Here is a 41,811-nt window from a genome sequence, read left to right as displayed (position 1 = left end):
CCTCTTTCTAAATGTATTTGCCCGTCAAAGCATACATTTATGATAGAGTGCTTTCTCTTTTTTTACCAGAATTTAGCTTAAATACCCCTCGAGAAATATTTTACACATAGTTTACATTAGTACTTTTCCTGACGTTTTATTGCTGATATATTTGGTAATGATAGGAGATGTAATTGTTTTCCAAATCGGATGGTTTTTGTTTGACCTTTCTTGACCTTTGCTATATGATTAATTTAGCAAGTGATTATACGATTGTTTCAATGAGGAGGAATGAGCAAATGAACTTAGTACCTACAGTAATTGAACAGACAAACCGCGGTGAACGTGCGTATGACATTTATTCCCGTTTATTAAAAGACCGCATCATTTTACTCGGCAGTGCCATCGATGACAACGTGGCAAACTCCATCGTTGCCCAGCTGCTTTTCCTGGAAGCGGAAGATCCGGACAAAGATATTTCCCTTTACATTAACTCTCCAGGAGGGTCCATTACTGCCGGGATGGCAATCTATGATACGATGAACTTTATTAAGCCGGACGTATCGACTATTTGTATCGGGATGGCCGCATCCATGGGCGCCTTCTTGCTGGCAGCCGGCAAAAAAGGAAAACGTTACGCCTTGCCAAACAGTGAAATTATGATCCATCAGCCTTTAGGCGGTGCTCAAGGTCAAGCAACGGATATTGAAATTCATGCACGGCGAATTATTGAAATTAAAAAGAGGATGAACCAAATTCTTGCTGAAAAAACCGGACAGCCGCTGGAAGTCATTGAACGGGATACGGAAAGAGACAATTTTATGACAGCACAAAAATCCGTGGAGTACGGTTTAATTGACAAGATTTTAGAAAGAAAAGAAGACAAATAAACGAAAAAAAGGAGGAACGGCCATTCCTCCTTTTTTATATTGCTTAAGCCTTCTCTTTTGCTGAGACAAATGAACAAAGATGATTCATTGCCACTTCTTCATCAGGACCATCGGTAATCAATGTAATTTCTTCCCCATGGGCTACAGCGAGACTCATTAATCCCATAATACTTTTTGCATTTACTTTTTTGCCGTTTTTTTCAATAAAAATATTAGCAGAAAATCGATTTGCCTCCTGCACAAATCTGGCGGCTGGCCGTGCTTGCAGTCCTGAATCTAAAATTACTTTTACTGATTTTTCTAACAAATATTCTCATCCTTTCCTGTAAACGCTATCAACTTTTTGTTTTTCTATAAAATTAGTATTCTCTATATGTACGGACAAAAATATTTTCAGTTAGTATTAAATTATGAGTATTATACCATAAGAAATGAGAAAATGTAATCATATTAATTTTATAGGAAAACTATTGTTTGCTTATCCGTAAGAGACTGGCTCTTACGGATTGCTCACAATCTTATTTCTTCCCCGCGCTTAATCCGCTCAGCAAATTCATCGATTTTTTTCAGTCGATGGTTCACTCCCGATTTGGAAATTTTGCCTCCCGATACTAGTTCTCCGAGTTCTTTCAAGGATACATCCTGATACTGGATACGCAATTTTGCGATCTCCTGCAATTTTTCCGGCAGACGTTCCAGCCCTACCGTTCTTTCAATCAGCTTAATGTTCTCAATTTGCCGAAATGCGGCACCAATCGTTTTGTTTAAATTCGCTGTTTCACAATTGACAAGCCGATTTACTGAATTGCGCATATCCCGGACGATACGAACATCCTCAAATTTAAACAGCGCATTATGGGCGCCGATAATATTTAAAAACTCGGTAATTTTCTCCGCTTCCTTGACGTAAACGATGTAGCCTTTTTTCCGGGACAAAGTACGTGCCCGCAATGAAAACTGGTTCATTAAATTACAAAGCGCTTCATTATGTTCTTCATGATCGTTCGCTATTTCCAAATGGTAGGAAGAAGTTTCCGGATTATTGACGGATCCGCCGGCTAAAAAAGCCCCCCGCAAATAGGCTTTTCTGCAGCAGCTCTTCTCTAAATATTTTTCAGGCACCTTTTGTAAAATTGAATAGTCATCTTCCATAATTCCCAATTGCTGCAAAAAAGACTGTACCTTTTCTTTTAAACGGACGATGTAAATATTGTTCTTTTTTAATTTCATTTTTTTCCGCACTAACAGTTCTATGGGGAAGCCGTACAACGATTTAATTAATGTATACATCCGTCTGGCGATGGCGGCATTTTCCGTCTGTACGTCCAGCGTATAATGATTGCGGGATACCGATAGCATCCCATTCATTTTTATTAGGGCAGCAATCTCTGCTTGTTTACAGCAATCCTCCGCTTCGATGGACGTCAATTCTTTTTTTATTTCCGATGCAAAGGACATAATCATTCCACCTTTATCATTCATTTTCCCATACATTCCAAAGGGAATGGCGTTTCTTCCCTTTCTTTGCGTTTTCAGCGAATAAGGGAATAAAGCAATTGGGCAATTTTATATTGATCGTGGCGAATTATCGTATTCGTATAACGGATAATGTCACCTTCGATAATTTCCAATCCCATATCCACTAACTTTTCAATATCATAAACTACCGGTTCGGATTGCTGCCTGCGGTAAATGGCCTCGATTTCTTTTTTAATCGGCTTATTATGGACAACTATGGCATCAATACATCCTTCCCCAATATGATTATAAATTGCCTGGATATGATCTGATGCCCGATACCCGTTCGTTTCTCCCGGCTGGGTCATCACATTGCATACATAGACAACTTTTCCCCGTGTTCTCCGAATGGCGGAGTCAATCTGGGGAATGATTAAATTCGGCATAATGCTCGTATACAGGCTGCCAGGTGATATGACGACTAAATCCGCTTCTTCAATCGCCTGAATAGCATCAGGAAAAGGTTTGGCATTTTCCGGCGTTAAAAAAACACGCTTGATTTTTTTATTTGCCTGCGGAATAAGGGACTCGCCGGAAACTGTCGATCCGTCCTCAAACTCTGCATGCAGCACTAAATTTTCATTGGAAATCGGATAAACATTCCCCTTTACGTTTAAAACGCGGGAAATTTCTTTAATTCCGTCATAAAAGTCGCCAGTAATCGATGTCATAGCCGCTAACAATAAATTGCCCATCGAATGGCCGGACAAGCCATTATTGACAGAAAAACGGTGCTGAAACAGCTCCAAGAGCATCGGCTCCGCATCAGACATGGCGGCTATCACATTGCGGATATCCCCTGGAGCGGGAATGGACATCTCATTCCGAAGACGGCCGGTGCTCCCGCCGTCATCAGCAACAGTAACCAACGCCGTCAGCTGAATTGGGACATGTTTCAGTCCCCGAAGGAGAACAGGCATCCCTGTTCCGCCGCCGATGACAACAACCTTCGGGGCCTTCTGGGAATTACTGGAACCGATTCGGCCCCATCCGCCTCCGGAATGCATGCCATCTTTCCTCATCGTGACTGTTCCTTTCTTTTGTCGATATCACGATGACTGACATGGGTAATGTAATGTGCCGACAGTTCTTTGGCAAAATGTTCCGCAATGGCGACCGAACGATGCTGGCCGCCGGTACAACCGATTCCGACGACGAGCTGGGATTTTCCTTCCTTTTTATATTGCGGCAACATAAATTGAAGCAAATCGAGTACTTTTTCGATAAAGATTTGGGTATCCGACCATTTAAAAACATAGGAGGCAACTTCTTGATTCAACCCGGTCAGCGGCTGCAAGTTGGAGACATAGTGCGGATTTGGCAAAAAGCGAACATCAAAAACAATATCGGCATCAATCGGGATCCCATATTTAAACCCGAAGGACACCATGTGGACGGAAAAGATTTCCTGTTTATCTTCCGCATATATTTTTAAAATTTTCTCCCGCAATTCCCGCGGTTTCATGTTTGTCGTATCAATGATCCGCTGTGCCCGTCCCCGCAATTCATCCAATATCTCCCGTTCCTGCCGGATTCCGGTGAGCGGCAAGCCCCCTTGAGCTAGCGGGTGGGACCTTCTCGTTTCTTTATATCTGCTGACGAGTTTTTCATCCTTTGCATCGAGGAAAAGGATGTGTTCATCGAGCCATTCCTCTTTTCCTAGCATATCCAATGCATCAAAGAGCATGTCGAAAAATTCTCGTCCACGCAAATCCATGACTAATGCAACTTTTTGAATATTGTTCGCAGAATCCTTCATCAGCTCGAGAAATTTTGGCAACAATGTCGGCGGAAGATTGTCGACACAATAGTAACCAAGGTCTTCAAAGCTTTGTATCGCGACAGTTTTCCCTGCTCCCGACATTCCGGTTATAATGACCAACTTTGTTTCCGTTTTTGCATCTGCCAATTTGCCTCTCTCCTCTTATTTTAAAGATGCTGAAGGATTCTTCATTGAAATAAATCATGGAGAAATCCTTTATTTTACTATTATACTATGAGCAAAACTAAACTTCCATTAGCGTTCTTTGTTACAATTTCATTATTTTTCCTATTTTTTCGAATCGTACGGGACTTTGGCATAAAAAAAGCAGCACAGGGATATACCCTGTGCCCGAACAACTAATCTATATATTAAAAGGGGGGTCAATTAGTTACTTACAGTGTAAATTATAAATGTTGCATGTGTATTACAAGAGCGTTAAAAGTGAGTTAAATCACTTCGGATACGAAAATTTTTTAGGCGGGTTCTGGCTATATTTTGCAGGAACGGGCTTAGTCTTTATCGAAATCCCATTGAATTGCATCAAAAAACATCCACGGAACTGCTTTGTTCCATGGATGCCTATGTTTAATTTACAGCTTTCGCTTTTTCTGCTAATTCTTCTACATACTTAATTGCTGACTCAGCCGCAATGCTTCCATCACCGGTAGCCGTAACAATTTGCCGCAGCTGTTTTTCCCGAATGTCTCCGGCAGCGAAAATGCCAGGAATGCTCGTTTCCATGTTTTCATTGGTAGGGATGTAGCCTTCGTCATTCGTAATTCCCAATGATTTGAATGGTGCGCTTAGAGGAACCATGCCAATATAGACGAAGACACCGTCTGTCTGAAAATCATAGGTTTCGCCAGTCTTAACATTTTTTAACGTGACGCTTTCCACTTTGCCTTGCGGACCATTAATTTTTTCTACAACCGTATCCCAAATAAAGTCAACTTTTTCATTTGCAAATGCCCGCTGCTGCAAAATCTTCTGCGCCCGCAGCTGATCCCGGCGGTGGATAATCGTTACTTTTTCGGCAAAACGGGTTAAATAGACGCCTTCTTCTACCGCTGAGTCTCCGCCGCCGACAACGACCAATTTTCTGTTTTTAAAGAATGCTCCGTCACAAACGGCACAATAGGAAACTCCACGGCCGCCGAGTTCTTCTTCCCCTTCGACACCAAGTTTCTTGTATTCTGCTCCGGTAGCAATAATTAACGCTCTTGTGTTATATTCCTTATTTCCGGTCACGACCGTTTTGTAATCCCCATGGTCAATCACTTCTTTAATATCGCCATAGGCATATTCGGCACCAAATTTCTTCGAGTGTTCAAACATTTTATTGGAAAGTTCCGGTCCTAAAATCCGGTCAAACCCCGGATAGTTTTCCACATCTTCCGTATTTGCCATCTGTCCGCCTGGAATTCCCCGCTCCAGCATTAAGGTAGACAGATTAGCACGGGATGTATACACTGCTGCTGTCATCCCTGCTGGACCCGCACCGGCTATAATGACATCATACATCTTTTCTTCGGACATGTTTAAGCCCCTTTCTCTTCATTCCTATCTTAAGAATAAAGAATCAACTACCTTTCGTCTATTATTCTGCTCACCAATTTCGACTTCATTCGACATAACGAGAAAAGGATGCTCCGCTTTACGTTCGCTAACACTTAACCATTCCAAGGCATCATTTTTTCGGCTAAAACCGGGTATCTTCTGCATCCTTCTTTCCAAATCTTCACTGCTTTCGACGGACAGCCGCAATGATAGGCAGCAATACTGTACCAGCGATAAAAGGATAAATGATTTTTGAGCATTTCTTTGTTTAATTTGCAAAAACGTTCATATGCTATATCATATTGTCCAATTCGAGCAAAAGTGACGGCAATGCGCAGTTTCAGCTGTTCATGGATCGGAAATACTTTCTGCAGTTTCTCCGCATACACCATTGCCGAATCTTCTTCCCCTAGAGAGTGGTGGAATAGTGCTATATTCATGAAACTATAAAGGTCGTTCGGATCCTCCTGCAACAATTCCTGTTCCATCCGTATGGCTTCTTTTTTATTTCCCGTAAAGAATAGGGCCTGAGCATAATCATGACGGGCTAACGTATATTCCGGAAAAAGAACGATCATCTCTTCGATTACAGGAATCGCTTTTTCCCATTCTTCCTTCTCCATATGATAAAAAACCGTTTCCTGGTACATGAGCAGTTCATCTTCTTCTTCAAAATCCAGTTCCTCTTCATCTTCATCTATTTCGATAATTTCCAGCAGCTGCTTTGCATCATCTGCAAAATCGCCATTCGGTTCTTTTTCCAAATATAGCTTTACAAATTTTTTGGCATCATTTAATAACCCTAAATGGGCATAATTATTGGCAAGCAAATAATAGCAGTCCACATAGTCAGCTGTTTTCAACACTTGAGTCAGCAACTGATTGGCTGCATGATATGCTCCGATTTCTGTATATATAATCGACATTTGGCATGGATACAACGGCTCCTTCGGATTGGAATCCATCGCCTTTTTCATCCATTTTAAAGCCAGATCGAATTTCCTATTTTGAAAGGCTTCAATGCCTTTAGTAAAGTAAAATCCATCGTCTGGAATAAAAGGGACAATTTTGCTTTTTTGTTTTAACCGTGACATAAAATCCCCCTATTTTTACAATGCATACCGAGTAAAGTATAACATACAATAGCATTAATCTTGTTTTTTACACAAAAATGTCAATAATATGACAAATGTTTTGTTATTGACAATTTGGATAGGATGCCATTGAAGTATTATAGTCAATTTACGCAAAAACCTCAATCATATCTGCAGTTTAACATCTATCGACATTACCGTTAACAATGGCGGGTAAAATAAAAATATCCACTTTAGACTAACTCTGACCACGTAATTTTTCCTAAATTATTCCGTGCATATTTGCCATTATTGGCATTTTATTGTTAGATAAAACCTGAGGTTTTATAATGATCTTTAGTTCTCTTTTACTAAATACAAGGGATTAACATGTCTTTAGGAACGAGCTATTGGACGCTTTGGAGGAGATTTTTGATTCAAACGGGCTTTAGAAATGGGCTATAGGCACTTTTGTATCAAATTTTGGATTAAAGCAGGCTTTAGAGCAGCTCTATAGACACTTTTGATGCAGATTTTGGCTGCAAACGGACTTTAGAGCAGTTCTATAGACACTTTTGGCACAGATTTTGGCTGCAAACGGACTTTAGAGCAGCTCTATAGACACTTTTGGCACAGATTTTGGCTGCAAACGGGCTTTAGAGCAGTTCTATAGACACTTTTGGCACAGATTTTGGCTGCAAACGGGCTTTAGAGCAGCTCTATGGACACTTTTGGCACAGATTTTGGCTGCAAACGGGCTTTAGAGCAGCTCTATAGACACTTTTGGCACAGATTTTGGCTGCAAACGGACTTTAGAGCAGCTCCATGGACACTTTTGGCACAGATTTTGAGTTAAAACGGGCATTAGAACCGGGCTATAAGCACTTCGGAAACAAATTTTAGCCTCGAACTGACTACTGAGCAAAGCAATTACCCTCTTTGCTTCAATCAGCTTACAGAATCAAGGAAAAAACCAGGCAAAACGACATTCGTTTCACCTGGTTTCTTTTTCGCTTTTTCTTCGTTCTTCCATTTCCTCTTTAGTGTAAATGATTTGCATCGGGTTGCCCCCGGCAAAACAGCCTTCTGGAACATCTTTATGCACAAGCGTTCCTGCAGACACTACTGCCCGGTCGCCGATTGTAATTCCAGGAAGAATGGTCGTATTGGCGCCGACCATCACTTCATCCCCGATTTTCACCTCGCCAACCCGATATTCATCGATTAAATATTCATGGGCCAAAATCGTTGTATTGTACCCGATAATCGAATTTTTGCCAACGGAAATTTTTTCCGGAAATAAAATATCGGGGACAACCATAAAAGCGAAGGCCGTTTGTTCTCCGATCTTCATTTTTAAAAATGTGCGGTATAGCCAATTTTTCACCGGCATGAACGGGGTATACCTGGCAATGACGATAATGAACGTATTTTTAAATACTTTCCAAAACGGTACCGTCCGGTAAACTTGCCATAAAGAATTGGCGCCCTTTACAGGATAGCGCTTCGTTTTTCGCATAGGCTACACTCCTACAATAGTCAACAAATCCCGCATATCTTCCAGCATGTAGGTTGGATTATACTGCAATAGCCGGTCTTTTCCTTTAAATGACCAGGCGACGCCAGCGGTTTTTACTCCTGCATTTTGCCCTGCTTCAATATCATGGGAATTATCCCCGACCATTATGGTAGAGGAAGCAGTCGCTTGCAGGTCCTCCATCGCTTTTACGACAGGCTCCGGATGGGGTTTCGGATTGCTGACGTCATCCAGCGTGATAATCGTATCAAAATAGCCGTTCAGATTAGTTATATCCAATCCCCGCTCTACGCTGCCTCTCATCTTTGTCGTAACAATCCCGATTTTGAGGCCATGTTCTTTCAGCTTATCGAGCACTTCATGAACGTAAGGAAAAGCTTTCACATACCGGTCATGTTCACGCAAATTATGCTCCCGATACGTTTGTACGAGTTCATCCACCCGGTCTGGATCAATTTTCCGGAATGTATCGACGAGGGGCGGTCCGTTAAATTCGATAATTTCCTCCCTCGTAAACGAGTATTTGAATGTTGAAAATGTATGCATGAAGGATGCGATAATCAATTCATTTGTATCGATTAGCGTTCCGTCTAAATCAAACAGTATGGTACGTATGCTCATCGGTTGTTTCCTTTCTTCTGTTTTCCGCTTTTCGCCAAATATTAGCAATAATCATCGTAAGCACAATGGCGGTTCCGAGACGAATTAATAATAACGGCCAAACAGGAATTCCTAATGGGACAAAAATTAATGTGTCCTCGACTACCGCATGACAGGCGACAAGAAAAATAAGCGCCAAATACATATCCCGTTTGGAAACCCCGTCTTCCTTCACCGCCTGAATCATCAGACCCGCTCCAAAAGCAAGGCCAATCGTCAGTCCGGCAACCATCGTCATCGATGCATTTTTGTCCATGCCGAGTACCCGCATAAACGGAGCTAGCCGGTCGGATAGGAAGTTGAGCCAGCCTTTCTCCCGCAAATATTGCATAATCATCATTAAAGGAATCACAATCAGGGCCAACTGGACGATGGCAAGGACTGCCGTTTCCAAACCGTGGTAAAGAATGGCGCCCCATGTTTCCGGGACTGTTTCTTGGACAGAAATAAGTCCATATTGGGCTGTTTCTGCGCCGCCGCTCCATAATAGGTTAATAACGACAGCAGATAATAATGCCAAGCAGACCCGTACGCCGACAATTACCCACCAGCTTACGCCGACTCTCGTTGCTACGGCCGACTCTACGAATAAATTATGGCTAAATGACAACATCATGGCCATAATAAACACTTCTTTTACCGTAAATTCAAAGGAAATAATTGCTCCAATGGCAGCATACAAATTGAGGACATTCCCTAATACTAACGGCAAGGCTGCTTCCCCTGGCAGTCCGATCCAATGCATTACCGGTTCAAGGAGCTGGATAAACCAGGGCAAAACCGGTGTGAACTGTAAAATGGTCACAATTAACGTAATCGGAAAAATCACTTTTCCTAATGTCCACGTTGTCTGTAATCCTTGTTTCAGACCTCGTTGCATAATTTGTGACATGCTGTATTCTCCCTTATCCCTATTTTTTCCTCTTCTTCATTTTTTTCTTCTTCTTTGGAACGTCTTTATAGCGGACTGTCGTTGTTTTTCTCCGATAAAAAATAAGAATCAGTCCAATGATAATTGTCAAAATGGATACTATTTGGGCAGTGCGCAAATCACCAACGACATATAAACTGTCCGTCCGCATGCCTTCGATAAAAAATCGCCCAATTGAATACATAATAGCATAAGTCAGGAAAATTTCCCCGCGAATCGGGTTCCATTGACGGCGCATATAAATTAAGAGCACGAAAATTAATATATTCCAGAGCGACTCATACAAAAACGTCGGCTGGTATGTCACGCCGTCAATGGTCATCTGCTGCAAAATAAAATCTGGCAATATATCATATAAAACCGAACCTTCCGGAATTGGGCCGCCATGCGCCTCTTGGTTCATAAAGTTTCCCCAGCGGCCGATAGCCTGTCCGAGAATTAAGCTCGGAGCAACGATATCTGCCAATTGCCAAAAGGGAATTTTCCGAACGCGGCTAAAAACGATAGCTGTCACCACTCCGCCGATAACCGCACCGTGTATAGCAATTCCGCCTTCCCAGATGGCAATCACTTTCCATAGCGGCCCGTCACTATACCGCTCCCATTCAAAGGTGACATAATAAATTCGGGCAAAAATAATTGCGATTGGCACGGCATAAATAAGAAAATCGATAAGTAAATCTTTGTTCCACCCGAGACGTTCGGCCTCTTTCATCGCCAGCCATAAACCGATGGCGGCACCGGTGGCAATAATAACCCCGTACCAATAAATGGTGAGGGGACCGATTTCGATAAATACACGATCAAATGGAGCGCTCGTATAAACCATTCTCCAACCCCTATTCTAAAATATCTTTTTCATACTGGATCATTCGCGTCAATCGTTCGGAAAATTCTTCAGCTGCATTGACACCCATTCTTTTCAATCTGAAGTTCATCGCTGCTACTTCAATGATAACCGCCAAATTTCGGCCCGGCCTTACCGGTATGGTCGCCTTCGGCAAAGATACGTCCATAATTTTCATTTTATCTTCATCCAGCCCAAGCCGGTCATACTGTTTTTTCTCATCCCAATTTTCCAGGTGGACAACCATGGAAATTTTTTTGCTGCTGAGAACGGCTCCGGCGCCGAACAACGTCATGACATTAATAATCCCCAGTCCCCGGATTTCCAGCATATGTTCTATTAACGGCGGGGAACTGCCGATTAACGTATCATAGTCTTCTTGGCGGATTTCCACACTATCATCCGCAACGAGCCGGTGGCCGCGTTTAACAAGTTCCAGAGCAGTTTCACTTTTTCCGACGCCGCTCTGGCCGGTAATTAACACTCCAACCCCGTAGACATCGACTAAAACGCCATGGACGGCGGTAAAAGGGGCGAATTTTGCTTCAAGAAAATTTGTCAAACGGCTGATGACTCTCGTCGTTTTCCGCGGCGAGTGCAAAATCGGTACCCCCGCTTCATTTGCGGCATCAATCAGAGCTTGGGGCACGTCCATTCCCCGGGAGATAACAATTCCCGGAGTAACATCGGTACAGAGACGTTCTGCCCGGTCCCTTTGCTCTTCTTCGCTTAATCCTAAAAAATAAGTCATTTCTGTTTTTCCAATAAGCTGCAGCCTTTCCTTTGGATAATATTTAAAATAACCTGTCATTTCAATCCCCGGCCGGGAGATGTCACTCGTAATGATTTCCCGATGTATCCCGTCTTTCCCTGCCACCAGGGTCAGATTAAAATTATCCAGCAGGTCTTTTGTGCGCACGATGTTACCCATATGTAACGATATCCTCCTCAAGAGAAGATTTAGCTTTTTACATTGTAGCATAAAGTAAAGGTAAAATCAGTTGAAGCTTTTTATGAGAAGGACAGCCACTCTGTGTTTCCGCTTCTATTTTCCTCGGGTATTCTAACGATGCCCTGCAATATTCGGCGGTGAAATTAATCATTCAGCGCTTTTCTTCTTTTTTCTAACGGTAAATAATATTATTCAGCGAAATTCTGCTATTCTAACATTCTCTGTGCGAATTCGGCGCTAGGGCATAACTATTTCAGCGAAACTCTATCTTATTCTGACGATCAATCGATTAATTCGGCGCAATTATTTTATTCGAACGAAATACAGCAAATTTCAGCGCTAATCAACTAGAAATCAGCGTAAATCAGAATTTTTCTGACGGGCGTTGCTCTTTAATCTTACACTTCGCCTGGCAATGTAACAGTTTATTTGAAAACGGAATGCAGTGTGTCATTGCAATAAAAAACCACATGATGCCCAGCTCATGTGGTCTAATCGATTCTTACTTAAAGAACATCGTAATCCTTAGGAATGATAATCGCAGCGATAATGTAGACTAATACTAAAGTAAAATGACTAAATACACAAAGAACTGCATAAATCAGCCGAAGAATTGTCGCATCAATATGAAAATATTCCGCAAGGCCGCCAAACACTCCCGCTACCATCTTATCTGTTGTCGAACGGTAAAGCCGTTTCATCTGCATTCCTCCTCTTTCTCTCTTTTCCTGCCGCCAAATTATTATTCTGCCTTATATACGTTTTATTCGTCAAAACGTTTCATTTTATGCAAAAAATAGGGCGAACCAGGCAAATTATGCAAACTTCCAAATATAAAACATTTCTTTTCCTAATCGTTCCTTCGTAATTTCCTGCAAACTTTTGTCTTCTTTCAGCAAATGGCGGTGCTGTCCGAGCACTCCTTGCGCCTGGGATTTATGGCAAAAAATTGCTTCAATTTTTTTATCCATATAATCTGCAACATCGTGAACGACATCCGGTTTTCCAAGCACATCAGGGTAGTCTTTCGAAATTGCCTGCGCCCAAACCGTTGGCCGCGTTTTTTCATCCATCAGCCGCACCGCTTCAATGGCTGCTTTTCCTAAAGCATTATGATCGGGATGTACGGCATAACCTGGATAATGGGTAATTACTAAAGTTGGTTTAATTCTTTCCAAGATCTCCTTCAAATGAAGGGCAACCTTTTTCTCGTCTTCAAACTCAATCGTCTTATCCCGATAGCCGAGCATCTCTACTTCTATATCAAGCACCTTGCAGGCAGCGAGCAATTCTTTTTTGCGTATTTCCGGCAATGTTTCCCGGTTGGCAAAAGCGGGCGAACCCATATTCCGGCCCATTTCACCTAATGTCCCACATAAATACGTAACCGGAACTCCCTGCTCCCGGAACTTCGTAATCGTTCCTGCACATCCAAAAGACTCATCATCCGGATGGGGATAAATTACAACTACATGTTTTTCCATGTTCATCAATCCTTCCATCTTCCGACCTGTTTTTAAGAAAACGGGGTATCGCTAATTTGGCACGCCACCATAAGCCGTCCTTCCCGGTCATGACCGGCCAGTAACAGTTTCGAATTATAAATTTCCCAGTCGGTTAACCCTTCCGCATAAATCCAGCCAAGTTCCATTTTTAAACCGACCCGATACGAATTTCCGTCACCGACAATTTTGGCCTGATTGAACGTAACCTTCGCATTGCGAATGTAGGCGCCGACATTGTAGGCTTTATCATTAAAGTGACTGGCGTAGGCGCCGTTTGTCGTTTCCAAATGAAGATAAACTTCTCTATTAATATATTTCTCTAATTCACTTTGTACTTCCGCTAAATTTATCGGTTTCATTTATCTTGCCTCCAACTTTCATCTATTTTAACTGTATCGAATCAAAGAAACCTAGTCAAAGGTTAAATTCTGCTTATTGGCCTCCTACTCCCAAATTCCTCATAAAAAAAGCAGGTGCTATGTCACCTGCTATTTCGCACCTGCTTTTTCTTTTTTAGCGAGCCACGTTTCCATCCGGACTTTATCCCGCTCGAGGGTCGCTTTTAAATATTTTCCGGTATAGGAAATATCTGCTGCTTCCGCCACTTTTTCCGGCGTGCCGGTTACAACGATTTGTCCGCCCCGGTCACCGCCTTCCGGTCCAAGGTCGATAATGTTATCGGCACATTTAATGACGTCTAAATTATGTTCAATAATCAACACCGTATCGCCGTTATCGACGAGCCGCTGCAGGACAGAAAGGAGCCGTTTAATATCGTCGGCATGCAATCCGGTTGTCGGCTCGTCCAAAATATAGAGCGTTTTCCCGTTGGAACGGCGGTGGAGTTCACTGGCCAGTTTCACCCGCTGGGCTTCCCCGCCGGACAATGTCGTTGCCGGCTGTCCAAGTTTAATATAGCCTAAACCGACATCATAAATCGTTTGCAGCTTCCGTTTAATTTTCGGAATCGGCGCAAAAAATTCTAATGCCTCTTCCACCCGCATATCTAAAATATCCGCGATATTTTTCCCTTTATATTTTACTTCCAGCGTTTCCCGGTTGTACCGCTTGCCGTGACACACTTCACACGGAACGTACACGTCCGGGAGGAAATGCATTTCGATTTTGATAATTCCGTCTCCCTGGCATGCTTCACAGCGGCCGCCCTTCACGTTAAAGCTGAAGCGGCCCTTTTTATAGCCGCGCACTTTCGCCTCATTCGTCTGGCTAAAAACATCACGAATATCATCGAAAACACCGATGTACGTTGCCGGATTGGACCTTGGCGTCCGGCCGATTGGGGACTGGTCAATCTCAATCACTTTGTCCAAATGTTCCAATCCTTTTATTTCCCTGAATTCCCCTGGACGAAGTTTGCTATTGTACAGCTCTCTGGAAATGGCTTTATAAATTATTTCATTCACAAGGGTACTCTTTCCGGAGCCGGATACTCCCGTAACAACGTTAAAGAGGCCAATCGGAATTTTCACGTTTACATTTTTTAAGTTATTTTCTTTTGCCCCTTTCACTTCAATAAACCGTTTGTCCGGCTTCCGGCGTTCTGCTGGAACCGGAATGATTTCTTTTCCGGAAAGGTAGCGGCCGGTAATGGAACGGTCATTGTTCATCACTTCTTCCGGGGTGCCGCTGGCGACGACCTGACCGCCGTGCTCTCCGGCTCCCGGCCCGATATCGATAAGCCAGTCCGCTGCCAACATCGTATCTTCATCGTGTTCCACGACAATTAGCGTATTGTCCAAATCCCGCATTTTCTTTAACGTATCAATTAATCGGTCATTGTCCCGCTGGTGCAGCCCGATGGACGGTTCATCGAGAACATATAGAACCCCTGTCAATGCCGATCCGATTTGGGTGGCAAGCCGAATTCGCTGGGCTTCACCTCCAGATAGGGTTCCTGCTGCCCGTGCCAAGTCTAAATAATCAAGACCAACATTTTTCAAAAATTCGAGCCGGTTTTTGATTTCCTTTATAATCATCCGGGAAATTTGCTGTTCTTTCTCCGTCAACTTTAAGCACCGGAAAAATTCGATGGCATCCGTCACAGAGAATTCGGTAACTTTGCTAATATGCAGTCCGTTGACAAGAACGGCAAGCGCCTCTTTCTTCAGGCGGTAACCTTTACAGCTGCCGCATTTCTTTTCCGCCATAAATTTTCCTAAACTTTCCCGGATATATTCGGAGCTTGTTTCGTTGTAACGCCGGGCAATATTGTTGATTACCCCTTCAAAGTAAATATCTTTTTCCCTCACTTGCCCAACATCACTGACATAGCGGAAGTGGATTTTCTCCGTGCCGCTGCCGTACAGTATTTTATCCATCATTTCCTTCGGAATGTCTTTCACCGGAATATCCATATCGATTCCGTAATGATCACAAACACTTTTCAGCAGCTGCGGATAAAACTGGGATGTTACCGGTGTCCACGGCGCAATGGCATTTTCGTTCAACGAGAGATTCCAATCAGGAATGACCGAATCCACATCGACTTCCAGCTTATAGCCGATGCCGTCGCAGGACGGACAAGCCCCAAAAGGACTGTTAAAAGAAAATAGTCTCGGCTCCAGCTCGCCGATGGAAAAACCGCAAATCGGACAGGAATGATGTTCGCTAAAAATAAGTTCCTCTTGACCGATAATATCGACGATAATCCGTCCTTCTCCAAGCTCCAGCGCGGTTTCAATAGAGTCGCTAAGCCGTCCTTCTATTCCCGGTTTGACGATGATCCGGTCAATAACCACTTCGATGGAATGCTTTTTGTTTTTATCGAGTTTAATCTCCTCGGAAATTTCCCGCATTTCGTTATCGACCCGCAAACGGACATATCCTTCTTTTCTCAGCTTTTCCAACAGTTTGACGTGTTCGCCTTTTTTGCCGGAGATTACCGGAGCCAGCAACTGCAATTTTGTTCTCTCCGGATATTCAATTATCCGGTCGACCATTTGCTGGACCGTTTGCGAAGTGATTTCGATTCCGTGTTTTGGACAAATCGGGCGGCCGATTCGGGCATAGAGCAAACGCAAATAGTCATAGATTTCGGTTACCGTTCCGACGGTGGACCGGGGGTTGCGGCTCGTTGTTTTTTGATCTATGGCAATGGCCGGGGACAATCCTTCAATCGTATCCACGTCCGGCTTGTCCATTTGTCCGAGAAACTGCCTTGCATAGGAGGACAGCGACTCCACATACCGGCGCTGCCCTTCCGCATAAATAGTATCAAAGGCGAGGGAGGATTTGCCCGAACCGGATAATCCCGTAACGACAACGAGTTTATTCTTCGGGATTTGCACGTTCACATTTTTTAAATTATGGGCTCTTGCTCCTTGAATCGTTATATATTTGTTCGATGACATTTCGTTCACTCTCCTGCTTTCAGTTCAAAGATAATGTCCCGAAGCTCGGCAGCCCGCTCGAAATCGAGGGCTTTCGCAGCTTCCCGCATCTCCTTCTCCATTCGTTCGATAACTTTTTCTCTTTCCTTCTTCGACATTTTCTCCAGTTTTTTCGCTTTGCTTTCATATTCGCTTGTCTCTTCGGCAGCAATGGTAGCCCGGATAACATCCCGCACTTTCTTCTTAATCGTCATTGGCGTAATATTATGTTCCTTATTATAAGCAATCTGTTTTTTCCGGCGTCGGTTCGTTTCATCAATCGCCTTTTGCATCGATTCTGTAATTGTATCGGCATACATAATTACTTCACCGTTGGCATTTCGTGCAGCCCGCCCAATCGTCTGAATCAAGGACCGCTCGGAACGCAAGAAACCTTCTTTATCCGCATCGAGAATGGCGACGAGGGAAACTTCCGGAATGTCCAATCCTTCCCGCAATAAGTTAATCCCAATAAGCACATCATATTTACCGACCCTCAAGTCACGGATAATTTCAATTCGCTCCAATGTTTTAATCTCCGAATGCAAATAAGCGACTTTCATGCCGAGTTCTTTCAAGTAGTCGGTTAAATCTTCCGCCATTTTCTTCGTTAGCGTCGTCACAAGAACCCGTTCGTCCCGTTTCGTCCGTTTATTAATTTCTCCGATTAGGTCGTCAATTTGTCCTTCAATTGGACGGACGTCAATTTTCGGATCGAGCAAGCCGGTCGGACGGATAATTTGTTCCGTCATTTTTGGCGTATGTTCCAGTTCGTATGGTCCTGGTGTTGCGGAAACATAAATAAGCTGATGGGCTTTTTTCTCAAATTCTTCAAATTTTAACGGCCGATTATCCAGCGCCGAAGGCAGGCGGAAACCATAGTCGACGAGCACTTGTTTTCTTGCCCGGTCGCCGTTGTACATGCCGCGGATTTGCGGCAGCGTAACGTGGGATTCATCGATGACGATAAGAAAATCTTCAGGAAAATAATCGAGCAATGTATACGGTGTTGATCCCGGCGGCCGCAATGTCAAATGGCGGGAATAGTTTTCAATTCCAGAACAGAAGCCCATTTCCCGCATCATTTCCAAATCGTAATTTGTCCGCTGTTCAAGACGCTGGGCTTCCAGCAGTTTGCCTTCATCCCGCAGCTCTTTCAGCCGTTCCTCTAATTCCTTTTCAATATTTTGAATGGCGATTTTCATTTTCTCTTCCCCGGTTACGAAGTGGGAAGCCGGGAAAATCGCTACATGTTCCCGGTCGCCGATAATTTCCCCTGTCAGCGCATCCACTTCCCGGATCCGGTCAATTTCATCCCCGAAAAATTCAATGCGGACACAATGTTCTTCCCGGGAGGCAGGGATGATTTCCACCGAATCTCCCCGCACCCGAAATGTCCCGCGCTGGAAGTCGATATCGTTTCTCGCATATTGAATGTCTACAAGTTCCCGAAGGAGCTGGTCCCGGTCCTTCTCCATGCCTAGACGGAGGGAAAGCACTTGATTTCCGTATTCTTCCGGGGAACCTAAACCGTAAATACACGATACACTGGCAACGATAATAACGTCATTTCTTTCAAACAATGCAGATGTTGCCGAGTGCCGGAGTTTGTCAATTTCGTCATTGATGCTCGCGTCCTTTTCGATAAACGTATCGGTGGACGGCACATAAGCTTCCGGCTGATAGTAATCGTAGTAGCTGACGAAATATTCGACAGCATTATTCGGGAAAAATTCCTTAAATTCACTGTACAATTGTCCGGCCAGCGTTTTATTATGGGCAATCACCAACGTCGGTTTATTTACTTCTTTAATAACATTGGATATCGTAAACGTCTTTCCGGTACCTGTAGCACCGAGCAATGTTTGGTGCCTTTCCCCGGCTAAGACTTTTTCTGTCAGTTCTTTAATCGCCTGAGGCTGATCCCCTGCAGGCTGATAGTTCGAAACGAGTTCAAATTTCCGCTTCAACGGCTCCACACCTCCGTACTGCAATCTCTGTTTTTTATTCTAACACATGTGCAATATACTTTTACAGAAAAACGAACAAATATTCGTAAACAAAAATAGAAAAGGGTTTCCCAGCGAAAGCTGGAAAACCCTTCAACTTTTTTCCTTTAAACGGTATGGCTCTTCTGTAAACAACAGCCCTAATTCATGATGATCTCCCTCGAAAAATGCCCCCTGGACAAAACGGGGCTCTCCCCGTTCATCCAAAACTTCCAGACGGTAAGATGCGCTGCTGTCGTGTAACGCTTCGTAAAATTCATTGACTTCTGATGTCGGTTTGCCGTTTACCTTGACAATCGTTTCTCCGGCAGTGATTCCAAGCCGCTCTGCCGGCGTCCCCGGAAGGACCCCTAGCACTTTTAAGCCGTTATTTTCCGGATGGAAATAGGCGAATTTTTTATTTTCATCCACCCGATAGCGGTACAATATAAATTCCTTTGCAGCAATGGCGAAGATAACGGTCCAAAGGGCTGCCGCCGGAAGAAACAGACTGCTAATTGATGCCAATGTTACAATAACTCCGATTCCCATCAGCCAGCCCGACATGCGCTGCACAATAACACGGGGATTGTTTCCCCGTACCGCCAATTGAGTTCCGAGGAGGAACGGAAATAACAGTAAACCGTAAGTTTCCCCGCCAATAGTAACATAGGGCCAGTACGGCTCCATCGGCAGCAGACTTCCTCCAGGGATAAGCAAAAAGATGGGAATCATGCCAAACTGCTTAATCCGGGATTGTCCTATCCATCCTCCCCGCTCACTCCGCACAAGGCTCGGGAAAAAATGATGCCGTTTGATCAATTTTAAAAATAGAGCTTCTGCAATAATCAAAAGACCGAGCAAAATCGCCAAGCCCGGAAAATTGACATCCGTAAACCATCTTTCATCAATAATGCTGGTGTCACGAAGAAATTGCGGCAATAAAAATAGAACTGCAAACGTAATCCCGATAGAATATACAGGAGATAGTGCGGCAAAATTAAAAGATATACTTAACACAAACATGACGATGGACAAAGCGATCAGAGTTTCCACCGTAAAGACAAATCCGGCACTTAACGTGATCACGCTAATAATAAAGCCAAAAAGAAGAGAATAAAAGATATTCCCTTTCCACTCGGAAAACAAAGAATAAACTTTCGTGCCGAAATCCATCCGTTCCTGCCGAATACGTCTTATTCCCGACAGCAAAACGAGGATAAAGGACCAATAGAACAGCGGATGCAAAAACAATCTGCCGATACCTTTCGCAACTTCGATGAGCGAGCCTTCCATGCCTGGTTCTCCTTCCATACCAAATGCCTATTCTACATATTTCGCCACGGTACTGCATATTTCCTTCTTCTATCACAAGTATATCAAAAAATAAAAGAAAATCCGTGAATGTCTTCACGGATTTTCCCATTATCGATATAATTCTTCCAAAGCTTTCTCTAATTGGAGATCGTTTTCCCCGTTGCGGATATGTTCCACTACTTTTGCTTCAATCAGCCCGGCTGTTTCTTCGTCAACAACCCCGGTCACTTCCAAATCGTTATCTTTCTGGAACTGTTTCACGGCTTCTTCTGTCTGTTCATTAAAATAGCCGTCCTTCCTTCCCGTATCATAGCCGATGCCGCTAAGCATAATTTGCATATTTTCGATTGCTTCATCGGACTGATCCAGCTTGAGCGGTTCTTCAATGGCAATCGGTGTTGTATAGTAGTAATCCGGCTGATCCACTTCAATTGTCGGCTCTACGCCTTTTTCATGGATCCACTCCCCGTTCGGAGAAAGCCATTTATTTGTCGTAATTTTAATGGAGCTGCCGTCCCCTAACGGTACAGCCTGCTGGACCGTTCCTTTCCCAAAACTGCTATGTCCGACGACGTCATACCCCATCTCTTTCAGGGCGACGGCTAAAATTTCTGATGCCGAGGCACTGCCTTCATCAATCAAAACACTGATCGGGTAATCTTTCTTCTCATCCAAATTAGAATAAAACGGCTGCTTATTCCCGTCTGCATCTTCAATTTGCAAATAAGGCATATCTTTCGGAACAAACAAACCTAAAATATCTTCAATCACGTTTAAGAGACCGCCTGGATTGCCGCGGACATCGATGACAAGTCCATCGATTCCTTCCTCTTCCAGCATGTTGAGCTGCTCTTCAAATTCTTTAAAGGTGTTTTCCGAGAAGTTCGTAATCTCCAAGATGCCTGTTTTCTTCCCGTCCACTTCTTCAATTTGGTGATAGACAGTTTCCACTGGAATTTCATCCCTCACAATGGAAACTTCAAAAGGTTCGGAAACCCCTTGACGTACGATTTCCAGGACAACGGTTGTCCCTTTTTCCCCGCGGATTTTCGCCACCGCTTCGTTTAAGTTTAGCCCTTCCAACGACTCCCCATCTACGGAAAGCACTTGGTCATTCGGCCGCAGTCCCGCTTTTTCCGCCGGAGAATTTTTGATTGGTGCAACAATTGTAACAACTCCATTGATCATGCTTACTTCAGCACCGATTCCTTCAAAGGAAGATTCAATCTGTTCATTAAACTGCTGCATCACTTCCACGTCCATATAGGAACTGTGGGGGTCCTCCAAGGTGGCGAGCATCCCGTCAATGGCCCCTTCAATCAGCTGTTCATCTTCCACATCTTCAATGTAATTTTCTTGGATTAGAGCAAAGGCTTGGGCAATTTTCGCCATATGGGCCGGCAGTGCTGAAGACGGTCCGCCAGACTCTTTCTTCTCCCCGGACGTGATGTCTTCCGTTCCGCCCGTATCCGGCTGTGCAAATTTCATTCCCGCATATCCGCCGGCAAAACCGATCAGCAACGCGCCAATCAGCAGAAGGACTATATGAATCTTTTGTAGTTTCATCTCTCCACCTCAATAAATAGGATTGCCTTCTATTACTAATATAAAAAAGCATACCATTATATGTATAATATGACTATTTTTTCGTTTCAAACAGATATTTAAATGAAACGAATTCCTCTATTATGATGACAGAAAGAAAAAGAAAAGACAACATCTTAAAAGACATTGCCTTTTTTCTGAATAAATCAATTCCTATGGTAAATAATTTCTCGGATTCACCGCATTGGCGTCTCCGTTCCATCCGCCTGCATGGATTTCAAAGTGTAAATGTGGACCTGTGGAATCTCCCGTATTTCCGGAATGACCAATGACTTGGCCTCTACCTACAGTTTGACCGCTCGATACAGCAATGGAACTTAAGTGGGCATAGAGGGTTGTGTAACTTCTACCACCGATAGAATGGGCAACTAGTACGACATTCCCGTACCCTCTCATCGTGCCGTCTCCTTCCACACTCGTCATAATAACCACTCCTGGAGCTGCGGTGTACACTGGAGTACCAATCGGCACAGCAAAGTCCAGCCCGCGGTGCAGTTTGCCCCAGCGCTGTCCAAACGGGGAGGAAATGAGATCTTTCCCATTTGCTACAGGCCAGGCAAACATTCCATTTCCACCGCCCGAATGAGAGACAGCAACATTGCCTTCAGAGGAATTATTGTTATTTTGCTGTTTTGCCAATTGTTCTAACTCCTGCAGTTCTTGTTGTGCCAATGCTTTCGCTTTCTCCAATGCTTTTTCTTGGGCACTGATGATTTTCTGCTCATCTTCAATGGAAATAACATAATGTTCCAAATGCTGCTCTTCTTCTTCCAGTTTCGCCATAAGCGTTTCTTTCTCAGCTAGCTGCTGGTCTAGCTTGCTTTTCAGTCCTGCGAGTTCCTGTTTTTGATTTTCCAGGGCAACTTTTCTATCTTCTACTTCGGATTTCTTCGCTTCTACTTCTGTTTTATGGGACTCCAGCACTTGTTTATCTGCTGCTTGCTGTTCCAGTATATCTTTATCCTGATTCATGATCGTCGTAACAGCTGTCGCTCTGCTAATAAAATCCCCAAAGCTTTTCGCTCCGAAAATTACTTCCATATACTTAATGTCGCCGCCATTTTGCTGAATGGAGCGCAGCCGATCCTTTAACAGCTTGTCCCTTTTTTTAATCCGTTCCTCCAAATCTTTTATTTCCTTCTTCAGCTTTTCGATTTGGTTTTTTAATTTCTCAATTTGATTCGCTGTCTCGGTAATTTCTTTCTCTTTTTGCTGAATTTGATTTTGGGTCGCCGTTAACTCTTTATCAAGCTGGTTAATTTCTGATTGCACACTTTGCTGCTGGTTTTGGTTCTCTTTTAATTTTTGCTCCGTATCCTTTTTTTCCGATTCCAGCTGGCTTTTCTCTTTTTGAATTTCCTTTTTCTGCTGTTCCAGCTCATTAATTTTTTTATTCAATTCGCTGATTGATTCCCCGTGAATCGTAACGGGGCCTGCAATCATACTGATAGCAAGCATCACAATTACTATCCACGGAATATATCTTTTCATCTCGACTTCCCCTCTCAACCATTGTCTATTTCCACTGACAAATATGTATAGCCCCTCGTACTCGAGGGTCTTTTATCTATTAAACTTTGAGGAATTTGCGGATGCTCATTACACTTCCCCATACGCCGATTAATGCACCAATAGACAATACTAACGCTGATAACTGCCATGCAAAAGGATGGAATGGCAGTATTTCTACAAAACTAAAAGAGATGGAATTCATAATGCTAGATTCTAAATAGTTATATCCTGCGAGAATTACAGCTACCGGCAAAATCGAACCAAATACACCTAATAACAGACCTTCAATTAAAAACGGCCAGCGGATAAACCAATTCGTTGCTCCTACCAATTTCATGATGCCGATTTCCTCGCTGCGGGCGATAATCGTAATTTTAATCGTATTCGATATGAGGAAAATCGCGGTGAATACGAGAGCAAATATGAGAATCAGGCCAATTACCCTGGCATAGTTATTAAACTTGAAAAGCTGGTCAATTACGCCTTGGCCGTACACTACTTTTTCCACATGATTCAATGTTTCGATTTGCTTGGCGATTTGTTCCGTATCTTGAGGGTTTTCTGCTTCAACGATAAAGACGTGATTAAGCGGATTATCCTGCTCCATTAACTGCCAGGCTTCCCCCTCGTCACCCATGCTGTCAATCAATTTTTTCAGTTCATCATCTTTGGACGAAAATGTTACTTTTTCAATTCCGTCGATGGCATTGATCTCATCACCTAAAGTTTTTACATCTTCATCCGTAGCCGTTAATTCAATTAACGTGTTAATTTGCACGTCATCTTCTATATTTTTTGCCATTTCATTTAAGTTCAGCATTAACGCCAAAAAAGCCGCAACTAAAATTAATGTCGTTGTCACCGCACCAATCGAAGCGACCGTCATCCAGCCATTGCGGATAATATTCCTAAAACCTGCCCGCAAATGGCGCAACAATGTATTAAACTTCATATCCGTACTCTCCTCGTTGTTCATCTCTAGCAATAATGCCATTTTCAATGGCGATGACCCGTTTCTTCATGGCATTCACAATCGATTTGCTGTGGGTAGCCATTAAAATCGTAGTCCCGCTCGAATTGATCGTTTCCAGCGTATCCATTATTACCATTGACGTCTCGGGATCTAAGTTTCCTGTAGGTTCATCAGCAATCAGAATTTTAGGACGGTTGACGATGGCCCGAGCAATAGCTGCCCGCTGCTGCTCACCGCCAGATAGCTCACTTGGGGCGGATCTCGCTTTGTTTTTTAATCCAACGATATCCAATACTTCCATGACGCGTTTTCGTATATTTCGGGGAGGTTCTTCAATGACTTCCAAAGCGAAAGCGACATTTTCATAGACTGTCAGTTTCGGCAAAAGCTTAAAATCCTGGAAAACGACACCGATATCCCTGCGCAAATACGGGATTTCCTTTTCCTTTAATTCAGATAAATTTTTATTATTGACGATAATCGTACCTTTTGTAGGCTTTTCTTCCCGGTACATTAATTTAATAAATGTAGATTTCCCTGCACCGCTGGGACCTACGATATATACAAATTCACCTTGATCAATATTCACACTAATCCCGTTGATAGCCGTCACACCATTGGGATACGTTTTATATACATCTTTCATGACTATCATTAGCAAATCACCTTTACAATTTTGTTATAAATCTTTTTGTCACCTTTTGTATTAAAAAACAGATTCCTGTATAAGTCTTTTATATTATAACATTTTTCTACAAGATTTTTAGACAAAATTATATTACAATTATGTTTCAAAGCAATGGAATGGATGGAAATTCTAGAACTGCAAAGAGATGTTCCTTTTCCTGCTTTTAAACAGAACAGTTTTGGTCAATCAATCCATCCTTAAAAAACAGAAAAGAAGATGACCCCTGAAAAAAATCCAGAAATCATCTTCTTTACTTGTCGTCCGTTCAAATAAAGAACGTACTTATTTTTTCTCAGCTAACCAGTTTACAAGGTTATCTAAATCTTCGCCGCTAACGTTTTGTGCAGGCATGCTTCCAATACCGTTTGTTACGATATCAGCCAGCTCTTCTGCAGAATATTTGGAGCCGATATTGGAAAGGTCTGGTCCAGCACCGCCTGTTAAGTCAGCACCGTGACATGCAGCACAGCTTTGTGCATATACTTCTTCACCTGCAGCACTATCTACTGTACCGCCATCGCCTTCTGTTGTTTCTTCCGTAGCAGCGTCATCACCTGTATCTGCAGGTTCGTCAGCATTGTCATCGCCGCCGCCACATGCAGCAAGGGTTAATACGGATGCAAATAATACTGCTAATAGCCATTTTTTCATTGTTTAATCCCCCTAACCTGAAATGTAAATGCTGTCAACCGTATTATACCCCCATTTCACTTTTTTATAAAGCCACCCAGACGCGAAAAAACGAGGGGAAAACACTGGAAAGCATTGACACTGCAAGGCTTGCAGCGGTTTTTGTCAAATTTATGAAACATTGGCAGATACCGTGAAAACAGGCGATTTTTACCAAATGGGCCCCTTTTCTTTCTTTTTATATAAAAAGGGCCCCGTTTTACAGCCTATAAACGACTAACGGATAGCCCTCTTCTTTATTTAATTTGCGAGCGCAAATATGCATCGATAAACGGATCGATTTCTCCATCCATGACAGCTTGCGTATTTCCGATTTCCACATTAGTCCGGTGGTCCTTCACCATCGAATAAGGGTGGAATACGTAGGAACGAATTTGGCTTCCCCAGCCGATTTCTTTCTGTTCCCCGCGAATGGCCGCTAATTCCTGCTGCTGTTTTTCGATTTCCAATTGATATAGTTTCGATTTCAGCATTTTCATTGCTGCTTCCCGGTTTTTAATTTGGGACCGTTCATTTTGACACGTGACGACTATGTTCGTCGGAAGATGGGTAATCCGGACGGCGGAATCGGTCGTATTCACGTGCTGGCCGCCGGCACCGCTTGCCCGGTACGTATCGATTTTTATCTCTTCCGGTTTTATTTCAATGTCCACATCATCTGTCATTTCCGGCGTGACGTCACAGGAAACGAAGGACGTATGCCGCCTGCCGGAAGAATCAAAAGGCGAAATGCGGACAAGCCGGTGGACGCCGCGTTCTGCCTTTAGATACCCGTAAGCGTTATGCCCTTTAATAAGGAGCGTTACGCTTTTCACTCCTGCTTCTTCACCAGGGAGGTAGTCCAGCGTTTCCACTTTAAATCCTTTATGTTCCGCCCAGCGCTGATACATCCGTAACAACATGCTCGCCCAATCCTGGGATTCGGTGCCTCCAGCTCCTGGATGGAGTTCCAAAATCGCATTGTTTGCATCATATGGTTCACTCAATAAAAGCTGTAGTTCAAAATCATTGACGTCTTTTTGGTAAGCTTGAAGCTGCTCGTTTAATTCCTCAAAAAGTTCAGCGTCTTCTTCTTCTTTTACCAGTTCATAGGATACTTCCATATCTTCATAACGAGCTTCCATTTCTTCAAATTGCCGGATTGTTTCTTTCAAATGGTTTGCTTCATTAATGACTTTTTGTGCGGCTTGCTGGTCGTTCCAGAAGTTTTCGCCGCTCATTTGCTCTTCCAGCTCTTTAACACGTGCTTTCTTCGCAGCTAAGTCAAAGAGACCCCCTAAAATTTTCAATTCTTTTTGCAATGTTGTCTAACTCATGTCGGATTTCAATAAGTTCCATAATTTCACCTCTGCATGCTGATTAATTTTTGCCATGACAATTTTTATATTTTTTCCCGCTTCCGCATGGACACGGATCATTGCGGCCGATGTCAATTTTCTTCACATACGGCTTCCGCTTTTTCTTGCTTTCCTGACCGCCGGCAATCGCCTGCGTATTTTTGACAACTTCCTGCCGCTGCAAGTTTTCCCTAATTTGGGCTTTCATAATATATTTCGCTACTTCGTCTTCAATGCTGGCAATCATTTCCTCAAACATATGGAAGCCTTCCATTTGGTACTCCCGCAATGGATCGTTTTGTCCATATGCCCGCAAATGAATTCCTTGCCGCAATTGGTCCATTTGGTCGATATGGTCCATCCATTTCGTATCGACGGTCCGCAGCACGATGACCTTCTGGAATTCCTGGAATTGTTCCGGCGGCAATTCTTCAGATTTATCTTCGTATTTTGCCCGGACTTTTTCCATAATAATATCGATGATTTCTTCTTGATCTTTATGTTTAATGTCATCGATTGTTAAAGCATTCGGATCAAGCAAATTGCCCTCAACGTGTTCAACAATGGCCTGCAAATTCCAGTTATCTTCATCCGAATCCTGGGTATGGGTTTGCACGAGCCGCTCCACGGACGATTGAATCATGTTTTCAATGATTTCACGAATGTTTTCGCCGGCATCGATAATTTCAAAGCGCTGCTTATAAATAATTTCCCGCTGTTCCCGCAAAACGTCGTCGTATGCGAGAATCGTCTTCCGGGCATCGAAGTTGTTTCCTTCCACTCGTTTTTGTGCCGATTCCACCGCTTTTGACACCATTTTGCTGGCGATAGGCTGGCTGTCATCCATACCCCATTTATCCATCATCGTTTTCAAATTGTCGGAACCGAATCGGCGCATCAATTCGTCTTCCATGGATAAATAAAACTGGGTTACCCCCGGGTCTCCCTGACGGCCGGAACGCCCCCGCAGCTGGTTGTCGATACGGCGTGATTCGTGACGTTCGGTTCCGATGACCGCCAGTCCGCCGAGTTCTTTAACCCCTTCGCCGAGCTTGATGTCCGTACCGCGCCCGGCCATGTTCGTCGCAATTGTTACGGCGCCTTTTTGGCCGGCCTTTTCGATAATTTCCGCTTCTTTGAAATGATTTTTTGCGTTTAGGACGTTGTGCTTAATGCCGGCTTTTTTCAAGTAACTGGAAATCAGCTCTGACGTTTCCACGGCAACGGTACCGACGAGCACAGGCTGACCTTTTTTATGTCTTTCTTTAATTTCCTCTACAACAGCACGGAATTTTCCGTCCATCGTTTTATAAATCAAATCTGGCTTGTCTTCACGAATAACAGGCTTATTTGTCGGAATAACGATAACATCCATATTGTAAATATTGCGGAATTCCTCTTCTTCCGTCTTCGCCGTACCGGTCATCCCCGCCAGCTTTTTATACATACGGAAATAGTTTTGGAAAGTTATTGAAGCAAGAGTCATGCTTTCGTTTTGAATTTGCAGCCCTTCTTTTGCTTCAATCGCCTGATGCAATCCGTCACTGTAACGGCGTCCTTTCATCAAACGGCCGGTAAAGGAGTCGATAATGACGACTTCCCCGTCCTGAACCATATAATCGACGTCCCGATGCATGGCTACATGGGCTTTCAGCGCCTGGTTAATATGGTGAGTTAAAGAGACATTATCCAAATCGAATAAATTTTCTACATGGAAGAATTTTTCCGCCTTATTAATTCCTTCTTCCGTCAGCTGTACGCCCTTCGTCTTTTCATCATAGGTGTAGTCCTGGTCTTTTTTCAGCGTTAACACAAAACTGTTCGCCTGCTGATAAAGGGAAGCCGATTTTTTCGCCGACCCGGAAATAATTAGCGGTGTTCTTGCTTCGTCAATCAGGATGGAGTCGACTTCGTCAATGATGGCAAAATGAAGCGGACGCTGCACCATCTGATGTTTATAAAGCACCATATTGTCCCGCAAATAGTCAAAGCCGAATTCATTGTTCGTTCCATACGTAATATCCGCTTGATATGCCTCTCTTTTTTCTTCTTTTGACAAACCATTTGTATTCAATCCGACCGTCAGGCCAAGGAATTCAAACAGTTGTCCCATTTCCTTCGCATCCCGGTCCGCCAAATATTCGTTCACCGTAACGATATGAACGCCTTTCCCTTCCAGCGCATTTAAATAGGCAGGCAATGTCGAGGCTAGCGTTTTTCCTTCCCCGGTTTTCATTTCGGCAATATTTCCTTCATGAATGGCAATCGCACCCATTAACTGCACTGGATACGGGCGCATCTTTAATACCCGCTTCGATGCCTCCCGGACAACCGCGTAAGCTTCGACAAGCAAATCATCCAGCGTTTCTCCATTTTGGAACCGCTCCTTAAATTCCTCGGTTTTCTTTTGCAGTTCCTGATCGGAAAGCTTCTCCATTTCTGGTTCTAAAGCCTCTATTTGATCAACCTTTTTTTGTAATCGGTTCAGTTGTCTTTTATTACCATCACCAAATATTTTCGTTAAAATTCCAGCCATTATGACAGCTCCTCAAAAATTCTACTTTCATCCAATAATCATAATAACACTAGATGATAAAAGATGACAACCTGATGGCTTCCCATAAAAAAGACGAGCAGCCGGGGATAGGTGGCTGCTCCAATTAAAGGAGGTGGGCGTAGTGGAGGGGATGGAGGGATTGATGATTATTTATCAGGTTCTCTCTTTCTGTTCTTTGAGGAGGGCTTTCACCATGCGATTGGTGGAGGCTACAATTTGCATTAGCTGTACAATCGTCTGTTCATGCTGTTGAAGTTTTTTCATCATTTGATGGAGCGCAATTTTATCCTGCTCTGTCATTCATCCAATCCCTCCTTGGTTCTGTTACTATAATATGTAACAAAAAACAGAAAAAAAGACCAATTACAATTTTCTTATTTCTGCATTAAAATTTCCGAAAAAAGTAGGTAAAAAAGCCAATTTGATAGTGTTTTGTTCCTTAATTTGCATTTTTGGCCGCTTTTTTTCTGCAAAAATAAAATTTTGTACTTTTAATCGACAAATTATTACATTTTTCTACAAGTTGACTTGTGTAAAGCACAATGCATAAATATTCAACATTGGGGACAATATAAAACGGCGCTATCTCTAAAGATAACGCCGCTAATTTTTATTTATACATTCGGTTCGATTAACCCGTACTTTCCATCTTTCCGACGGTAGACAACATTGGCTTCCCCAGTTTTGTCGTTCGTAAATACGAAGAATTCATGTCCGAGGAGATCCATTTGCAATACTGCTTCCTCCGGGTCCATCGGTTTTATGTCAAACCGTTTTGTGCGAACGATTTCAATTTGACTATTTTCCTCTTCTTCTTTGGAAGAAAGTGGCTTCATTTCGGTAAAGGTTTGTTTCACAGCACCATTTTGACGGAATTTGCGATTGATTTTAGTTTTATATTTGCGGATTTGTCTTTCTAATTTATCAACTACCAAATCAATGGCAGCGTATAAATCGTTATGTTTTTCTTCTCCGCGCAGTAATAGGTTTGGCATTGGGATGGTTACTTCGATTCGCTGTTCATCATTATAGACACTTAAATTGACGTGTACATCGGATGCTGGAGTAGTTTCAAAGTACCTTCCGAGCTTACTAATCTTTTTTTCTACGTAATCACGAATTGCTCCAGTCACCTCAATATTTTCACCACGAATGTTAAAATTCATAAAAGCGTCCTCCTTTCCTTTAATTTAATTATACTACTTTTACTATATTTTTTCCTTATTTTAGGTAAATAAAAGCGGTTAAATAATGATAATTATGTGAAATACTTCTCAAGTTCAATTGGGAATTTTGAAAACTCGCCTTCCCATTGAAAAGCCGGTATTTTGTATATCCTGTTAGCCTGACTTTCTCAAAAACTTAAAATTTGTAAAAGTGGTACAGTATATGAAATCTTCCAATTTAATATTATTAACCCAGCATAATTAAGAATCAAAGTTTTTCAGAAACAACGTACGTGGGAAGGAAATATTGTTTTTAGTTTTCTAAAGTACAATCGGCAGGAAATTTTGCTGGCAAAGGGACCATAGGATAGTTTTAATGTACATTTGAACCAGAAAATCTTTGGTAAAGTGCTTATAGAAGGGTTCTAATGTACATTTTTAACAGGAATTACCAGTAAAATGGCCTTTAGACCGGCTCTATTGTACATTTCCAACAGAAATCACCTGGAAAAGGGCTTTTAGAACGGCTCTATTGTACATTATCAACAGAAATCACCTGGAAAAGGGCTTTTAGAGCACCTCTAATGTACATTTCCAACAAAAATCCCCAGGAAAAGGGCTTTTAGAGCACCTCTAATGTACATTTCCAACAAAAATCCCCAGGAAAAGGGCTTTTAGAGCACCTCTAATGTACACTTCCAACAGAAATCCTCAGGAAAAGGGCTTTTAGAGCACCTCTAATGTACACTTCCAACAGAAATCCTCAGGAAAAGGGCTTTTAGAGCACCTCTATTGTACATTTCAAACAAAAATCCCCAGGAAAAGGGCTTTTAGAGCACCTCTATTGTACATTTCAAACAAAAATCCCCAGGAAAAGGGCTTTTAGAGCACCTCTAATGTACACTTCCAACAGAAATCCTCAGGAAAAGTGCTCATAGAAGAAAAACTCTTCGCAATGAATTGCCGCCTACAAGCCGCATGCGTAAAAAAACGCTGCAGAAATTTTTCTGCAGCGTGGGGACCAGCAATGTTCATTACTTTTTCTTATCCAAATACATACCATCCATCACTTGGACATTTTTGTACGGATTTATGTATTTCTGATTCGAAGATTTTTGTTTTTTCACTTGCCGGATTTCCTTTTTTAATTCACTAAAAATGCTTTGCATTAAGTCTTGTACCCGATCATTTATCGGAATAAGCTCTTGCCCCAGCTTTTTTTCCTCTTCATTATAAGGCGGGGTCAACTGCTCCAGTTGTTTTCCTCTTAATTCGATTAGCGCATTCAGCTGTTCGATGTCAGCATCTCTAGTTTTTGCCGAGCTCTTTTCCAGCAAATCTTTCATTTGAAGCGTCGTATCAAAAACAGGCTTTACACGATTTTCATCAGACTTGGGCACTTTTTGCATATTGTTTCTTCCTTGTTTCCAAAATCACCTGTTTCCACGTATCTCGAAATTCAGTAACAAATTCTAGCACTTGGTCTAATTTTTCCTGGTCATTTTTAATATTGGCTTGTGTCAGTGTGTGATGCATAAATTCATAGAGCGGCATCATCTGTTTGGAAATTTCGTATTGCGGATCAAGGGTAATCATCAGTTCTTGAATAATTGCCTGGGCTTTTTGGATATTTTTATTTTTCGCCTCATAGTTTTTTTCTTCCATATCTTTCTTTGCCTGTTTTATAAACTTCATACAGCCATTGTAAAGCATTAGCGTCAGTTCTCCGCCGGAAGCTGTATTTACGGCGTTATTTTGATAAGCTTCATAAGCTTTATTTCCTGTCATCGGTAGTTACACTCCCTTTAATATCTACTGGCCGAAAAAGTTGGACATAATCATCATCGACTGGTTATTCATCACGGAAATCGCCTTCTCCATGGCGCTAAACTGTCTCCAGTAGCGGTTTTCAATTTGGCGCAGGCGGTCTTCAAATGCATCCATCCGGTTGTTTAGCTCTTTAATCCGTCGTCCAATTGTATAATTTGTGTCTGCATCATAGCTGCGGCCGGCCCGTTCATTAATCCGTTTGTGGATGTTTTCTAACGTATCTTCTACCCGGTTCATAAATCCCCGGCCAGTACCCTCTACATTGTTGGAGAAAAATGTATATACGCTGTCCGGGTCTTCTCTAAGCGCCGTTCTTAATTTCTCTTCATCCAGCTCCAGCTTCCCGCCGTCGAGATAGTTTTTGGTCGTATTGAGACCGATATCGGAAATGAGATTAAAGGCACCGCCAGATTCTACTTTTTGGAATAGGTTTTGCCGTAAATTCGTAAGGGCGGAACTGATAATCGTGTCCCCTCGCAATATACCGCTTTTTGCTTTTTCTTCCCACAGTTCAATTTCCCGCTCTTCCATTTCTTTTTTCTGGGCTTCTGTCAGCGGCGGGAAGTCGCGGTATCTTTTTTCCAGCTGGGTACCGTTCAATAAATCGATAAGTTCATTATATTTTTCGACGAACTCTTTTATTTTATCTACCGCAGCATCGATATCATTCGAAACGGTCAAAGTAACCGCCTGTTCACTTACTTGCTTAAATTGGTAGGTGATTCCATTCAATGTGTATTGATTGTCTTTCGACGATAAAGTCAAATGCTCATTATAGACAAATTCTGCATCGGTGCCGCCCTTTTCATTGGCTAGGTCCATATTTAGTACGTTTGTAAAAAAGGAATTTTCCTTAAATCCTATTTCAGCACCGTTAAAATAATCTTGCCCTGTCTTCGTATTATAATTGCCGGTTCTTGTAGTTTCTAAAACGACCTTTTTGCTATTCTCATCATAAAATGCACGTACAGGGCTATCATGATTTGTAATTTTACGCAATACGTCTTCCAAGGTGTCCCCATCATCAATCGTAATCTTGTGAGTTAAAAACTCGTCATTATAGTGAGGATTTTCCTCAGGGTCACCTTTCTTATAATTCTCGTTATATGTATAGAAGTAAATATCTTCGCCATAGTAAGCTGATAAATCTATATTTTTGTCAACTTCCCCAGTACTGATATTCATCGCCGAAGTAGCCAGCTTATTCACTTTAATGCTTATCGTACCTTCAGAAGCTGTTGCTGATCCGGTAGCCGTTACGACAGTTTCATTGGAAGAGCTGACTGTTTTCGCCGTGTACGTTCTCCGCAGTCTCATCGTATCGGCGATGAAGTCATCCAGTTCTTTCACTTTTTTGTTAATTTCCCGGAACAAATCCCGCTGCCATTCGAGCATCGTCCGGTCTTGTTCCATTTTATCCAGCGGAATCCGTTCTGCTTGCATCAGTTCTTTAATAATATTTTCCGTATCAATTCCGCTCGCCAAACCTCCGACTCGCATCGTCATTTGAATCGCTCCTTAAACCTTTTCGTCAATTAATAATCCCATAAATTCCGCCATTTGCGCATACATATCGAGCATTTTTTCCGGCGGGATTTCCTTAATAACTTCATCGGTTTCAATATCAACTACTTTGACATAATATTCCCCTAATTTATCGTGAAGGACAAATTTTAAATTGGTATACATCGGCTGCATAAATTCGTTAAAGGAATTTACCGTATCTTCTACGTGTTTTTTCTCTTCTGGAAAAGGTGTTTCTTTTTCAGCGTATTTCTTCATTTGTTGATGCAGCCTATCCGATACTGTTGTTCTCTCCACGTTGTAATTCACTCGCGACATAGGCTGGGATACAGTTACCCTATCAATTTGCATCGCGCCCATCTCCTATAAATTACTTTTGTTTTTATATCGGTTAATCTGCAAGATTTATAAAGATTCATCAGACGAAAAATTTAACTTTTTTCCGGATTCTTCAGCAATTCTAGTATATCTCGCGAAACATTTGCTGCTTCGCTGTTTTGCTTCTCAATGTCTACATAAATTTCTTTGCGAAAAATTTCTACAGACTTTGGAGCCTGGATTCCGATTTTCACCTGATCTCCTTCGATGCCGATAACTTTAATTTCAATATCTTTGCCAATCTGGATGCTTTCATTTTTTTTCCTCGTCAGTACAAGCATTATTTAACTCCCTTCTTTAGAGGAGCTGGGGAAATTGGAGCCTTCGACGAATAATCGTCCAAATTCAAAATATATTGTTTCCCTAACATGCGAATTGGATTAATAATCAGAGGGGCTTTTAAATTCAATGTGCTTTGCTGAAAAGGCTGCTTTAATGTAACGATGGAAAGTACCGTTACGTCCTTTTCTTCCCGTATCTGCAGCTGTTCTTGTACCGCCTCATCCAGTTTAAAGGTATAATCGGGATAAATAAAATATGGATTGGTCACGACGAAAGCGGTATGGGCATTATGAACTGACTGCAAAATTTGAAAAGCAGGGTTAGCAGGGAGATCTAGGAGAACAAATCTTCTTTCTTCGATAAAACCGGGAATTCCATCCGGAAACTCAATTATTTTCCCTTCTTCAATGGATACTTTCCCAAAATATTTTGTCATTATTTCCACGACGTTCACCTCATCTATTTTCACGGTCGTCTACACTTGGACATTAATCGTTTCTATTTTCAGGGACGGGTATTTTTGCATATAAATCTCGACGTGACCAGGTTCATAGTGATGGATAACTTTTTGCGGTGTTGCCTGAATGACCGGCTTATTCGGCTGGACTTGAATATCAACCCGGCTTGGCTCGTAATCGATACGCACCGAGAAGGGAGATGGGATAAATTTAATCCCCAATCGCATCTGGGGTTTAAACGCCGCATTTACCGCATGATCGATTAGCGGATTACCGCCCTTCTCAATTTTCATTAATTCGGTTCCTTCCTCTGCCCTTCTTGCCATTCCCTCCTGGGCAGCTTGCATCCCTTCCTGAGCAAATTTTTCATTTCGTTTTAAAATGCTCATTAAATCCATCTCTTCCCATGCTTTCGTCTGGTCGATTTTAAGTTTCCCTGGTGTGGTGCGAATTTGCATATCAGCTGGCGGCTGCTTTATCGTCATTTCCGCCTTCGGTTGAGCGATTTCTTGTTTACCAGGAGTTGTTCGGATGCCAATTTGAACAAATTCGGATTCCATCCTCAACTGTGGTATTTGCATCTCCATTCCCCCCTTTATTGAACGGAAAACCCTGATCCCTTTACGGGAACAGGGTTAGCTATAATTAGCGAAGGAAATCGAGCAAGGTTGGCTGAATAATCCGTGCTCCCGCAGATAATGCCGCCCGGTGTAAACTTTCCTGTGTTATTAATTTCGTAATTGCCTCGGTATAATCGACATCTTCATTGTTCGACATCATTTGCGTCGCAATAACTTCCTGCTGATCGAGCCGGTTTTCGATCAGCTCTACCCGATTCATTCTTGCCCCTAAATCCGCCCGGGCGTTTAGGACTTGATTAATATGTTGATCTAAGTCGCCGATATAAGCACCAATTTCATCGGATTCTCCGTTCTCTAATGCCTCCGTTAACTTCTCAATCGTTGTAAACACATCCACGTAATCTTGATTATCGTCGGTAACGCCAAACACTTCTTTAGGGTCAACGTTTACTTTTAGCAACGTTCCTTTAGATACTTCAATTTTTACACTTTCTGTATTTGGATCGAAATTACCACTGTCATCAAATGGGGGCTCATTCGTATTTGTCCCGTTAAAAATATATTTATCATTGATTTTCGTATTGGCAATTTCTTTTAAATGTTCCCCGATTTGCCTAATTTCTTTCGCAATGCTTTCCAGTTCCGTATAGTCATTTGTTCCGTTGCTTGCCTGAACCGTTAATTCACGCACCCGTTGTAATGCAAGCGTGGCTTTATCTAAAGCCGCATCTGTATTATCGAACCAATTGTACACTTCATTTAAGTTGCGCTGAAATTGCTGCACTTGTTTTACTTCGGAACGATATCCCATTCCTTTCATTGCAATGACCGGGTCATCCGATGGTTTCGTAATTTTCTTCCCCGTACTGAGCTGATTCATATATTTATCCAATTCCTGATAACTTCTTGAAATATTGCGCAGCAGGTTATTGGAAATCATATTTTGGGTAACGCGCATATTTTACCACCTACCTTCCGACAAGTCCCATATTATTAATTACCCGATCGATAAGTTCGTCGATGGCGGTCAAACTTCTTGCCGCCGCATTATAGGCATGCTGGAATTTTAAGAGATTAGACATTTCCTCGTCCAGGGAAACCGCACTGACGGACATTCTCTGGTTTTCCACTTGGGAACGGAGAACAGCCGTATTATCCGCCATCCGATTTGCCTGCTGGGTATCGACTCCAAGTTCGCCGATAATCGATTCAAAGGAGGATTTGATACTTTCTGTTGTACCTTCATCATCCGTAAGCCCATTCAAAATAATATCTGCCAACCTTTTTGCGTTTAAGCCGTTTCCTGCACCATTACTGCTTGAATGTTCATCATCACCGGTACTATTATCGTCATTTTCATCCTCTGGATTACTGTAGCCAGCTTGGATTTTTTCAGGGTTTTCAATAAATTCGTGATGAACCTTTATACCACTTGCAAAACCAAAATAATCGGATGGTGCATTTTCATCGATACCGATAATGAAGAAGTCAAGGTCATTCTGGGCTCCATCTAAATCATATCCTTGACTATGCACCTTATTAAAAGCTTTGGCAAATTCGTATGCCAGTTTATCCAACTGCTTCATCATTTCCGGAAAATCACCGGCCGGATAGCCATCTTCTGCTGTAGTGCCATAACCATATGCCTCTATTAAAGCTCTTAAAGAACCATTGGATTCTAGCACTTGATCCAATATTGAATTTATAGTGCCGACTGCCTCATTATCTTTATTGTACATTTCCAGCTGGATGCTAGAAACTGCTTTCATTGGATTTCCATCTATAACTTCCTGCAATTTCCCATATTGCAAGTCGTTGCCATCCACTAGAACAATACCTGTTTCTTTTCCGTTGCGGTCTAATAATTCAATCGTCACTTTTCCATAAGCGATTTCCTTGGCTCCGCCGCCGCTCGGTACTCTTGTTACTTTAATATTCATAATGCTGGACAGTTCATCGATCAATTTGTCCCGGCGGTCGTATAAATCATTGGCGACATAGCCATGGGGTTCCAATTCACTTACTTGAACGTTGATATTGTGAATTTGTTTCAGTAAAGAGTTTACATCCTTTATTGTCACATCAATTTCCTGCTGCAAATCTTTCCGGATTGCATGCAGTGAATCGGATAAGTAGTTAAAAGTTTCTGCTAATGCTTGTCCCCGTTCAACGACTACCGACCTTGCCCCGGAGTTTTCCGGATTGACGGATAAATCTTGCAGCGATTGCCAAAATTGGTCCAATACAGCTGATAGCCCCGAGTCGGATGGTTCATTTAACAGATTCTCCATTCGGGCTAATGCACCTGCCCTTGTCTCCCAGTAGCCGACTTTGCTGTTTTCTCCCCGAAATTGCATATCTAAATATTGGTCGCGAATTCGTTGGATATCCCCGACTTCGACACCGGTACCGATTTGTCCGGGAATTTGCGGGCGATTTCGGGATCCGGCCGGGTATGGGGTCGCCGTTTCAAAGTTGACCCGCTGGCGGGAGTAGCCTTCGGTATTCGCATTGGCAATATTATGTCCTGTCGTATATAAAGCGGACTGCTGCGCAAACAGCGCTTGTTTTGCCATTTCTAACCCACGGAATGTACTCATGTTTGTAACTCCTTTTAAAAATTTTCCTATTATGCTTGGGAATCAAATAAAGAACGGTTTGCCGTGTTCTCCTTCATTTCCTTTCCGTAATTCATGGAAGAAATATTCGGGTTCATTAAGTCTAAAGACATTTGCACAAATTCCATTGATTGCCGGATTAATGCTTCGTTCAGCTGCTCCTGCTGTTTCAGTTCGACAATAGTTTCCGTCAATGTCGTCGTAATGTTCGCTAATGTTTCCCGTTCTTTTTCGTCCTCTAGTTTTTCCAGCATATGGGAAACAGTATATTGTTCTGTATCCATGCCATTTGTCTGAAACCATTTTTCCACCGCTTGCTGGCGTTTCGATTCGGTTTGTTCCAACAGACGAATCTGTTTTCGTTCTTTCACGAGTAGCTGCTGCAGCGGTTCAATGGCTCCTTCTTTAAAGCGTTCGGTTTTTTCTTTGGAAATGGAAAGCAATTGCTTGTGAACATCAACGAGCTGTTCCATCAGTTCCATAATTTGTTGTACGGACAATGTATGTCCCCCTTACTCAGATTTATTTCTTTGTCCAATATTCAATCATTTTTTCAGCTGTTTTATACGGATCCACTTTATATTCGCCCGACTCCACCGCTTGCTTTATTTCAAGAATATAGCGGGAACGGGCTTCTTGCAGATGTTCGGACTCCTGCAGCTGTTTCGCCGCTGAAGATATCTCCACCTTATCTTCTCTTGAAAGTTCTTTCTTCGCTTGCATTTGCTTTTGCAGCGCATTTTTATATGGGTTAAAATTAACCGGATTATGACCATTGATCTTCATATTAAAACTCCCCTTACTTTCTCCGCATCAGTTATGTCATCTTTTATGTTTATCGATGGAGAAATACGTGTGAATTTTTTCCTTCTCCTGCTGTTTCCGTATTTCTTCCACTCTTTTTTCCAGTTCATCGTGCATTTCCAATTCTTTCTTTAATTCATTTTGACATTCTGTACATAAGCTTCCTGCGGTAATCTTCTTCCCGCATCGTTCACACGGATATCCCAGATTAGGAAACCGGGATACGAGCAGCCGTTTCTCTTTAATAAACTTTTGAATTAGCATTTCATCTACACCCGTCGCTTCGACGATTTCCATCATCGTTGCTTTCCGGTTTTCCCGCTTCATCAGAAAACGGTATACTTTCTGAAAGGCTGCCTCTTCTTCTTTATAGCAATCATGACATATATCTCGAAGTTGTTTGACAAATACATTGCCGCATCGGGCGCAATTTGCCAATTCTGCCATTTTCATTCCTCTTTTCGTTTTGCTATCCTCGAATTAAAGTAAAAGCAAACACACGGGAGCAGCCATGTTCTTTTAAAAGAAAAGCTGCATGGCGCAACGTCGTACCCGTTGTATATATATCATCGACAAGAATGACCGGTTTGTTTAGAGTTTCTGTTATAAAAAATGGATTTTGCGAAAAAATTCTTTCCTTCCGGGACTTTTTCGCCTGCTTTTCTCCGTGCTTACGGCCAAGAATTTCTTTCACCGGCAATGGGAAAAACTCGGCGAGCATTTTTGCCTGATTAAATTTCCGTTCATGAAGCCGCTCTTTGCTTAACGGAATCGGAACAACGACGGCATCTTTTTTTAAAAAGGAAAACTGCTCCTTATATAATTGGCGTATTGCATCTTGAAAAGCAAAGCCAAGATGATAATCGCCCCGGTATTTCCATTTTGCCATATATTCTTTCATAAAAGCATTATACGAAAATAAGGAGTAATTCCATTCCAACACATCCACTCCCAGCTGTTTTTCCCACCGCCTGCAGTCAGCGCAGATTTTCTCTTCCGTACTTCTGCTGCACTTGGCGCATCGATTTCCGGCAATAAAGTTCAAGTTTTGCTTACAGACGGTACATAACCTGGAAGGTTTTTCCGGCCAGAATACATTTTGCCAACGGATTTCCATGATTATTTCTTCACCACACCATAGGCATTCCATGTAACTCACCGCCTCGCTTATTCATCTTTTGAATGGCGCGGATGGCCTGAACCATCGCCTCCGTTTTCCCGTCATGGAAAAAGATTACTTCCCCTGTCGGATCATCGGCACTTCTTCCCGCCCTTCCTGCAATTTGCACGAGGGCGGCTTCATCAAAAACGTCATGTCCCGCATCAATTACCGCTACGTCGACGGAAGGAAAAGTGACGCCCCGTTCCAAAATGGTCGTCGTAATAATAACGGTAATTTCTCTATCGCGAAAGCGCTGGACTTTTTTTGCCCGGTCTGGGTCTTCCGCATGGACAAAAGTAATTTCCTTGTTCGTTTGGATTACTTTTTCCTGCAGGAGCAGCTTTGCTATGTTTTCGTAGAGATTTTCTGCCATGGCGATGGTAGGGACGAATATAAGCAACTGCCGCTTCGGATTTTCTCTTTTTTGCAGCCAGGACAAAAAGGCGGATGGGGGCTCGTGGTTACGCAAATCTTTTCTTAATGAGAAGGTCATTTTCATCTGTGGAACAGGGAGGGGATGACCGTGGTAGCGCAGCGGGACAAACACATGGGGAAGCTGCTTTCTATCCATTCGCAGCTGATGCTCTTTCCTCGGAGTTGCCGTTAAATAAATGGTCGAGCTAGCATCGGTTTTGGCTCGTTCGGCTGCAAATGGCAATGATGGATCTTTATTGTAAGGAAACGCATCGACTTCATCGATAATCATCACGTCGAAGGCTTGTTTAAATCGGAGAAGCTGGTGGGTTGTGGCCAAAAGGAGCTGGGCATCCGCTTCTTTATCTTTGCTGCCGCCATAGAGAGCCTGAACGGTAACATGCTGAAAAGCTTTTTGGATTCGCGGTTTTAGCTCGCGGACAACGTCAGCCCGGGGAGTGGCAATACAAATTCGTTTACCTTGCTCCAGTCCTTTGGCAATTCCAGGAAACAGCATTTCTGTTTTTCCTGCACCACAAACAGCCCAAACGAGCAATTCCTTTTCGTTATTCCCAATGACCGCTTCAATCCAGTCAGCAGCCTTTTGCTGGGCTGGAGTCAGTTCCCCCTCCCAAGTACATGGGGATGTATGTTTTTCCCATGCCGGCGAAGGACCAGACCAAACATAAAGGGGCTCACATTCGAGAATTCGTCCCATGGAGATGCAATTTCGGCAGTAAAGATGTTCTTTTCCACACGTTGCACAAGGGAAAGATGGAAGCAGGGAACGTTTGCGGCTGCCGCAGCGCTGGCATTGGTAATAGGGGAATTTCTTGATGATGGATGGTGTAGGGGTAAAATTTTGTAGGGTAAGCAATTGCTGAAACTGTTCGTCATTAAGGGGGATTTCCTGACGAAGCAATATTTTTCCGGAAAACTTTTTCGCGTAGTCTTCGATGTCCAGTGGAAGCAATTTATTTTCCAAATAAACTCCCTCCTGTGACAATGAATTGTATAAGAATATTAAATTACAGGCTATAAATTGGTAATAAAACGGGAGAATCCGGTTATTCTCCCGTTTATTAGAGCAGGAAAAAAGTATTATCAGTGCTAGTTCATAAATTTCAGCGAAGCTTAAAATATATCAGCATTTTCTGTGAAAATAAAATTACTTAGCTACCTCACTAAACCATGTGAATAAAATCAAAATTTTTGGATAATAATATTATTAGTCTAAATTTGGCAATAGGAAAGCAGAGACACCGTATTTTACGGTTTCTCGTATAACTTTCTGAAAACAGGTCAATAATAATTAATTTGTGAG

41 protein-coding genes are annotated in these 41,811 nt (G+C 42.6%); 1 reads left to right on the top strand and 40 read right to left on the bottom strand.

Translation table 11 applies throughout. The features are described 5' to 3' along the window. Positions 1–260: 260 nt before the first annotated feature. Complete coding sequence (gene clpP / locus IEV18_RS07795; protein WP_188391830.1) at positions 261–869, top strand: ATP-dependent Clp endopeptidase proteolytic subunit ClpP; 609 nt, start codon at positions 261–263, stop codon at positions 867–869. Between the two features lie 43 nt (positions 870–912). Here the strand turns inward: clpP and IEV18_RS07790 are convergent, their stop codons facing one another. From IEV18_RS07790 to IEV18_RS07595, 40 genes are all read right to left on the bottom strand, one after another. After that, positions 913–1,176 (bottom strand): HPr family phosphocarrier protein, encoded by a 264-nt coding sequence (locus IEV18_RS07790; RefSeq protein ID WP_188391825.1) that lies wholly within the window; start codon positions 1,174–1,176, stop codon positions 913–915. A gap of 203 nt (positions 1,177–1,379) precedes the next feature. After that, positions 1,380–2,327 carry a DNA-binding protein WhiA gene (whiA, locus tag IEV18_RS07785; RefSeq protein WP_188391824.1) on the bottom strand — a complete coding sequence of 316 codons (948 nt, stop codon included), beginning with the start codon at positions 2,325–2,327 and terminating at the stop codon, positions 1,380–1,382. Positions 2,328–2,401: 74 nt separating this feature from the next. Beyond that, a complete protein-coding gene (gene mgfK, locus IEV18_RS07780; protein WP_188391829.1) occupies positions 2,402–3,394 on the bottom strand; it encodes a gluconeogenesis morphogenetic factor MgfK in 993 nt (330 codons plus the stop codon). Positions 3,395–3,405: 11 nt separating this feature from the next. After that, entirely contained in the window at positions 3,406–4,296 is an 891-nt protein-coding gene (rapZ, locus tag IEV18_RS07775) for an RNase adapter RapZ (RefSeq protein WP_188391823.1), read from the bottom strand. 441 nt (positions 4,297–4,737) lie between these two features. Then, positions 4,738–5,688, bottom strand: a complete 951-nt coding sequence (trxB, locus tag IEV18_RS07770; protein ID WP_188391822.1) for a thioredoxin-disulfide reductase — start codon at positions 5,686–5,688, stop codon at positions 4,738–4,740. A gap of 134 nt (positions 5,689–5,822) precedes the next feature. Beyond that, positions 5,823–6,803 (bottom strand): tetratricopeptide repeat protein, encoded by a 981-nt coding sequence (locus IEV18_RS07765; protein ID WP_188391821.1) that lies wholly within the window; start codon positions 6,801–6,803, stop codon positions 5,823–5,825. 973 nt (positions 6,804–7,776) lie between these two features. Then, positions 7,777–8,301 carry an acyltransferase gene (locus IEV18_RS07760; RefSeq protein ID WP_188391820.1) on the bottom strand — a complete coding sequence of 175 codons (525 nt, stop codon included), beginning with the start codon at positions 8,299–8,301 and terminating at the stop codon, positions 7,777–7,779. A gap of 3 nt (positions 8,302–8,304) precedes the next feature. Beyond that, complete coding sequence (gene ppaX, locus IEV18_RS07755) at positions 8,305–8,940, bottom strand: pyrophosphatase PpaX (RefSeq protein ID WP_188391819.1); 636 nt, start codon at positions 8,938–8,940, stop codon at positions 8,305–8,307. Continuing rightward, the gene (locus IEV18_RS07750) at positions 8,915–9,871 is read right to left on the bottom strand and encodes a nucleoside recognition domain-containing protein (protein ID WP_188391818.1); all 957 of its coding nucleotides are present in this window, start codon (positions 9,869–9,871) and stop codon (positions 8,915–8,917) included. Before IEV18_RS07750 ends, ppaX begins: the two co-directional genes overlap by 26 nt. 19 nt (positions 9,872–9,890) lie before the next feature. Beyond that, a complete protein-coding gene (gene lgt / locus IEV18_RS07745; RefSeq protein WP_188391817.1) occupies positions 9,891–10,739 on the bottom strand; it encodes a prolipoprotein diacylglyceryl transferase in 849 nt (282 codons plus the stop codon). Positions 10,740–10,749: 10 nt separating this feature from the next. Further along, positions 10,750–11,688: an HPr(Ser) kinase/phosphatase gene (gene hprK / locus IEV18_RS07740; RefSeq protein ID WP_188391816.1), complete on the bottom strand. Its 939-nt coding sequence runs from the start codon at positions 11,686–11,688 to the stop codon at positions 10,750–10,752. Positions 11,689–12,215: 527 nt separating this feature from the next. Continuing rightward, positions 12,216–12,410 (bottom strand): PspC domain-containing protein, encoded by a 195-nt coding sequence (locus IEV18_RS07735; RefSeq protein WP_188391815.1) that lies wholly within the window; start codon positions 12,408–12,410, stop codon positions 12,216–12,218. 114 nt (positions 12,411–12,524) lie between these two features. Next, positions 12,525–13,193 (bottom strand): bacillithiol biosynthesis deacetylase BshB2, encoded by a 669-nt coding sequence (bshB2, locus tag IEV18_RS07730; protein ID WP_188391814.1) that lies wholly within the window; start codon positions 13,191–13,193, stop codon positions 12,525–12,527. 32 nt (positions 13,194–13,225) lie between these two features. Then, positions 13,226–13,573 carry a YojF family protein gene (locus IEV18_RS07725; RefSeq protein WP_188391813.1) on the bottom strand — a complete coding sequence of 116 codons (348 nt, stop codon included), beginning with the start codon at positions 13,571–13,573 and terminating at the stop codon, positions 13,226–13,228. A gap of 129 nt (positions 13,574–13,702) precedes the next feature. Continuing rightward, a complete protein-coding gene (gene uvrA / locus IEV18_RS07720) occupies positions 13,703–16,585 on the bottom strand; it encodes an excinuclease ABC subunit UvrA (RefSeq protein WP_188391812.1) in 2,883 nt (960 codons plus the stop codon). Between the two features lie 5 nt (positions 16,586–16,590). After that, positions 16,591–18,573 (bottom strand): excinuclease ABC subunit UvrB, encoded by a 1,983-nt coding sequence (gene uvrB, locus IEV18_RS07715; protein ID WP_188391811.1) that lies wholly within the window; start codon positions 18,571–18,573, stop codon positions 16,591–16,593. A 132-nt stretch (positions 18,574–18,705) separates the two neighbouring features. Beyond that, entirely contained in the window at positions 18,706–19,887 is a 1,182-nt protein-coding gene (locus tag IEV18_RS07710; protein WP_188391810.1) for a PDZ domain-containing protein, read from the bottom strand. 129 nt (positions 19,888–20,016) lie between these two features. Continuing rightward, positions 20,017–21,474, bottom strand: a complete 1,458-nt coding sequence (locus IEV18_RS07705) for a S41 family peptidase (RefSeq protein ID WP_188391809.1) — start codon at positions 21,472–21,474, stop codon at positions 20,017–20,019. Between the two features lie 192 nt (positions 21,475–21,666). Then, positions 21,667–23,004, bottom strand: coding sequence for a murein hydrolase activator EnvC family protein (locus IEV18_RS07700; RefSeq protein ID WP_188391808.1), 1,338 nt, complete (start codon positions 23,002–23,004; stop codon positions 21,667–21,669). Between the two features lie 79 nt (positions 23,005–23,083). Next, complete coding sequence (gene ftsX, locus IEV18_RS07695) at positions 23,084–23,977, bottom strand: permease-like cell division protein FtsX (RefSeq protein ID WP_188391807.1); 894 nt, start codon at positions 23,975–23,977, stop codon at positions 23,084–23,086. Beyond that, complete coding sequence (ftsE, locus tag IEV18_RS07690) at positions 23,967–24,653, bottom strand: cell division ATP-binding protein FtsE (RefSeq protein WP_188391806.1); 687 nt, start codon at positions 24,651–24,653, stop codon at positions 23,967–23,969. Before ftsE ends, ftsX begins: the two co-directional genes overlap by 11 nt. Positions 24,654–24,968: 315 nt before the next feature. Further along, positions 24,969–25,337, bottom strand: coding sequence for a cytochrome c551 (gene cccB / locus IEV18_RS07685; RefSeq protein WP_188391805.1), 369 nt, complete (start codon positions 25,335–25,337; stop codon positions 24,969–24,971). A 275-nt stretch (positions 25,338–25,612) separates the two neighbouring features. Further along, a protein-coding gene (prfB, locus tag IEV18_RS07680; protein ID WP_229733589.1) for a peptide chain release factor 2 occupies positions 25,613–26,714 on the bottom strand; the annotation gives its coding sequence in 2 pieces (ribosomal slippage) (positions 25,613–26,641 and positions 26,643–26,714; 1,101 coding nt in all). 21 nt (positions 26,715–26,735) lie between these two features. Next, on the bottom strand, positions 26,736–29,249 hold the full coding sequence (gene secA / locus IEV18_RS07675) for a preprotein translocase subunit SecA (protein WP_188391803.1): 2,514 nt from the start codon (positions 29,247–29,249) through the stop codon (positions 26,736–26,738). Positions 29,250–29,423: 174 nt separating this feature from the next. Further along, complete coding sequence (locus IEV18_RS07670; RefSeq protein WP_188391802.1) at positions 29,424–29,570, bottom strand: hypothetical protein; 147 nt, start codon at positions 29,568–29,570, stop codon at positions 29,424–29,426. A 314-nt stretch (positions 29,571–29,884) separates the two neighbouring features. After that, on the bottom strand, positions 29,885–30,436 hold the full coding sequence (gene hpf, locus IEV18_RS07665) for a ribosome hibernation-promoting factor, HPF/YfiA family (protein ID WP_188391801.1): 552 nt from the start codon (positions 30,434–30,436) through the stop codon (positions 29,885–29,887). Between the two features lie 1,034 nt (positions 30,437–31,470). After that, the gene (locus IEV18_RS07660) at positions 31,471–31,845 is read right to left on the bottom strand and encodes a flagellar protein FliT (RefSeq protein ID WP_188391800.1); all 375 of its coding nucleotides are present in this window, start codon (positions 31,843–31,845) and stop codon (positions 31,471–31,473) included. Next, the gene (fliS, locus tag IEV18_RS07655) at positions 31,823–32,224 is read right to left on the bottom strand and encodes a flagellar export chaperone FliS (RefSeq protein ID WP_188391799.1); all 402 of its coding nucleotides are present in this window, start codon (positions 32,222–32,224) and stop codon (positions 31,823–31,825) included. The genes IEV18_RS07660 and fliS overlap by 23 nt, the downstream gene beginning before the upstream one ends. 24 nt (positions 32,225–32,248) lie before the next feature. Continuing rightward, a complete protein-coding gene (locus tag IEV18_RS07650) occupies positions 32,249–33,772 on the bottom strand; it encodes a flagellar hook-associated protein 2 (protein ID WP_308421556.1) in 1,524 nt (507 codons plus the stop codon). A gap of 12 nt (positions 33,773–33,784) precedes the next feature. After that, the gene (gene flaG / locus IEV18_RS07645; protein WP_188391798.1) at positions 33,785–34,141 is read right to left on the bottom strand and encodes a flagellar protein FlaG; all 357 of its coding nucleotides are present in this window, start codon (positions 34,139–34,141) and stop codon (positions 33,785–33,787) included. 80 nt (positions 34,142–34,221) lie between these two features. Further along, positions 34,222–34,449 (bottom strand): carbon storage regulator CsrA, encoded by a 228-nt coding sequence (csrA, locus tag IEV18_RS07640; RefSeq protein ID WP_188391797.1) that lies wholly within the window; start codon positions 34,447–34,449, stop codon positions 34,222–34,224. Next, complete coding sequence (gene fliW, locus IEV18_RS07635) at positions 34,449–34,919, bottom strand: flagellar assembly protein FliW (protein WP_308421555.1); 471 nt, start codon at positions 34,917–34,919, stop codon at positions 34,449–34,451. The genes csrA and fliW overlap by 1 nt, the downstream gene beginning before the upstream one ends. A 6-nt stretch (positions 34,920–34,925) precedes the next feature. After that, positions 34,926–35,489: a DUF6470 family protein gene (locus IEV18_RS07630; protein ID WP_188391796.1), complete on the bottom strand. Its 564-nt coding sequence runs from the start codon at positions 35,487–35,489 to the stop codon at positions 34,926–34,928. A 64-nt stretch (positions 35,490–35,553) separates the two neighbouring features. Then, on the bottom strand, positions 35,554–36,447 hold the full coding sequence (gene flgL, locus IEV18_RS07625; protein WP_188391795.1) for a flagellar hook-associated protein FlgL: 894 nt from the start codon (positions 36,445–36,447) through the stop codon (positions 35,554–35,556). A 10-nt stretch (positions 36,448–36,457) separates the two neighbouring features. Continuing rightward, positions 36,458–38,089: a flagellar hook-associated protein FlgK gene (flgK, locus tag IEV18_RS07620; RefSeq protein WP_188391794.1), complete on the bottom strand. Its 1,632-nt coding sequence runs from the start codon at positions 38,087–38,089 to the stop codon at positions 36,458–36,460. Positions 38,090–38,118: 29 nt separating this feature from the next. Beyond that, complete coding sequence (locus IEV18_RS07615) at positions 38,119–38,607, bottom strand: flagellar protein FlgN (protein ID WP_188391793.1); 489 nt, start codon at positions 38,605–38,607, stop codon at positions 38,119–38,121. A gap of 22 nt (positions 38,608–38,629) precedes the next feature. Further along, a complete protein-coding gene (gene flgM, locus IEV18_RS07610) occupies positions 38,630–38,893 on the bottom strand; it encodes a flagellar biosynthesis anti-sigma factor FlgM (protein WP_188391792.1) in 264 nt (87 codons plus the stop codon). A 36-nt stretch (positions 38,894–38,929) separates the two neighbouring features. Continuing rightward, on the bottom strand, positions 38,930–39,358 hold the full coding sequence (locus IEV18_RS07605; protein ID WP_188391791.1) for a TIGR03826 family flagellar region protein: 429 nt from the start codon (positions 39,356–39,358) through the stop codon (positions 38,930–38,932). A gap of 22 nt (positions 39,359–39,380) precedes the next feature. Next, positions 39,381–40,061, bottom strand: a complete 681-nt coding sequence (locus tag IEV18_RS07600; RefSeq protein ID WP_188391790.1) for a ComFC family protein — start codon at positions 40,059–40,061, stop codon at positions 39,381–39,383. Next, a complete protein-coding gene (locus IEV18_RS07595; RefSeq protein WP_229733588.1) occupies positions 40,039–41,472 on the bottom strand; it encodes an ATP-dependent helicase ComFA in 1,434 nt (477 codons plus the stop codon). The genes IEV18_RS07600 and IEV18_RS07595 overlap by 23 nt, the downstream gene beginning before the upstream one ends. Positions 41,473–41,811: the final 339 nt, after the last annotated feature.

This window comes from Compostibacillus humi, assembly GCF_014637175.1.
In the GTDB taxonomy this organism is placed as follows: Bacteria; Bacillota; Bacilli; order Bacillales; family Amphibacillaceae; genus Oceanobacillus; species Oceanobacillus humi.
The sequence above is the reverse complement of the archived record's forward strand: the minus strand, read 5'-3'. Positions and strand labels throughout refer to the sequence as shown.

What these genes read in the sequence shown, in the direction of transcription:
- clpP (WP_188391830.1), top strand. Translation starts at nt 261, where the DNA reads ATGAGGAGGAATGAGCAAATGAACTTAGTACCTACAGTAATTGAACAG.
- whiA (WP_188391824.1), bottom strand. Translation starts at nt 2,327, where the DNA reads ATGTCCTTTGCATCGGAAATAAAAAAAGAATTGACGTCCATCGAAGCG.
- mgfK (WP_188391829.1), bottom strand. Translation starts at nt 3,394, where the DNA reads ATGCATTCCGGAGGCGGATGGGGCCGAATCGGTTCCAGTAATTCCCAG.
- trxB (WP_188391822.1), bottom strand. Translation starts at nt 5,688, where the DNA reads ATGTCCGAAGAAAAGATGTATGATGTCATTATAGCCGGTGCGGGTCCA.
- IEV18_RS07765 (WP_188391821.1), bottom strand. Translation starts at nt 6,803, where the DNA reads ATGTCACGGTTAAAACAAAAAAGCAAAATTGTCCCTTTTATTCCAGAC.
- IEV18_RS07760 (WP_188391820.1), bottom strand. Translation starts at nt 8,301, where the DNA reads ATGCGAAAAACGAAGCGCTATCCTGTAAAGGGCGCCAATTCTTTATGG.
- ppaX (WP_188391819.1), bottom strand. Translation starts at nt 8,940, where the DNA reads ATGAGCATACGTACCATACTGTTTGATTTAGACGGAACGCTAATCGAT.
- IEV18_RS07750 (WP_188391818.1), bottom strand. Translation starts at nt 9,871, where the DNA reads ATGTCACAAATTATGCAACGAGGTCTGAAACAAGGATTACAGACAACG.
- lgt (WP_188391817.1), bottom strand. Translation starts at nt 10,739, where the DNA reads ATGGTTTATACGAGCGCTCCATTTGATCGTGTATTTATCGAAATCGGT.
- hprK (WP_188391816.1), bottom strand. Translation starts at nt 11,688, where the DNA reads ATGGGTAACATCGTGCGCACAAAAGACCTGCTGGATAATTTTAATCTG.
- IEV18_RS07735 (WP_188391815.1), bottom strand. Translation starts at nt 12,410, where the DNA reads ATGAAACGGCTTTACCGTTCGACAACAGATAAGATGGTAGCGGGAGTG.
- bshB2 (WP_188391814.1), bottom strand. Translation starts at nt 13,193, where the DNA reads ATGGAAAAACATGTAGTTGTAATTTATCCCCATCCGGATGATGAGTCT.
- IEV18_RS07725 (WP_188391813.1), bottom strand. Translation starts at nt 13,573, where the DNA reads ATGAAACCGATAAATTTAGCGGAAGTACAAAGTGAATTAGAGAAATAT.
- uvrA (WP_188391812.1), bottom strand. Translation starts at nt 16,585, where the DNA reads ATGTCATCGAACAAATATATAACGATTCAAGGAGCAAGAGCCCATAAT.
- IEV18_RS07710 (WP_188391810.1), bottom strand. Translation starts at nt 19,887, where the DNA reads ATGGAAGGCTCGCTCATCGAAGTTGCGAAAGGTATCGGCAGATTGTTT.
- IEV18_RS07705 (WP_188391809.1), bottom strand. Translation starts at nt 21,474, where the DNA reads ATGAAACTACAAAAGATTCATATAGTCCTTCTGCTGATTGGCGCGTTG.
- IEV18_RS07700 (WP_188391808.1), bottom strand. Translation starts at nt 23,004, where the DNA reads ATGAAAAGATATATTCCGTGGATAGTAATTGTGATGCTTGCTATCAGT.
- ftsX (WP_188391807.1), bottom strand. Translation starts at nt 23,977, where the DNA reads ATGAAGTTTAATACATTGTTGCGCCATTTGCGGGCAGGTTTTAGGAAT.
- ftsE (WP_188391806.1), bottom strand. Translation starts at nt 24,653, where the DNA reads ATGATAGTCATGAAAGATGTATATAAAACGTATCCCAATGGTGTGACG.
- cccB (WP_188391805.1), bottom strand. Translation starts at nt 25,337, where the DNA reads ATGAAAAAATGGCTATTAGCAGTATTATTTGCATCCGTATTAACCCTT.
- secA (WP_188391803.1), bottom strand. Translation starts at nt 29,249, where the DNA reads ATGGCTGGAATTTTAACGAAAATATTTGGTGATGGTAATAAAAGACAA.
- IEV18_RS07670 (WP_188391802.1), bottom strand. Translation starts at nt 29,570, where the DNA reads ATGACAGAGCAGGATAAAATTGCGCTCCATCAAATGATGAAAAAACTT.
- hpf (WP_188391801.1), bottom strand. Translation starts at nt 30,436, where the DNA reads ATGAATTTTAACATTCGTGGTGAAAATATTGAGGTGACTGGAGCAATT.
- IEV18_RS07660 (WP_188391800.1), bottom strand. Translation starts at nt 31,845, where the DNA reads ATGCAAAAAGTGCCCAAGTCTGATGAAAATCGTGTAAAGCCTGTTTTT.
- fliS (WP_188391799.1), bottom strand. Translation starts at nt 32,224, where the DNA reads ATGACAGGAAATAAAGCTTATGAAGCTTATCAAAATAACGCCGTAAAT.
- IEV18_RS07650 (WP_308421556.1), bottom strand. Translation starts at nt 33,772, where the DNA reads ATGACGATGCGAGTCGGAGGTTTGGCGAGCGGAATTGATACGGAAAAT.
- flaG (WP_188391798.1), bottom strand. Translation starts at nt 34,141, where the DNA reads ATGCAAATTGATAGGGTAACTGTATCCCAGCCTATGTCGCGAGTGAAT.
- csrA (WP_188391797.1), bottom strand. Translation starts at nt 34,449, where the DNA reads ATGCTTGTACTGACGAGGAAAAAAAATGAAAGCATCCAGATTGGCAAA.
- IEV18_RS07630 (WP_188391796.1), bottom strand. Translation starts at nt 35,489, where the DNA reads ATGCAAATACCACAGTTGAGGATGGAATCCGAATTTGTTCAAATTGGC.
- flgL (WP_188391795.1), bottom strand. Translation starts at nt 36,447, where the DNA reads ATGCGCGTTACCCAAAATATGATTTCCAATAACCTGCTGCGCAATATT.
- flgK (WP_188391794.1), bottom strand. Translation starts at nt 38,089, where the DNA reads ATGAGTACATTCCGTGGGTTAGAAATGGCAAAACAAGCGCTGTTTGCG.
- flgM (WP_188391792.1), bottom strand. Translation starts at nt 38,893, where the DNA reads ATGAAGATCAATGGTCATAATCCGGTTAATTTTAACCCATATAAAAAT.
- IEV18_RS07605 (WP_188391791.1), bottom strand. Translation starts at nt 39,358, where the DNA reads ATGGCAGAATTGGCAAATTGCGCCCGATGCGGCAATGTATTTGTCAAA.
- IEV18_RS07600 (WP_188391790.1), bottom strand. Translation starts at nt 40,061, where the DNA reads ATGGAATGCCTATGGTGTGGTGAAGAAATAATCATGGAAATCCGTTGG.